Genomic DNA, 57671 nt, shown 5'->3' with positions numbered 1-57671 from the left:
ACGATGTACGGGCCGCGCCGGATAAAGTTCGGGCTGACGATGTCGCCGCCGTCCTTGATGGTCGGCACGGCGAACGGCGTGCGCGGCGGCATCCTGATCCAGATGAACGTGCCATCGTCGAAAACCGTCTCCGGTTTGAGCGAGCTCGTGCCGGACACGGTGTATTCGAAGTTCAGCTTGTCGGGCGGAACGCCAATCGGCCCTGAATCGGATTGACCAGCATGGTCCGCGTCGCGGTCGTCGTCGGGAGCGTTTCCGCGCGTGCGCACCTTCGCCATCAGCGAATTCGGGTAGTTGAAGCGCACGTTCTGGTAGAACAGCCCGCCAAGCGGCGACGAGACGAGCGTCAGCTCGTACTCGCGCTTGTTCGTGCTCAGGTGCAGCGTGTTGACGAGGCCGGGCTTCGTCGGCTTGACGTACACGTGGTTTGCACCGTCCGTATCGATGACCCACTGCACCGAGTCGCCCATCGCCGGCTCGCTGATCAGGCTCTCGCCCCGCTCCAGCTCGATCGTCGTGAGCTTCAGCGGTGCCGTCATCACGCGGTAGATTTGGTCGCGGCTGTACGGGAAGACAGCCATGCGGGCGTCGCCGGGCATCGTTATGGGATCGGCGCCGGAGTTGTACGGATTCACCGGGCTCATCGCGTCGCCGATGATGCTGCCGACATCAAACCCCGGGATCGGCGAGACAGGACTCGCGGCAGTCTTTGCGGCGAACGCATTGGCCGACGCCGCGATCAACGCGAGCGTGCCCCAGGTCAGGAGGGAACGTGGTCGTTTCATGCGCCGGTTTTTTGCAGAGTGAAGAACGGGTAATAGAGACCGTACGGATTCGTGCCGAGTACGTCCTCTGCGGTCGGAGGAATGATCTGGTAGCGCATCGTAAGCGCGAAGCGGACATCGACGGGCTTGTCGGTGGGCGATTGCCGGGTCGAGGTCGTAAATTCGACGACGACGGTCGAATCCTCCAGCAGCGAGACGTTGGTGACCTTCGGCTCGCGGACCAGCTTCGGATTGGTCGTGATCTGGTCGAACGGCTTGTCCTCGCTGATCCACGACGCGAACTGGTTCTTCGCGTTGCCGACCATCTTGGCTTTGACGGCGTTGATGTTCTTGGCGAGGCGTGAAGTTCGAATGTCGTCGGTGAGGACCGGCTCGATCGTGAACCAGTGCTCGACGTCCTGTTTGATCGCCGTACGTTTCGCCTGGTCATCCGGGTTGTACGCGGCCAGTTGCTTGACCAGCGGATTACCGCCGGCATCCGACGAGACACCATAAGCCCGCACAACCGACGGCGGCGGTTGCCGCGTGTACACCGCGCCACCTGCGATGATCGCGAGGACGAAGCAGAAGGTCTTCCAGTGATTGGCTTCGATCCGCAGACGCGTCCCCTGGTCGAAGATGATCTTTTCGGGATCGTCGTTCGAGTAGTGGCCGGGCGCCGGCGACAGGGCGACCTGCTTCTTGCTACGGGGAAAGAGTCGGGGGAGTCGCATCACGGAGTTCCAATTGGGACGGATCAATTGGAACAGCCGAGGCGACAACGGCACTTGGGAAAAGAGCCGTCATTTCGGGGACCTTTTCGAGACGCCGAGAATCGCCGGCCATCGGTGCGACTGCGCGCAACCGGTTGAGGGGCGTACGGCAAAAAGCCCTACGAAAATCGTGAGCTTTTGGGTCTTGCGTTTACGACTACATCGATAGAATTAGTGCGCCATCGTTGCACGCGTTGCACGCAGCACTCTGGTGGTGACGAGACGGCAGTCATTCGCAAATCATTGTTTTCGCACGATTCTCGACCCAGTCCGCGTTCGAGGAATCCTGATGCACCCCTCAACCGGTTGAGGGGCATTTTTCAGAAACAACAACAATTGACGATCAGCGATCGTCGACTCCTATGACCTGTTCCAATTCGTGTAATAGTTCGGCCGCTGAGAAAACAGGCATCCCGCGAGATCGCTTGGCCGCGATCGCGCGACATGAGGATCTTCGCGGGGCTGGCTCTCCACCCGTTGTGCTAGGCACGTTCTATCGGGAGCAGTTGGATCGGCAGCTTTGGCCCAGTCAAGCAACGATGGCCGCGGACTTCAACGTGTCGAAGGCCATTGTCACACGGTCTATCCACGCCTCTTTGCTTCCGCTCGAAGTGATCGCCTGTTTCGGCGGACCATGTCAAGTCTCATACCGGACAGCAGAAATCGCTACGAAGTTGATTCGGGAAGTTGGTAAGGACCTTGTCACGCGAAGAGCTCTAACGGTGCCGGCCAACATTGCTCCATCGAAAGTGATATCGATACTGTCTACGGGCGTAGTCCAAGCCGGGGACGGTGTCGAACTTCGATTGTCGCTAGGTGCAAATGGCAGGCATCTCAGAATCGATGCGCCTTATATCAACCTCGTGGTTCCCCATCTTCCCCTACTGCAAGATCTGCTGAACGCTCTCCTTCCGTCGGTCCTTCCGCGCAGACGCTGACGGTATTTGCCGATCGGGTGACAAATTCCGACCTCGAAGGAGTTGCCAGACGATCGGTGACATTATCCGACCTAGTGCTTTCGGCAGACTGCCAGAACGAAATAAGTCGCCGCAGCGCAATAGTGACTGTTTCCGACCTAAGGCCTGTCGAGAGGTGACATTTTCCGACCCGTGGCTACAGTTCCTAAAGGTGACGGATTCCGACCTACTGGCTTACCGCGAATGGTGACATATTCCGACCTTCTGACTCTAGGCCTCAAAAGTGACGTTTTCCGACCCTGCACGCCGTCCCAAAAGGTGACATCATCCGACCTGCACGCAGAACTGGTGGTGACAAATTCCGACCCGTTTGGTGTTTTGAGAAGTGACATATTTCGACCTGAGGCCGAAGCTCTTCTCTCTTTCGCACGCTGGCATTTCGCGTCAATAGTGACGTTTTCCGACCTAAGGCCGGGTCCTTTCTATGACTTTTTCCGACCCGCCGTGATGGTTTCTCCGACGATGAACCACCCAGGGTCAGCGGACTGGCCCTCATAGTTTGCAGTAACGGTGACGTTTTCCGACCCGGCAGTCCGACCGGTCACTTGCACGGGGCCTATTCGGTCAAAGGTGAGTGAGTACTTAGTACCTCTCGGCTGGTGAGGTCGGAAAGCGTCACCTTTTGCGCTGGCAAACCCGTCTTTGCGGGCAGTCGGATGCGGATTGGAGGTCCTGCAGGCGCATTGAGGTCGGGAAATGTCACTTTTCAGTGGTCCGGCGTGCGCTGGACGTCGGTATGGGGGTGGGTTTTGTTGTATAGAAGCAACTTTCAAACGGTGCTTTTTGTAAGACAGTTTGTAGAACCGTTTGTAAAACCTTTTGTAAACGCTGTGCTCCGTCTCGCAGAGGCTTGTCAGCTAAGGCTCTGCGGGGCATCACAGTCGAGAAACTGTGACGTTTACCGACCTGGCGGTGACGCAATCCGACCCTAAGTAGACACAAAGCGGGCCGGTGGTGACAAATTTCGACCGTTATCCACAACGGTGACTTGCACCCTGAGCATGTCACCTTATAATTGTGACACTCTCCGCTGAAGGTCACCTTTGTGAACAAAAAGGCAAAAAACCAGTCCGAGCCCGCTCAGGTCGAGATCGTTGAACTCGAACCTCTCCGGATCGAGCCGTTGGACGAACCTCCTCTGGACGGTGATGGCCGAGTGCGGGGGACTGTTGCCATGAGCCGAGCGCTGGTCAATGCTCAGCAAGGCCTGACCCTCAACGAGAAGCGAGTCATGATGGCGGCGCTGCGATGCATAGACAGCAAGAAGTCGCCGTACTTGCATGGTAAGGGTAACGGCTATGTGAGTGTTCGTGTTCGAGCCGACGAGTTCGCCGCCCTTGCAGCACTTGCCCCGCGGTCCGGCGAAAAACAGGCAACCGCTGCGTATGAGGGACTGAAGGAAGGCTGTGCGAGTCTTCAAAAGCGTCAATTGACGTATATGGATGGCCCGAGGAAGGTGGTACTGAATTGGGTGTGGAAGGCGGTTTATCACGAACGAGAAGGATGGGCAGAAGTTTCCTTCTCTCCGGATTTAACGCCCCATATCTTCATGTTGCAGCGGCGTTTCGTCTCGTATCAACTTGAGTTTGCCCGAGGGCTACAGTCACTTTACTCGTGGCGGCTCCTCGAACTGTTGATGCGAGAGCGGGATCGGGGCAGGCTCCTGATCACGTTGGAAGATTTCCGGCACGTGCTTGAAATCCCGGCGACGTACCGCTTTGCCGACATCAAGCGTCGGGTGATTGAAACCGCTGTGAACGAGCTGAACGCAAAGGCGGATCTTGTAATTTCCTGGACACCGGTGAAGCTCGGCCGCGCGGTGAATTCGCTCGATTTCAAGTTTATCCAGAACCCGCAAAGCCGCCTAGCGCTGGACGGCGAGTTGCCCTTTGAAGAATCAAGTGTAGCGGCAACTGCCGGAAGCTGAAGCGCGACGGTCTCGCAGTAGTTCCGTCGCGCTACATTGCTTGTAGTACGGCACGGGATGAATGCCACTCTAGCTGTATTGCCTACCCGGCGGACATACCTGGGTGTCGCACATCCCTACTTCAGTTGGTGGCCGTCTTCGGCAAGGAGCTTTTTGAAGGCCGCAACGTATGCCTCGGCTTTTTCGGCCGAACCTAGAGCGAGGTCCAGACGGACCTTCCCGTCGCCCCATTCCTTGATCGCACCGATCTCGGCCCCTTCAACAGTTGACACCTTGTACTGTCGCGAAAGGGACTTCCGTGGGGCCCGGCCATTCTCGAGACTTTCGCGTATAGCCTTCACCTTCTGAAACGGCAATTCCTCGTCACGAATGCGCTCGGCAAATGCCAAGGTGCGCTTCTCGTCCGATGCCTTGAGGAACAGGGTGAGCTCGTAGCTAGTTGATAGGCCGAATTGTTTGGGATGCGAACCGATCACGTCCAGGACTGACTGCGGCAGATCCAGAAGCGCGAGAATTTTGCTGACCTTGGATTTGCCCTCCTCCACCAAGACCGCCAGCTCGTCATTCGATTTTGCATGACCCTGATCGAGAAGTTTCTTGTACCCGAGTGCGACGTCCAAAATTGTTTCCTGCTCGCGCTCGTTGTTTGCGGCTCGAGCAAGGCGGTAGAAATCTATCGGGTCCAGGCCTTCGAGAAGCTTCACATCCAACGTCTCGGAGCGATTCCGGAGCGCACCAAGCTTTCGGAACTGGCCGTCGATCAAGATTGCGCGATCCGGAAAGTCGGGGTGGCGTCCAGCAAGCACAGGGACGAGTTGACCATCTCGGGCCATTGAGGCTGCGCGCGCGGCGATGAGCTCTTCTTTGTAGATAGTGCGACTGTTGAGCGGGTTATCGTCGATATGGCTTATTGGCATTGTTATATACCGCGCCTGCACCTTCCCTACTTGCTCCAGACTTGCCAAATACGCTTCTGCAGCCGATCTTGTCGGGGCAGCGACATTCTCGTTGGGCTGATCCAATAGGCTGCTTCGGCCGCTCAATGCTTCATCAACGCGGTCGAACCTTGAAGGTGTCGCCGTCTCTCGCATTGTCTGGTCGCGCTTTACACCGGCATTAAGCGCCGCAGAGAAGTCTTTCTTGCTCATGCACGCACCTCCAGAACTTCAAGAATTTCGTCGACAAGATCATTCAGCTCTTTGTGGGCGGCCTTGGCCGAGCGGAGTTGAAGGACAGTAGCGCCAGATACCTCTGCTTCTTTGTACGCGGTGCGGAAGCCGAGCTTCGTTTTCAGCATGGGAAGCTCATCGTCACCAGCTGCAGCTTCAAAGATCTGCTTCACGATCGTGACGTTCTGGTTCATGTTTGCGAATGAACGAAGCTTGAGATCCGGGTTGCGGATCTGCGCCTCCATACCTAATTTTTTTGCCTCTTGAACCGCCCAGAGGTTGCCGCCCGACGCTGCAATGGGAATCAGTCCCAGATCGGAAATAAGAAGGGCAACAGAGGGCGCAGCCGATTTAATGGCGGGCGGACAGTCGATGACAATAAAATCATAGTCATTCACGTACTTTGCAATCTCCCGATCCGGCCTGGGACTTAGCGCCAGGTTCGAAATAGCTGCCGGGTACGGTCGATCATCTGGGGCCGCGCCGACTGAGAGTGTCGCGGTGCCCTGCTCGTCCAAGTCGACGAGCATGGTTCGGTAGCCTCGCAGGCCGAAGGCACCCGCGATATTGGTCGAGGTCGTTGTTTTCCCCGACCCTCCTTTCTGGTTGAAGACGGCAATAATTTTCGCGGCCATGCGTTCTCCTTATGCACTCGGTGCTCGGACAGGAGCAGTTTCTACGTAGAAACTGCTCGCCAAGCGGGCTGCCAGGGATATTAGGATGCCACCCGGAAAACATCAAGAAAAACGACACGATTATGAGAAATTCTAGGCTCCGGTGCGATAGATCAACCGAAACTTGTAGAGTGGCGTACTTCCCAGGAGTAGTTTCTACGTAGAAACTTGGGGTATCGCCAGCAGCACCTTTGGCGGCTTAACAGTGCGGCGGACGGGTCGCGAATCGAACGCAAACGGGGCAATTGCCATTCTCTTGTGCGACCTCTTTGAATCGTGCGCAGTTTTTGACCTTACGTCCTAGCGCCGCAGTGGGCAGTTTCTACGTAGAAACTGCGCTCGCGTACGGCGGGCTCGAAAGCAACTTTTTGCGGTCGGTACCCTCGGAGCGGCGCATCGGGGCGTTCTTTTTGGGTGCTCAGAAGACGTTCAGTTTCTATATTGAAACTGAATCGTCCAAGTAATTGCAGACGTCGGGATCAATCTTCAACGCGGGCGTACTGAGTGTGACGCTGGATGTTCGCAGATCTAGTTTCTACGTTGAAGCTGCGGTCGATGCTGTCGGCAATGCCCCTCGAAGACGTCTAATCTGATGCTCGCGGGGGGCGTTCAGTTTCTACATGGAAACTGAACGGGCCAAGCAGTTACAGACATTGGTCAACCGACAAAGCTCGTATGCTGAGCGTGATAGCGAATGCTGGCAGATCCAGTTTCTACGTTGAAACTGCGACCAGCTTGCACGACAGAAGCAATCACGAACCGTTTCACCGGAGGAGAGGATGGAACGCCGACTGATATCTCGTCGTTTTCGGATTGTGGGATCCAAAGCTTCGATTTTTTCCTTATATACTGACTTTACGCTACGCGCCCGCGAATGGCCGCAGCATACACTCCGTCGCAATGTCCAGGATTATCTGCGGGATCATTGGCCTGTAAGGACGGAAGTCGTAGATCATCTGGTAGTTCGATAACTCCCACGGAGTTAACTCCGACTTAATCTAGGAGAAGTCGAAGGTGGGTCGTCATCGCCACCATTGATGATGTTTCGTCGGACACGTTCAGACTGGCGGTCAAAACAGCAATGTTGGCGTCGCAGATACTTCCGATTCTAGGGCGATTCGCCATCAATCGATTTTGATGGCCCGAGCCGCGCTAAGCTGTAGCTAATCTAAGGAAGGTCTCGGCCTCTCGGTATTGGCGGCCAAGCTCCGCAGTCGCGTAGATCGATGTGGTGTCGAGCGAATCGTGACCGGCAAAATTTCGCGCGCTCTCGAGGCTCATGCCATTGGCCAGCGCATGCGACACGAACGTGTGTCGCAGCCAGTGCGGACTGGCTGCGCTGAAAGCGCGTGCGTGTGGCGAGTCCTCACGTAGTGCCGCGGCAGTTGCCATCGCGAAAAACTGCCTAACCGCCTTATAAAGTTGAATCGGATGGATCGGGCCGGTTTGCCGCGCGCGCGCCGCGAGCTCAGGCGCCGGATCGGTTTTGCTGGCTTGCGCCGCGCGCCGGATCTTGCCGATCTCGGCATTCGACAGAAGCGCCGGGATCAACGGAGTGGTGGCAGGGCAGGCGAGGGGGGCGCGCGGCAGGCCGCGGGATTCCAGATAGTCGCCCATCAAGTCCAACACCGCCGGCACCAGCGGCACGAAGCGTTCCTTTGCGCGCTTGCCGACCACGCGCAGCAATCGGATCGTCCCCAATTCCGGCCCGGCGTAGCGCTCCTGCACATCGTCCGTGAAGGCGCCGCATAACTCGGCGCGTCGCAGCCCCGTGCTGTACGCGAAGCTAAGCACGAAGCGCATGCGCGTTGCCGCGGCCGTGTCCGGCATCGCGTCGAGCACGCGCATCGCGAAGCGCCAGGCGTCGGATGTCAAGCCGCGCTCGATCTGCAGGCGCGACTTCGCGGCCACCCGCCGCTCGTTGCCGGCGGCGTCGTGCGTCGACCCGGTGAACACGCGAACCTTCGCGAAGGCGTTGTGATCCAGGTACTGCGCGTCGACCAGCTCACCGAAGAATTTCTTGAGCGCGGACAGCGCGTCCTGCCGGCTCTTGACCGATAACGGCCCGCGGAACGGCCTCCAGCCCAGATCACCGCGATGCGCGGTGCCCGTCATGACCCATTGGCTCGCAGGCTGCGGATCGGTCAGGAAACCGTTGATGTAGTCGCGCGCATCGTCCGTGTCGAGGCTCGACAGCGCCTTGCGCTTCACGAAGATCGACCAGAGCAGCAGCCGCTCGGCTTCGGTGCGATAGCGCTGGCGCGTATGCGGGTTCTCGTAGTCGGCTAGCCAGAATTCGATCGCCTCGCGGTCGTTGTTGGCGCGGCTGTTGTTCCTGACCAGATTGCGGTGGATGCCGTGCGAACCGTCCATCTCGGGCGGCAGCAAGAAGCGCTCGAGCGGCACGATCGCGGTGACGGGACCGGCCGCGGCGAGCCGTGGGGCGGGCAGTGTGGATTCTGACGGGTGGGTTTGCACGCCGGCGGCCAGCTGCAGGCCGGCGACGTCGCCGTAGTGTCCCAGCCACGCGCTGATGCGGCGCGCGCCGACTTCGCCCAGACGTGGCACGCGTCGGTACCAGCGGTAGCCGAGCGCGTTGATCGACTCGACCAGCTTGCCGATCGTGGTGAGGCCGACGTCGGCCAGACGGAGCGCGATGGCGGTATCGAACCAGCCGAGCACGTGGTGCTCGGGACGCGGATCCTCGACCACCAGCCGTGCGAGCGCCTCGAGCGCCGCCATCTGCCGCGCGCGCAGGCGGGCGTTGCGCTGCTGTCGACGCAGGGTCGCGCCGGCGTCGGCGTCCGCGCCGACATGCCGGGCGGCGAACAGGTCGAGCAGCTCTTTCTCGGTATAGAAACCGTCCGGATCGTGCTCGGCGGCGAAGTCCTCCAGCGACGGAATGGCCTGCGCCAGGGCATCGGTCGCCGGCGTCGCGGCGCCGGCGGCCGGCCGGATCGCGAGCAGCCGCGCGGTCGCGAAGTCCTGGCGCTTGCGCGCCGCGGCGACGAAGGCGGTGACCAGCCAGGTGCGGGTCGCAGCGGCCTTGCGCGCGTCGCGGCCGAATTCGAGGTACTGGTCGGCCAGCTCGGCGAGGTCCAGTCCTTCCAGATAGCCGCGGAAGAAGGCGAGGTGCTGCAGGCCGATGCGGCGCTCGGCGGCGGCCTCGCGACGGGCTGCGCGCGAGCGCGACTTGCGGCGCGCGGCCGGCGTCGTCGTGCGGCGCGGCGTGGCCGGCAGTTCGCGGAAGTCGACATCGAGCACGTCTGGATCGTCGGCGGTCGTCATGGGTGGCTTCGAGGGAATACGGAAACTGTGTTGTTTGATACGTGTCCTGCGGCGCAGCCGCGTCCGCTCGCCTTTGACTTCGTCGGAGGCCGTCCGATGAAGTAAAACTTGTACCAGCTCGGCGCTGCTGATCCAGTTGAAAAGCGGTCGGCCGGCGGGCCGGATACAAGATTTGCTTCTTCGGTTTCGGAAGGAAGAGTTGGAAATTCCGTTGCGCGGAAGGAAATGTTGGAAATCTCACGTACTTGACGTGCTCGGCAGCACGCACCCCGTGGAACATCCCAAAATAAGGCGACATCCACATAACGGTTTGTTTTGACTGGATATTCGTCAGTCACCTCGACGATGTTTCACGAATTCGAAGGATGAGCCGTGTTTTTCATCGGACAAAAGCTCCCTGAAAACGGGCTTTCCCATCGCAAGCCGCTCAGGGTGTCAATTTGTATCGGTTGGTACGTGTTTTGTGGTTTTTGGTTTCTGGCAATGCTCCGCCTGACCCTCGCGGTTTCTCCAATTCGTCTGCCGCCATTCTTGTAGTAAAACGTGTGCATGCTTGCATGGAGGGCGCGATGCGTTCACCACGGTTCCGAAGAGCGGCGACCGATGCGCGGCCGTATGGCACGCATCGATTCGACGTGTTCGGCCCCAAGGTTGGACGACGACTGACGTTATTTGGCCGACGCGTGTTTCAGCTTTGGCTGCGGCTGGAATCCAACCCACAAGTGGTGACCTATTGCGAGCGACCCTTGCTCGTGCCCGAAGCGAGAGGGACGCGGGCTGCGGACTTCTGGGTTCGCACGGACCAGGACGAGCAGTTGCATCTGGTCTTGCGATCTTCCGAGGCGACGCTCCTCGAGCGGGAAGGCAGTCTGTACCCAGCACTGGACGCGTGGAGTCAGGCGCACTCAATGACGGTGCGTACCATTTTCCCGAATGAACTCGACGATCCCGAGCCACTGTGCCAGAACAGACTCACGATGTTGAATTACCTGGCCGCTAACACGGTGCCGGCCCGGGACGAAATCTGCCGAGCCATCTCGATCGCGTGCATTCGTGGCCTGACGCTGGCCGAGTTGGAGCAACGGTTTGCATCGATTGATCCGGTGCTGGTGCGCACCGCCGCGTTCGCGCTGCTCTTGAAGGGGGGACTCGATTGCCCGACGATTGCTTCGCGACCGCTCGGTCCTGATAGCTGCTTGGTGACCAAATGAGAGCGATTGTCTTCGGGACGCTGCGCTTCGATCGTCGCTCCATTCCGGCTGAACTCGCTGATGTCAGCCAGTGGCCCTGTGCCGACGACAGCACACTGGATGAGCCGGCCCGACTTCTCTTTGCGCGTCGCGTACGGGCAATGACGCTGTTTGTCGACGGGACCACGGCTCTGCAGGCGATTGGTCGTGAGACCGGATTGCGGATCAACGATCTGTATCGGCTGTTCGAGCGGTGCATCACTCCTCACGAAGACGGTCGCATTTACGGCTGCCGGGCGCTGCTTCCCTGGCTGCATACCCGGCCATACGAACGGCGTGCGCACGTAACGATGTCCGGTACCGACGGCGCGAGCGGTGCTTTCGGTCAGCTGCTGCTCCGATATCCAGAAATCGCGCGCTGGATCGAGCGCAAGGTCGCCGCCCGTAGTCGGCGCGGGACCAAACTGGAAGAGGTCCACCGCCAGATCTGGCGTTTGCATGCAGGTTTTCTTGCACAGTGCCGACAGGCCGGCATACAGGCCCACGAATATCCGTTTAACCGGAAGCATCTCGGCGAGCGGTCTCTGGCAAATTACCTCCACAAGCTCGCAGGTCAGCAATTCGCATCGGCGGCTCGTGCCGCGGGCGCGGAGCAGGTCGGCCACGTTTGGCAAGCTGATGTGGGGGAGGTGCGCAGGACAGCGACGTATCCTTATGAGGTTGTGGAATTCGACGGACACAAGCTTGACGTTCGGTTGACGCTGCGTATCGACGATCCATTTGGCTTCGAGACTCTGCTCGTCATGCACCGGATCTGGGTACTGGTGCTGCTTGATGTGGCTAGCCGCGCGGTCATTGGCTACGCGCTCGCGCCGGGGCGCGAGTACAACCGTGATGACGTCGCGCAGGCACTGCAGGCAGCGTTGATGCCGCACGTTGCCCGTGAACCGAACATCCCCGCACTCCGTGTCAGGCCCGGTGGAGGGTTTCCCTCCGAGATCATTCCACGGGCGGCATGGGCATGTTGGAGTACGCTGCGCTTCGATGCGGCCAGGGCGCATTTCGCCAAGGCGACGCTCGAGCGCCTCACGACAGTCGTCGGCTGTGCGACTGACAACGGGCCGCTTGGCCAGAAGAATGAGCGTGCGTTCATCGAACGTTTCTTCGACCAACTGGCATCGCATTTTGCGCACCGGTTGCCGGCGACCACCGGACGCGATCCCCGCTCGGTCGAACGGGCGCTCAGCGATGTCGGCGGCGACACGTCGCTGATGATGACGCTCGATGAGCTTGAGGACGTGATCGACGTCGTGCTTGCGAATTACAACGGCGAACCGCACGCGGGCCTTGGCGGTCGATCACCGCTCGAGGCGATGCAGTTTCAGCTCGCCAGACGCGAGGGCCTGTTGCGGACGGTTCCCGAAGCGCGTCGCAGCACGCTCTGCCTGCTGCAGGAGGCCCGGATCGTGACCATTCGCGGCAACGTCAGCCGGGGCGTGCGGCCGCACGTGAACTTTGAGTACGTGCGCTATGACAGCCGGCTGTTATCTGGCATGACCGGGTTGATTGGTCAGCAGATACGAGTCTATTTCAACGTGAAGGATGTGCGTCATCTGCACGCTTTCTTCATGAACGGTGCCGAGCTTGGCGTGCTCACCGCGGCCCGTCCTTGGTGCTTCACGCCGCATTCGCTGCGCGTCCGGCAGGAGATCTTCGCCCTGATGCGTCAGCGCAAACTCACGTGGCGGGAGGGCGACGATCCGGTCGGCGCGTGGTTCGTCTGGAAAAAAGACCAGGCCCGGAAGCATGCTCGCGAGGCGAACGATCTTGCGCGGATGCTCACCGACCGGGCGAAGGCGCACGCCTCGCAGCCGCCGCAGCAGAGCACGGCCACGGTGGACAAAGAATCGCCGGCCGCACAGGATATTGTCAGGCCGCCGACACTGGCGCTCCCGAAAGGGGAGTCGACGCCATGGCTAACGAAGATCTTTACCTACTGAAGCCATGCTCGACACACTGAAACGCCCGGTCGACGTGTCTGAGCATCCGCTGCTCAGCCAGTCTTATATCGTGCCGACGCCAGCGATCGCCGCGATGTATGCGCGCATTCGGCAGTGCCTTCGCCGGGGCGTGACTGGTGCCGTGATCTACGGTCATACCCGCTGGGGCAAAACCTATGCAATCCGATACTGCGTGCGGCTCCTGCGGCACGAGCTGCCGCGTATCGTCGTGCTCACGCTGGGCATGCCGCAGAATCCCTCGCGATCGGAATCGCTATTCTTCGGGATGTTGCTCGATGTCGCCCAGCACGCCCGCCCGGACAGCGGCACTGCATTGCAGCGGCGCTTGCGGCTCTATCACAAACTCGCTGAGCTTGTGGCGCGCGTTTCCGGCAATACGCTGGTCATCTTTGTCGACGAAGCGCAGCGTCTGGAGCTGGAGCACTATGAGTGGCTGCGTGACGTGCAGGACGAGCTGGGCCGGCGCGGCATCCGGATGTTCGCGTTTCTCGTGGGTCAGCCTGGCATCCTGAATCGCCGGAGCGCATTCCGGCAGAACGTCGATACCTCGCAGATCGTCGCCCGTTTCATGATTGACGAGATGCGGTTTGCGGGCATGCAGCAGGCGGCGGATCTGAAGATGTCTCTCGCCGCGTACGACAGCTCCATCTTTCCGGAAGGTAGCGACTGGACCTACACACGCTTCTTTCTGCAGCGTGCGTACGATGCCGGTCTTCGGCTCGGCGCACAGCAGAAGGTTCTGTGGGAGGCGTTCGAAGCGGTGCATCGAATCGCGAGGTTCGACTTTCCGATGGAAATTCCGATGGAGTATCTGGCTCGCTCCGTTGAGATTGCGCTGACCCGCAACATGGAGCACGACTCGGTGCGATTTGAGCTGAGCCGCGCCTGCTGGGACGAGGCGGTCGAGGAATCCAGTTTCGTTGCTGCGCTTGAGGCATTGCGAATCATCTTCGTCGATGAGGCGGGGCCGCCGTGACACGGCGCTTCGATATCCTGCTGACAGACGGTGCGCCTCCGGTCCATGATCCGTGGTGTTGGCGAGACGACTGGCATGCTCCGGGAGAATCCGCATTCTCGCTGCTCGCGAAGTTTCAGCGGCTCAACGCGCTTTCCTGCTCAGCGCTCGCCGAGTCCTTTGCCAGCTTGCAGGGCCGGCGCGCACCGCCGCAGGATCTCGATCTTCGCGACGCGCGGCGCTTCGACCTGCTGCGCATGAGGGACATGTTGCGCCTGCGACTCGCCGACATCGCCGCGGCGTTCGTCATGCCTTCGGGCGCGATTCAGAGGATTTCGTCGCCGACGCTGCGGTGGTGCGTGCAATGTGCGCAGCAGGGTGTCCATCTGGCTGTATTTCAGTATCGCCGCGTTGACCAGTGTCCTGTGCATCGAGTACCGCTGGTCGAGCGCTGCGAACGGTGCGATAAACCCATTCCGTACCGGCTGCGGGCCGACTTGTTCAGGGCGCCGTTTAACTGTCCGTCGTGCGGGAATGCATGGTGGGTGCCCGCGCAGGGGCTGGATGACATTCGTGTAGGTCAACCTTATCGACGACGATTGGGAAAGCGTGCGAGGCATGTCCGGCTGACCGTTCAGGAGCCGACAGGATCGGAAGAAATCTGGTGCGCCACGGGCGGGCTGCCCTCAACGTCGGACGAACTGCCTCCGGTTTCGGAATATCAGTTGCCACTGCAAGAGATGTCCTGGGTCAGGTTTGGCACGGGCGGGCAGGCTGAGGCAGACGATCCATGGCCAGAAGTGGCGACGCAGGATAAGTTTTTCGGCGATCGCGACGCTCAGGCGCACGCGTGCTACAAGGCGGTGCGGCGACAGATCATGCGAATGTACGGTCGGAACCACCGGGCCTGCATTAAGAATGCCGCACGTCACCTGGCATGGTCGCTTTGCGGAAGCACTACGACATCGTGTTGTCCGGTTGCCTTGGCCTACCTGCGATGGCGCTGCAAGTGGGAGGGCGTAGGGATACCCCGCTCCCTGTTGCAACAACCCGTGCATGGGCCGCTCGGCCTGACAGTCTGGCTGTCGCTTCACGCGCCGATCGCACCACGAGCCTGGAGCAGGGAGGCGGCTCACTGGCTGACGTTGCACGCTTTGGCGCACGCCTGTATGGACAGCTTTTATACGTATCTGGAGGAGGCACAGGGCGCGAGGCGCGTGATTTGGCTCCCGTTTCCGGTGCACGATTTTCTCCGACGAGGAATTGTGATGCGTGGTGGGGCCTTACCAGAGGATCCACCGCAGCAGCTCTGCATCATGCCGGTCGACCCGAGATACGGCTATAGGTCACTGGCGTGGCAGCCTGGCACCGCCAAACATCGCCGTGAGCATCTTGAATACCTGGACCGCAATATCAGCTCAATAGGCCATGCGTTTGGTGTGCCGCCGCCGTGACCACGGCGATAGCGAAGCGATGTTGCCAACCTAATGAAGCGCATGCAGCAAGGCGCGAATATGGTTGCGAGGATTTTTCCTAGGTAAGTGTCAACTGGGCTTTGTTGCACAAATGGTCGCGGCCCGATGCTAGGCTTGCCGCATGACGCTCAAGAAGAAGACGCCGGTGCGCTACCGCACGACGAACTGGTCGCAGTACAACGCTGCGCTGAAGGCGCGGGGCTCGCTGGCGATCTGGCTTGACCCGGGCATGCAATGGCTGGCCGCGCCCAGCGGCAAACGGGGGCGTCAGCAGCATTATTCGGATGCCGCGATTCAATTCTGTCTGAGCGTCAAATATCTGTTCAACCTGCCTTTGCGCCAAGCGTTGGGTCTGGTGGAAAGCCTGCTCAAGCTGGCGGGGCTGAACTGGCCGGTGCCGGACTTCAGCACGGTATGCCGTCGCCAGCGCAACCTGCAAGCGCAACTGAGCTATCAGCCGCGGCACGGCGGACTGGATCTGCTGGTCGACAGTACGGGCGTGAAGTTCCTGGGCGAAGGCGAATGGAAGACCAGGAAACACGGCGCCGACTACCGCCGCCAGTGGCGTAAGGTGCGTCTGGCCGTCGATGCGAATACCCTGGAGATTCGTGGTATCGAGGTCACCAGCAATGCGGTGGGCGATGCCCCGATGCTGCCCGAGTTGCTCAAACAAATTCCGACCGACGAACCGATAACGAGTGTCAGCGGTGACGACGCCTACGACACCAAACTCTGCCACGCCGCCATCGCGGCGCCCAGGCGATTATCCCGCCTCGTCGCAACGCCCAATTCTGGAAACCGGGTCATGCCGGGGCAGCGGCCCGAAACGAGGCGCTGCGAGCCTGCCAATATCTCGGGCGCAGGCTGTGGAAGCGCTGGAGCGGATATCACCGCCGAAGCTTGGTGGAAACGAAAATGCACTGCTTCAAACGCCTGGGTGATCGCGTGGCTGCCCGCACATTTGAACGCCAAGTGGTCGAGTTGCAGATCCGTGCGGCGTTGCTCAACCGCTTCAGCCAGCTCGGCCGGCCGAATACGGTCGCTGCGGCCGCTATGGCATAAATCCGTCTGGGGTTTGGGGTATTTCGCCCCGAGCTGATTTACGCAACAGAGCCCGTCGGTGCCGCACGCTGATCGACGGTGGAAGTAATGAGACAATGCGCTGGTACACCCAAGAAAGGTACTCACCTAATATTTTGCGCGGCAGATAGTCAAATTCGGTGATCGATTCACCTCCCTCGGCGGGGTCGCGCACGAAGCGTTCGCCTACGCGCCGATAGCCGCTGGCGTGCGCCCATTGCACCAGCGATACGCCGCCATCGCCGCCGACGAGACTCAGCGGGGCGAACATGGTCACTTGTGACGCCACAGTGTTGATCAACAGATGATCCGGCTGGCTAGCCGGGTCCGAGCCCTGTCCGCAGTCGCCCGGATCGACGATGTGGATTTCGAGCCGTACCGACATGGGTAGGCGATGTGTGTGTTCCAGTGCAAGTCTTCGCTGCGCGTGCGTGGTGTCGGCAACGAGCGAGTCCAGACGTTGAAACTAGAAGGATCGGTGCAGGCGGCCCTGTTCGACAGGGACGAGTCCGAGATGCCCGTCGATAGCGACACGCCCGATCTGAAGCAGCTGCAGGGACCAGATATCCGCTGATACCGACTGCGACAGGCTGATCCGTATCGAGGCCACCGCCGCCCGGTTGAAGCCGGTGGCCGCGTTGATCGTGCCACCGAGTTGCGTATCGAGCGCGGACGTCGGGTCCAATGCGCCAGATGTTGTCGTAGTGCCGGTCAGTGCGACGCAAACCGCGCAAACACGGTTGAATAGGTCTGCTTCGCAAATCCGGTTTCGGTCGAGTGGTCGAGGTAGTTCAATCCGATACAGATGATCTTGTTGGGCCGTCCGAACGGCGGCAGTATGCGTACCGCATCGAGATCGACCGGCGTTCCACTCGCGAGACTCGCGGCCACTTCGGCAAGATCGGCGCCCTGCGCCAGCAGCGAATCCATATCGCCGGGATAAGCCGTGTCCTCGGCGGTCAGCCCGAACCATTGCTCCCTGCGCTCCACAGCGATGCCGCGGTGCCCATCCTTTTTGTAGACTGCAATCGCATCGCACACTCCTTGCTCGACGTCCATGAAGGCGTCTATTACAGCTTCAATGTCTTATTCTGTTGGACCACCGCGGGAAGCGGCGGTGGTCTCTCCTTCATTACGTTGCCGTCGCCCATGTACAGCTAGCTCGCGTACATCCAAACAGCCATCATTTGCGCACTGCCATAACCCCCGCATCCACATTCCAGATGGCACCGGTTACCCACGAGGTCTTGTCCGAAAGAAGGAAGACGATCGTGTTTGCAACGTCTTCGGGCGTACCAACGCGTCCGAGCGGATGAAACGACTCCAGCGCTTTCATCGCACCGGCAATGTCTTCCTTCGCCATGAAGCCTTCATAAATCGACGTCTGTACGATCGCCGGCGAGACAGCATTCACTCGGATACCCGCATCGGCAAGTTCAATCGCGAGATTGCGCGTGAGCGCGTGCAGACCTGCTTTTGCCATGGAATACGCCGATGCCGCGGAGTCGCCCAGCGCTACCTGGGCTCCGATCGACCCGACGTTCACGATAGCGCCTTGGAGCTTCGCAGCGAGCATGTTCCTGACCACGTCCCGCGTAATGAAGAAAGTGGCACGATTGAGCGACAGGTACATGTCGTAATCAGATTCTTCGTGGTCGATGAAGGCCTTCGGAGCAAAGATGCCCGCAGAATTCACCAGAAGCGAAATATCTTTGTGATTCGCGTTGATCTCCGAGCGAATGGCGTTCATGCCTTCCTCTGTCATGAGGTTCGCCGCAATCACGGAGACCGGACCGAGCCCGCTCAGTTCGGCACGGACCGCTTCAGCTTTGTCTTTCCTGTTTCCCGTCAAGACGACGCTACCGCCGCTTTTCAGCACTTGTTTGGCCGTTGCGAGCCCGATACCGCTGGTGCCACCGACGACAAGAAGTTTCTTACCGGAAAAATCGTTCATTTTGGCGTCCTTAATTTAAATGTCTGGATCAGTCCCGCGTGCGCGGCCGCGCCAACGCGGACATTACTCGTCTTGCCGCGTCCATGAATCAGCTCGCCTCGCGGAGAACGCAGAACGCGGCCGGTATCGCAAGTACCTCCGCTGGTTAGCCTTCGCGGACTTCGAGAGTCGAGACCATGCGGATCGCCTTCGAGAAATTCGCGAGGTTGACCGAAGTTTTCGTCACGACCCGGTGCAACTCCTCGACACGCTCGCGCGAAGCGTCCGTGTGCAGGCGAACGACATAGCTCACTTCGTCGTATCCCGGGTTCACGCTCTCGTCGAGCCCGAGGAAACCGCGCAAGTCCAGCTCACCATCGGTCTCGATTTCCAGACTGTGGACAGTGATGCCCATCGCGGCGGCGTTGACCACGTATCCGACCGTCAAACAAGCGTTGAGCGCGGCCATGAGCAGCTCTTGCGGATTAGGCGCGCTATTCGTGCCCAAAAGCTGGGTGGGTTCGTCCGCTGCGATTTCGAAATGCCGCTGGTGAGTCACCCCGCCCAGCTCATAGCGGCTGACAGTCGCCACGGAACGCGTCTGGTGTTCCCATTTCGTCTTGACGTTGAAGCGCGCGTTTCGCTTCGTGGGGTCCGTGGCGACTTCTTGCGCGAATTGCTGCAAAGCCGGCACATCGATTCCGTTCGGGTGGGTAGTCATCTGCTGGTCCTCCTAGGAGCGCTCTCGCGCAGGGAAAAGTTCAAACACGCGGCAAGCCTACCATCTAGTTGGTAGCGTCACAAGGGCATTTCTCGTCCTTGTAGTCGTGACGCTCCTTCGAGATTGATCGGACGAATTTGCCGCGCTGCCCGCTCAATGAAAAAATGCACGAGGTCGGTTAGTGCAATTGGGGACACGTTCCTCTACCATCTGCTTGCGGGGCGTCCCTGCAAGGTTGGCCCGCTGCGAAGACGAGATGCGCCGTTATGCTTGACAAAAAACCAACTAGTAGGTAGACTGCGCTTGCAGTGATTCGCTGGGTTCGTTCAATTGAAGATGGCAGTGTGCCGGAGGATGCATGGCAGTAGGTACGCGCGACGCGTTGGTTCAAGCTGCAGAAGGCCTGATGCGCTCGAGGGGTTATGCCGCCTTCAGTTATGCGGATCTGGCCGAAACCGTTGGCATCCGGAAGGCAAGCATTCACCATCACTTCCCGACGAAGGAAGATCTGGGCGTTGCGATTGTGGAAGCCTATGTCGCGAGAGTGGTGGAAGCGTTCGAGCGAATCGACCGCGAGAATGAGGACTTCTGGGGCCGCTTGAACGGTTTTTTCGATACCTTTCGCGCCAGCAGTGATGGAAGCCTGCTCCCGCTCTGCGGTGCGCTTGCCGCCGAGATGGCTGCTTTGCCGCCCGAACTGCAGAAGCTCACGCACCGGTTTTTCGAGCTGCAACTGCGCTGGCTGACCAGGGTCATCGACAAGGGCATCAGCGACGGCGAGATCCCCGCCGGTGTGGGGAGCTGCCAGAAGGCGTATCAGGTATTGAGCGTTCTAGAGGGAGCCAGCTTTGTCGAGTGGGCCATGAAGAACGGCGAAACGCTCGACCGCGGCATCATTCGACTCATCGTCTCCGCAGCATAAAAAGGGGATCGCTTCCCCAAACGATTCATCGTTGCACCCAGCGCCAGAGCCGTTTTCCGCGTGAACATGGCTCTTTTATTTGAGTATTTACCCTACCAACTAGTTGGTTGTTATTTGGAGAAAACCATGGAAAACTGGACTGAAACAATCGGCGCCGTCACCCGTCGCGTGCATGAACTCGCACGGTACACCCCGGACACGCTCAAAGGCGTTGGTTTGCTCGGTGCCGCCGGCGCCAAGACAAATCATCTCGACGCAAAGACGCGAGAGCTGATTGCGTTGGCAGTCGCTGTCACAACACGCTGCGACGGCTGCATCGCTTTTCACGCGGCAGAAGCCAACAAGCTCGGTGTGACGAAGGAAGAAGTTGCAGAAGCACTTGGTGTCGCCATCAATCTCAATGCCGGCGCCGCTGTGGTCTATAGCACTCATGTGCTCGACGCGCTGGACCATCTCGGTCGCGAGTAAATGTCCTACCCGGCGCTACCGCTGCGAGCGGAGCGCCACTAGGCAGCAATTTCTAGCTGAGGATGAAACATGAAGCGGGTCAATGTAGAAGTGTGGTCGGACTTTGTCTGCCCCTGGTGCTGGATCGCAAAACGACGCCTGGAAAAAGCGATAGAAGGCGTGACGCAGCACGTCGACGTGGTCGTGACACACAAGTCCTACCGTCTTGCGCGAGGCATGGTTCCGACTGGCTTTACAGACGCGCTTTATGCCAAGTTCGGAAACCCGACAGCAGCGCAAAGAATGATGGATGCGGTGTGCTCGGCCGGAGCCCAGGAAGGTCTGAACTACCGATTCGAGACCATGCGCTTTGGCGATACGAGCGACGCGCACCTACTCGTCAAAAGTGTCCAAACGCCCGAAGACAAACAACGGATGATCGAAGCGATCTACCGGGCCGCGACGACCGACGGGATTGACATCTTCGATAGAGCCGCGCTCATCGACCTTGCGAAGAGCATCGGCATTTCTGCTGCGTCGCTCTCCTTCGACGATCGCGAGATGGTGTCCGAAATCGCGCGAGATGAAGCAGAGGCAAATCGAATCGCAAATGGCGTTCCGTTGTTTGTCTTCAACAACCGAACGTACCTCTCGGGCGCACGTGAAGTCGCCGTGTTCGAAAAAGCGTTGTTCGACTCCGCCGAGAACGTACCGGACGAAGGCGAAGACACCGGAGGCATGAGCTGCAGCATTGACGGGTGCGCTCACTAGGCAGGCAGCCCCCCATTCACAAGGTATCGATTCTTTCCGGACTGACCGAAATGCGCGTGAAGCAGATTCCCGGCTGTTAGATAGCCATCCGTTTCATTTCGCATTTAACCCGACACTCACCAGCGCCCTGGCGCACCTACATTTTGAGCAACATGATGAGTAAATTGTTTACGCCCTACGATCTCTCCGGGACGCAGCTCGCCAACCGCGTCGTCATGGCACCGATGACGCGTACGCGTACGCCCGATAACATTCCCAACGATCTCACCGCGCTCTACTACGCGCAGCGTGCTTCCGCCGGCTTGATCATCACCGAAGGTCTTCCGGTGTCCGAAGAGGGCCGCGGCTATCTGTATACGCCGGGTCTGTACACCGACGAGCAGACGGAAGGATGGCGGAAGGTCACCGACGCCGTGCACAAAAAGGGCGGAAAAATCTTTGCCCAGCTCTGGCACGTTGGTCGGCTGTCCCACGTTTCCATCCAGCCTGGCAATGCGGCTCCGGTGTCGTCGGGCGAAGTGCCGGCGACCACGACCATGGTCTACGCGTGGGTAGAACCCGGCAAGGAGGGCCCGGTCCTTCCGAGTGTGCCGCGTGCGCTGACCACGGACGAAGTGCAACGTGTCACTCAGGACTTCGTTGCATCCGCGCGTCGGGCGATGGACGCAGGCTTCGACGGCGTGGAAGTGATGGCGGCCAATGCCTTCCTGTTCGACCAGTTCCTGAGCAGCGCGCTGAACACCCGCACCGACCAATATGGCGGTTCCATCGCTAATCGTCAGCGCTTTTTGCTGGAGACGATCGACGCCCTGGCAGACGCCATTGGCGGTGAAAAGGTGGGCGTGCGGGTCTCGCCGTTCGGGCGCATCTACGATATGGAGGCCTTCGAAGGGGAAGCGGATGCGTGGGCGAGCATGGCCTCGGCCTTGAACGAACGGAAGCTGGCGTTCGTGCACCTGAACTATCAGACGACCATTTCGGCAGCAGGTACTCCGGATGGCTTTGGTGCGGCCTTTCGCAAGGCCTACCAAGGCACGCTGATCGGCGCCGGCGGCTTCACGCAGGAGCTCGCCGAAGCCGAACTGGCGAAGGGAGAACTTGACCTGATCGCGTTCGGCACGGCCTTCATTTCCAATCCCGATTTGGTGGAGCGGATGAAGAACGGTTGGCCGCTCACGGAGCCCGATCGGTCGACCTTCTATGGCGTCATTGGTGCCAAGGGCTACACCGATTATCCGACTTTCGAGCAGGAACCCGCGTAATCGGACTGAAATGCCGACGCATCATTCCGGTCCCCGACATGAACGCGAGATGAGGTACGGCGGGCTCGGACTGCTTGCATGGGAAGTCTCCGAATCAACTTTTTCAAGTCGTTCGAAGTGCTTCACATCGGCATTTAATAGCATCAGAAGATCTGGCGAAACTTGGCCGGCCGACCGTGATCCGGGCCGGTCGACGCGTCGCCTCAGGTTGCATGCCACATTCAGACTCCCCATCGACGTCAATGCAGGCCTTCGAAACTGTTGCGCGTCATGGGACCGAAAAGTCAAGCGGATATGCCGTCGTCCGTCGGTGCGATAGACCAACAGCTGCATCGCGCGAGGCTCGTTGAATGCTTGATTTCGTACATGGAGAATCCAGTATGGGCTATAACTTTGATCGCTCGATCTCCCGCCGCAACACAAATGCAATGGCGGAGGAAGGTTTCGCGAATTATCTGTTCGGAGCGGATGCACCTGCACTTGCACTCGAGATGCCGAGAGAAGAGCTGATATCGATGTGGGTCGCCGACATGCAATTCGCCGCCCCCGATGCCGCCATCGATGCCATTACCGAGCGCCTCAAACATCCCATCTTCGGCTACACGGCGGACCTGGACGAGCAGCTCTATCAGGCTTTCCACTCCTGGTGTGCGCAACGATACGGTTGGCAATTCGCCCGCGAGGAAATGCAGGTCTCACTCGGCGTCATACCAGCCCTCTTCGCGCTTGTAGAGTACGTGTGCCGCCCCGGCGACAAAGTGCTTAGTTTGACGCCGGCCTATGGATACTTCAAACACGCGGCGCTGCAGCGCGGCCGCGAGTTCGTGACGTCGCGCATGCTCGCATCCGAAGATGGCCAGTACACGATCGACTTCGACGACTTCGAAGCGAAAGTTAGTGATCCGGCAGTGAAGCTCTTTTTCCTGTGCCACCCTCATAATCCGACCGGCCGAATCTGGACAAACGACGAACTGCGTCGCATGGGCGAACTCTGTATCGCAAACGGTGTGAAGATTGTTTCCGACGAGATCCATTGCGACCTGCTGAGAACGGGCAATGCACACACGCCTTTGGCGAAACTGTTCCCGGGCAGTCCCAACATCATCACGTGCATGGCCGTTAGCAAGACGTTCAATCTCGCTGGAATGATGATCGCAACCGTCATCATCCCGGACCCGGAATTGCGCTCGGAGTGGAAACGCCGCCACTACCCGTTCGTGAACCCGCTCAGTCTCGCCGCCGCCATCGGCGCGTATCGCGATGGCGCTCCGTGGTTGGATGCGCTGCGGCTGTATCTGGACGAGAACTTCGCCTTGACTCAACGCTTTCTGAGCGATCACTTGCCAAAAGCAAAATTTCGCGTTCCGGAAGCGACCTATCTGGCGTGGATCGACATTGGGGCCTATTTCGACGGTTCGGTCAACCTCACGCGATTCTTCCTTGAGAAGGCGGGCGTCATCCTGGAGGGCGGAGAAATGTTCGTTGAGAACGGCGACCGCAGAGTGCGACTCAATCTTGCGTGTCCTCGGGCGCAGCTTCGGCTGTCCCTCGAACGAATCCGCGATGCAATTGTGAAGCAATACCATTGAATCAAGCAGACGTAAGGCAAGACAGCAGCATCAATTCAAACGAACCCAAGGAACACTTATGCCGCTCATTAATGTAAAAGTCATCGAAGGCGTTTTCTCCGCAGCCGACAAGGAAAAGATCATTTCTACCCTTACCGACGCCATGGTGTCGATCGAGGGCGAAAACATGCGGCCCGTTACCTGGGTTATCGTTGAAGAAGTAAAGAGCGGTGACTGGGGCATTGCCGGCAACGCACTAACAACCGAGAGGGTTAAGGCACTGGCCGCAGGCCAGTAACTGGCCGGCCCTGAACGGGCTCCAGCGGCAGTGAAGCGACCATCGCTTACGCCGTTGGAGCCCTTTTTCATTGCTTCCACGGCATGCTACCTATAACGCGCAGCCAGCGCGATTGATCGAGTGGGCCAGGTCACCGGATAGGCATTTCCTGCGCGGCGCCGAGTTAGACGATTCTGTGCCGGCATTGCCGAAGGCACCCGAACGCCCATTCGACGTACCGCATTGATGCAGTGGCACCCAGTCTACCGGGTTCGTCTAAGAAGCGGTTTCATAAAGGATGTTGAATTCGCTGAAGAGTGTTCCAGCAGATCAAACAACACGCTATGGCATAAATCCGTCTGGGGTTTGGGGTAGTTTCGCCCCGAGCTGATTTACGTAACAAAGCCGTTGGGATTTGGGCAGGCCCTTACCTGGACATAGCTGGTCATCGCTGGCTCACGGGCGTTAGTCATGCTTTATAAAGAGCGTCGATGATACCGCGCGAAACTACCCGCCACGGGAGCAACATCCGGCTGGCTCGCAGTTCCTCTACGTACTGTTCTTCCTCGGGGTAGGCGGCTGGGCTACCAGTCGATGCGGTGTTTCTGCTCTGTTTCCTGATGCCGATCGTCGTCGTCTGCATGCAGATACAGGCTCGTCGTGGTGAGCGATGCGTGTCCAAGGTTGTCGCGGATCATGCGCAGGTCAACGTCGCCGTCGGCCATGTGGGAACCCGCACTGTGGCGCAGCCAGTGCGCGGACGCCCGCTCGAGCTGAGCCGCGCGCGCGGCATAGTCCTCGCCGCGCAGGCGCAGCTTTTCCGCAGCGCCCGCGAAGATGCCCTTAACGATCGTGTGAAGCGCCGCGCGCGTGAGCGGCTTCATGGACTTGCCAAGCGGCAGCACCAGCGGAGTGTGTTCGCGTGGGGCCGGCAGGACCGGCAGACCGCGCTCGCGCCGGTAGCGTCCGAGTTCGACCATCATCTCGGCGGAGGCGGGCACCAGGCGCTCCTTTTCACCCTTGCCGGTAATTTCGAGCCACCAGCGCTCGTGCCCGTCGGCATCGCGCCGGCAGAAAAAGTCGCCCATCGTGTTCGTACCGACCTCCGTGATCCGCAGGCCGCCCAGGTAGAGCAGGGTGAACAGCCACCGCGCGCGCCAGTAGCGTTCGCGTTCGCGGTCTGTCACGCGCGGCAGGCTGTCGATGTAGACCTTGACCTCCTGCCAGAGATCGCGCTCGAGAAAGCGCGTCACGCGCGGCGCGGCACGCCGTGCCCGCTGGCGTGAGAGCGAGAGTGGGTTGCCGGCGAGGTAGCCGGCCTCGACGAGCCAGGCGAACAGGGCGTTGACGATCACGATGGCCTGACGCTGGCTGGTGGGGGCGAGCGGACCGTGGAACGGCCGCCACCGCGGATCGTGACGCGGGAACTTGCGGCCGCTGGCGACCCAGCGCCCGCGCGGTTGCGGATCGGCGAGAAAGCGCTGATACGCGAGCAGGTCCTCGTGCGTGAGCGACGACAGCGGCTTGCCGATCTCGACGAGTGACCACAGCAGCAGGCGCTCGGCTTCCTTGCGGTAGTTCTCGAAGGTGGTTTTCGTCTCGACGACGCGCGCGAGCCACGCGCGGATCGCGCTCAGATCGTCGTTGGCTGTGATCTGTCGCCGGCCCGGAGCGCGGTTGATGCCGTCCCGGCCATCCAGTGCGGCGGGAATTTCGAGTGCATCGAGTGGCCGTGGTGCGATCAGGGCAATCTGCATGGCGCGAGTATGACGTTGGGTGAGACGCGGCGATTTTCGCATGTCCATGCCGACATTTCAACATTATACGGATAATGTCAAAAGTATGGGAAGGTAGCAAAGAAAGACAACGTTATACGTTGTATTATTTACCAATATCTTTCCCGAAAAAGCTCACCATGGATCCGTCCACCGTCCACGAGGCGCAGTTGCAGGTCGAAATCGATCAGTTGCGCGCGCAGTTTCCGAATACACAAGAGCTGTATCGCGAGGTCTGCGTGCTGCTGTTCTTCCGCCACGGCATCACACCGACCGCGAACCGGCTCTACCAGCTGGTCCGGAAGGGCAGCATGAGCGCGCCGGCCGAGGCACTGGCGAAGTTCTGGGCAACCCTGCGCGAAAAAAGCCGCGTGCGGATTGAGCACGCCGACCTGCCCGAGGATCTGCAGGGCGCCGCCGGCGAGCTTGTGGCCGCACTGTGGCAGCGTGCCGCGTCGGCGGCCGAAGCGTCGCTCGCCGCACTGCGCGACGAGGTGGAGGAAGCGCGACTTGCCGCGGAGGCTTCGGTCGCGACGCTACGGGGCGATCTCGAGCGCACGGAAGCCGCCCTCGAGCAACGCTCGAGCGCTCTGCTCGCGTCGCAGGTTCAGGTGAGCGAGCTCGAACAGGCACTGGCCGCTGCCGGCGCGACACGCAGCGCGCTGGAAGGCGAAATTGCGCGTCTGCAGCAGGACGGCCGTGAGCGCGAGTCTGCACTCGCACAGACTCGCGCTGACTTCGCGGCTGAACTCGACAAGGTGCGTGCGAGCGCCGAACTGGCAGAAACGCGTCTGCAGGCGGCGGAGAAACGTGCGCTGCTTGAGATCGAGCGCGAGCGCAGCGTGGCTTCACGGCTTCAGCGTGACCTTGAAAGCGCGCAGCAACGCATAATGCGCGACGGCGAGCGCGCACAGGGGGAAATCCAGGCCCTGCAGGCGAAACTGGGTGACCTGCGCCATCATGCGGGCGTACTGGAGGGGCGACTGGTGGCCCTGCAGGCGAGCCATGATGCGCAGACCCAGACAATCGGCGCGCTGCGACAGAAGTCGGCCAGTGCGACGGGCCGCACACCGGAGCGCCGCAAGCCACGCCGTGCCGCCGCCGGCGCGGTGAAGTCCCTGCGCGGTGCCCGCAAAGGAGCCGCCGGGACATGAGAACCGTCAAACGACCGCGGCGCCGGTCGGTCCGTCCGGAGATCGGCGCGTTGATGCGTTACGGCGTGCGTGTTGTGCGCGTGGTGGCGGAGGCGCGTGGTCAGCGCGTGATCATCGAGTCGGTCAACGAGGACGGGAGACTTTTCCGGAGCGCGGTGAAATGGGGCAATCTTTCAACACTCACCACGCAGTTGTTCTGATTGCACGATGGCCGGCTGGTACAAGTTTTACTTCCGCAACAGAACAACTTTTACTTCGTCGGACGTCGGCGGACCGATAGAGCCAGCACGAAGGGCGTCCAGCAGGCAGCCCCAATAGTCTGCGCCGCCGCAGATCGCCATCGGCTGGAGCGATGGCGTCGATCACGTGCCATCCAACGTCGTCGGACCAGGTCAGGCACGCGCCCCGGCTGGCCGCCCACATCGTGTCTCGACGCACCTGTCGGCGGGCCGCATCGGTCGCCTGACGCGTCGCTTTGTCGACATGGTTGGCTGCTGCCCAGTTCGCCTGACTTGAGGAGACGAAGGCAAGCCCGGCGGGCGTCACGCGCGCAAGCCAAGCGCTGTCGCGCCAGGACGTGATGGATGCGGTGGCCGACCAGTCGGCCACACCGGATCGCGCAGTAGCCATCGCGCGCGCTTGCGCGTCGCGCCAAGCGGCACCGAGGCTCACGCGCGCGGCATGGCAAGCGAGCCAGTGTCGGGCGTCGGCCTCGACATCCGCCGCGCCTCGGATTAGGCAATCGGCTGCCACCGGCTCGACGAAATTCGCTCTAACCCCCTCCGGCGGCGGCCGATCGGGCCAGCGCCGCTGTTCGATGCCGGACTCGGTCGCACGGCCCCAGAGCAACTCGACAAAGGCTTGACGCGCGCGACGGCTACGGGCCACCTGCTCCGCAATCATCAGCGAGTCGCAGGCGTCGATGAAACCAGCGACCCAACGCATGCTGCCAGGTGAGAGATGTCGTCGGACAAGGCGGGCCAGCGCTCGGTAAACCGTGATGGCGGGCGTCGTCGGCCAATACGATGTCCGCTCGTTGTGTCGCGCGACGGTTTCCCACGAAAGGGGGCGACGCAACGGTACGACGGAAACCCGAGTGCCGTACGCTACTGCCGCGGCTCGGATCGAGGGAATCGTCCGGAAACACGCGGGAAACGGCACGCCCAGCGTGTCGGCAGCGGCGGCAAGCCATGCGATGCTGTCGGCCGTCGGTTGACGCAAGGCCTCCTCCAGTCGAGCGGGGCGGATCAGACTCGACATCGCGTCCAGCCAAGCGGCAACTGGATCGAGACAACGGGTCGCGGCCGGCGTCAGCACGGGGTGGCGGCAAGTGTCGTGGGTAAAAAAGTGCAGTCGACCGCATCGGCAACTGCCTGCCGTCCCGTAGTCGGTCAGCGAGCGCAACCTCGCAGGAAATGGCGCGCCGCAGTGGCAGCGATCGACGAGGGGCATGCCGCGAATCGGGCACGTATCGAGCAGCGAGATGGAAAACAGCGCGGCATGGTAGCCAGCCGCTAGGCAAGCCAGGCACAGGCGCGGCCGCGGCACGACGAGCGCGCAATCCAGCCAAGGTGGGAGCGCACCGAGGGACGACCACTGAAAGGCCGTCGGCGACTCGCCAAGTGCGAGCGCGAATGCTGGCGTATTCCTAACCGGCCATCGAAGCCAATATGAATACTACGCGATCCGATTTTTCATGTTCTGTTGCTGACTCGTCGGTTGTGCACCTCAGGTGCTACGAACCCATCGGCTGAATCGGCACGCCGATAGTGAGCTATGCGAGTCGACAGAACAGTGTAGCCACGAAGTGCGCCGTCCGGACTTGGCGCAATCCGATGCGGGCCCCTCCATTTAAGCTGAAGTTGCACGCAACCCTGCGGTGGCCGAGTTTCCTGGCGCGTCGTGACTTGCGATAACTCCGCTTATCAGGGACGAGACCGGGAATCTTGACACCTACGCTGATACCAAAATTTGGTATATGATGGGACGGTCATGAGGAGGGCGCGATGTCACGCAATACATCAATCTCGCTGGGGGATCACTTGAGCCAGTTTGTGGACACCCAGGTCGCCTCCGGGCGGTACGGCTCGGCCAGCGACGTGGTGCGGGCGGGGTTGCGCCTGCTTGAGACGCAGGAAACGGAACTTCGTGTCCTGCAGGAAGCCTTGAAGGCCGGCGAGGCCTCGGGCATGCCGGAGGCCTTTGATGGACCGACGTTCTTTGCCCGAATGCGGGCCAAGCATGCCGGTTAAGTCGCGTAGGGTACGGCTGACGCCGCTGGCCGAGACCGATCTCGAGGGCATCTGGCGCTACACTGTTGAACGCTGGTCGCTCGAACAGGCCGAGCGCTACGTGGGCGAGCTGGTCGCTGCGTTCGAGCGGCTGGCCGGCAGTCAGGGCTTGGGGCGGCCGAGCCGTGCGGGCGCCGGCTATCGACGCTACCCAGTCGGGTCACACGTGGTGTTCTATCGCGAAACGCCAGACACCTTGGACGTGATTCGGGTGCTGCATCAACGGATGGATGTCGATCGGCACCTGTAGCGGCCGCAGCCACGCCAGAAGTGACGAACAGTTCAGACCCCTGTAGAATCGTGTCGCCGGAGTTCGCGAGATCGCTATCGTGGCGTGAAGCGTCCGGCAGCCGGCAAGCAGGTGCACCTTCCCGGCAAACCTGTGGAGAACGGTCAATGTTTATCGACCGCGAAGAAGCGAAGCGCGAAGAAGCGTGGAGCCGAGCCTGGCGCGATGCCGCTAGGGCACTGGGTGTTGACGTCGACACCGGCGATAGGAACGTTCTCGACCTCATTTGGGAAGAGGCGGAAAAGGACATGAACGCGCAGCGGATACCGCTGCCGAAGTTTGCGTCCGTAAGCGAGACTGCGTAGTCCGAGCAGCGAGAACCCGGCTTTGCCGGGTTTTTTTGTACGCGCCGTCAATGCCACTAATTCCGCTTATCGGCATTGCGTTTAATTATTTAAATTGCCGAAAGGCCGAATTACGTCTCGGAAGAGCAGAGATAACCCGAGTATTTGAGTGAGCGCGAGCGCAGCACAGCGAAGGTGAACGTCTTATTCGCGCACTTCTTTTTGAAGATGTGCTCCGATGAGGCCGCCGCCAAAATGGTGGCTCACAGCGATACAGGTCGCCATGAGGCTGCTGTCTTCGATTCGTTGCATTGACCCGAGCCCGCCTGCCAGGAGCGGGAGCTTTCGCAATAATGGGAGAGTATGGACGGCGAGCAAACTTGGAATCCGCTGGATCTCGCGCAGGAGCAATCCGAACTGGCGGTCAGCCTGTTTCCCTGGCGCCGCAGTCACGCAGCGGTGATCGCAGTCGCCGGCGCGGGTGTTCGGTGATGCGCCGGCGGCGGGCAGCAGCTGCGCAACTTGGACACCGCCAGTGGGCGCCGTTTGCGCATTGGGTCGCGCCCTACCCGCCGGGATGAAACACGCATTAATCGCAGAGCAAAACGCGGTCTTCGATGCGCTGTGCCATTGCTATCGCGCGCCGACGATCGAACTCGTCGCCAATCTAGAGGCGACCAGCCGGATGCGCTCTCCTGTGAGTATGTAGTCGCAGGAGCCGGTCATAGACGAGAGGTCGCTGCTGGTCGTCTCTCATCAGAATCTTTCGGGCGAAGGCGCTTTGGAGGCCGGGTGCGAACTCGGCTGGCCGTGGTTCGACGGACTACGCGGCCGCGCTGTAGGAGCACGTCCGGGGATGCGACGGCGCGGGAGCGAACGCTCACCACGCCCACAGCTCGACAAACGGGGCAGGAACATTGCGCCGGCCGCGTGGTATGGCACCATGTTTGCGAAAAGCGAGGAAGGTGGAGGATATGCGGTATATTGGCTGCGGCCCATAGGCAACCGTTGAATCAAAGTTACGCAGATGGCATCTGACAAGAATTCTATTTTAAGCGTATTGCCATCAACTCAGGTAGATGGCCCACAAGCCGGCATGCCATTTTTGGGTGTGGAGCGATACGCTGAGTTTAGCGATCTCATTCTGAAACAAACGGAGGCATTTCTCCGTGATACCGCATCTCGCAATGACGCGCTGCTCGACGGAGCGGCCGGAAGAGCGGTGGAATCGTTAGTCGATCGTGAGACGCGAACTCGGCACGGGATATTCTTTTCCGGACATGCGCTGGCCGGCAAGGTCGCGAGTTGTTTGCGCGACCAAATCGATGCCGGATACGCAGTGTATGACCCAACATGCGGCGCTGGGGACCTGCTAATTCAGGCGGCAAAGCTGATGCCGATCGGAGCGAGCGTGCATGACACCTTGCAGGACTGGGGCACGCGTCTGTACGGTACAGATTTGCATGAGGTCTTTGTCGAGACGGCAAAGCGCAGGCTGGTCTTGCTTGCTTTGTATCGGCACGAGTCTGGATTGGAGTCCGATAGTCTTTTCCTCGATTGGGGGGAATATTTTCCGGGCATCCGGACAGGGGACTTCCTGTCTGCGGCTCGCTCGTCTCGGCGGCCATGTTGTTACCTAATGAACCCGCCGTTTGTCTCGGAAGTCGCCCCGAGCTGGGTGACCTGGTCATCTGGCCGAATACAGATGGCGGGCGCATTCCTGGAACTCGCCATCAAGAATGCTCGCCCAGGCGAGCAGATTTCAGCCATCCTGCCAGATGTACTGAGATCCGGGACGCGCTACGGCCGATGGCGTGCTGCAATTGCGGCCCAGGCCGAGATTCATCAGGTTGAGTTGCATGGGCGCTTTGATCCGGCAACTGACGTTGATGTATTTGTGCTGCACCTTACCAAGTGCGAGGGCGCCAAACGCGAGCGAGCGGAGTGGCCTGCAACTAGGTGTGCGGTAACTTCCGAGGGCGTATCGCTTTCGGATTTGGCAACCGTCACAGTTGGAGCGGTGGTTCCACATCGACATAAGAATCGGGGGCCTTGGCGGTCCTATCTGGACGTCAACAATGCCCCCGCCTTTGGCGAAACAGATGTGCGTCTGAAGCGGCGTTTCCCGGGGACGGTCGTTATGCCACCGTTTGTCGTCGTTAGGCGAACTTCAAACCCTTCGGACCGCGACCGACTAATTACCACGGTGATCTCGGGCAAGGAACCGGTTGCGGTTGAAAATCACCTGATCGTTATCAAGCCGCATGTTATCTCACTTGCAGAGTGCAGACGCATCGCACGAGCGTTGGTGGATCCTGTTACCCGGCGATGGATCGATGTCACTATCCGTTGCCGCCATCTGACGACGACGGCACTCAAGAAAATGCCGATACCCACGGGGAAAGTATGACTTCAGCTCATTTCCGGTTTTCTCCAAGAATATTGGTCAGACTGGGGGAGGAGCTTAACCAGTCTGCGGACCAGAGTATTCTCGAATTGGTCAAGAATGCATATGACGCGGACGCTAAGCGGTGCAGCATCCTAATCGAAGGTACGTCCGACGTGGGAGGGAAGGTAATAGTCGCGGACGACGGCGACGGAATGAGCGCCGAAGATATTCGAGACGGATGGCTTGTGCTAGGGAAGTCTTCGAAGTCGAGCCAGACCGTCACCGGGTCCGGTCGATTTCCAGCGGGTAGCAAGGGCTTGGGGCGCTTGTCAGCCTTGCGCCTCGGGCACAAGGTTGAGCTTGTGTCCATTGTGCGAGGTAACTCCCGTCGACTTAATCGACTCAATATCGACTGGCACGCATTCGAGAATGCGAGAACGGTCGACGAGGTGGATCTGACCATTGACATCGAAAAGAATGACCGAGGGGGCCATGGCACAAAAATCGAGCTTCAAGAGCTCCGGATGCCTTTGCGTGAGCATGAACTACGCAGGCTCGCACGGTCACTTCTGCTGCTGACAGATCCCTTTGACGAGCGCAGCGGCGATTTTGTTGTGACACTGAGTGCCCCCGAGTTTGCAGAGATCGAGAATCTTCTCAAGAATAAGTATTTCGATGATGCAGAGTATCATCTTGTGGCGGGCGTTGATGAGCACGGTTATGCGACTGCAAAATTGCAGGACTGGAAGGGCAATACCCTGGCACAAGCGGAGCACGCGGATCTGCAACGTGGAGACGGGGAGCAGCGGTACCTGTGCCCTCCTGCGGCGTTTGACTTCTGGATATTCCTACTTGGTCGAGAGGCATTCAATGCGCGCGCCGCTGCACTGGGAGAAATTCGTGCATGGCTGAATGCCTTTGGTGGCGTCCATATCTACGAAAATGGCATCCGTGTTGCGCCGTACGGGAATGCGGGTGACGATTGGCTTGGCTTGAATCTCGCTCGTGCGCGTAGCCCAGAAGAGCGGCCTAGCACGAATACGTCGATTGGTCGGATGAAGGTGAGTAACTCCGGCCCTTTTCAGTTGAGGCAGAAAACTGATCGATCTGGGTATATCGAGGATTCGCATTTTCAATCACTGGAGCGGTTCGCAGCCGACTGCCTGGAATGGCTTGCGAAGTGGCGTCTTGCGCAAGCGGAAAAAAGGCGTAGGAGAGAGAAAGACGAAGTGCCGAAGGCCCTGCTCCAGGAGCGCGTCCGAGTGGAAGACGCCATCGCGATGGCGCCCGAGAGCGTGCGCTCTTCTCTGCAGCAGGCCTTTTCTGGCTACGAGCGCTCGCGGGATCGGGAGGCGGAGATCTTGAGGAAGGATATCCAATTGTATCGAACGCTGAGTACGGCGGGGATTGTTGCCGCAACGTTCGCACACGAATCACATGGAAATCCGATCAAAGTCCTTGATCTCGGCATGTCTACCTTGCACCGACGAATTCGAAAACTGGTTAGCGTTGAGAAGCAGGAAGAGTTGCTCACGCTACTGACCCGAATGGAGAAGTCGATTAGGGCGTTGGCAACGCTAGGTACGGCCACGTTGAATCTAGTCAAGGCAAGCAAGCGGCGATCAGCGAAAATTGACATCCATCAGACGCTGCATGGTGTCATTGGCTTGTTTGCGCCATTTACGACGGGCCGCGATACGGAAGTGATCGAGAGTTTTTGTAGTGATTCGCCATACTTACGTGCCAGTGAAGCGGCCCTGGAATCGATAATTGCTAATCTTATGAATAATTCACTTAATGCATTCAGACGACATTCTGGGCCGGAGCGAATAATCGAGGTTCGAACGGAGATAGACGGTGACGTTTGTCATATTCACGTACTGGACAATGGTCCAGGTATCCGCGACATTAAAGTCAGAGAAATCTGGCTGCCGGGCATCACGACCGAGCCGGATGGCACCGGACTCGGTTTGACGATCGTCAGGGATACAGTTAAGGATCTGGGTGGCCAAGTTTCTGCCATTGCGAACGGGGAGCGTGGGGGCGCCCATATTACAATCAGTCTACCAATACTGGGGGCCAAATAATGAGCTTGCAAATCCTGGAGAGCACCGTTGACCGGGTGATGTTGATTGATGATGATGAGGCGGTTAGGCAGATGTATCGCTATCCAGTGGAGGACCTCGACCTGATCCCGGAGGAGGTCAGCGGTCCGATTCGACAGGTCGACGAGTTCCTCGGTACTCTGCGTGCGGGCCATGATGCGGTTGTCTGTGATTATCACCTCACCATGAAAAACTATTCGCCCGTAGACGGCGATGTAATTGTCGCCAAGCTTTACCGGAGGTGTATGCCCGCCATACTGTGCTCACGGTATTCTGCGGTGGCCGAGAAGGTTAGGGCACTCCGACGTTTCATCCCGGTTATTCTGGAGCCACAGCAACTGTCGGATGAGTCAGTGCGCGAGGGGTTTGCCACATGCCTCAAAGAATTCAGCGGAAACTTTTCCGGGGAGCGCCGACCGTGGCGCACGCTGGTCCGTGTCGAAAGGTGTGTTCGGTTCAATAATGAAACGCTGAGCTTGGGTGTCGTTGTTCCCGGCTGGAATCCCCACGTGGCAATTACATGCGATGTGGCTCGGCAGGATAGTGTGGTCTTCGATGTTATCGAGAGGACGCTCGACCACGGCGATATTTTCAGGGGCTATGCACAGGTAAACCTCGGTTGCGACCGAGAGCAAGATCTGTACATCACTGAATGGTCAGTTGAGTAAAAAGAAAAGTGGACCGTCGATCGGAAAATGAAACATAGCCTGACAATAGTGGATGTTTCGCACGGTAACTGTGCGATCCTAGAGGACGGGGATAAGGTAGTGGTGTTTGATGCGGCCTCAGGTGCCAGCCTGCTGCAATATCTCGAAAAGGAGAATATTTCGACGGTCGACGCCGTTTTTATTTCTCACTCGGATGAGGATCATATTTCGGGACTGGTCGCTCTGCTTGCCTCGGGTAGCATTGACGTTACCGAGGTGCATCTAAACCCAGATGCAGCGAAGAACAGTCGGATCTGGGGGGATCTTGTCAAACTGCTGGATCAAGCGCATTGCTCGGGAAAGACGAAGGTTTTCACGAGCATCGTATCCGGGCGCGTGGAAACAGAGACCCTCGAGAGAAGTACTGTCGAAATACTATCGCCGTCACGTAGTCTCGCATTGAAAGGGGCGGGGTCGCGAGACGAGGACGAACGGAAAATCACCTCAAACTCTATGAGCGCTGTGTTCAGGATATTGTGGGAAGGGCATCCTACCGTTTTACTCTGTGGCGACATGGATCAAGTAACGCTCAAAGATATTGTGAGACACAGCTGCGATTTGTCCTGCGACTTCCTTGTATTTCCACATCACGGGGGGAATCCGGGAACATCCGGAGACGTGGCGTTGCTCCGTTTTATTGAATTACTCTGTAACTCGGCAAAGGCAAAAACAATCCTCTTTTCAAACGGACGGGGAAAGCATGATAACCCTAGGCCAGACGTAATTGCGGGGGTCAGGCGACTCACGGCCGGGGTCGAGATCATGTGCACCCAGTTGTCACAACGGTGCTCAGCTGACGCTCCGAGAGCGATTGGGCACCTTAGTGAGCGGTTCTCTGCAGGCGCTGAGAAGAATGCATGTTGTTCTGGCTCGGTCACAATCGATCTTTCTGCTTCACAGATAGATCGCCCTGCGAGAACCGCACACTTGAATTTTGTGCGCAATCTTCCCTCGCCACTCTGCATACCTGCAGTACCGAGATTGCCTGGGTCCTAACGAAGATCTTGCCAGCTGGCATTTTCGTTCGCCCGTTGTCCGTCGTCTCCGCACTCGGACGTCGTAGCGCGAACTGAAGATAGCGACGAGTCGGCTTCCGATTCGGCCTACTCGTCCTTTTCGTGCAAATTCTGGCAGTTTCGCCGCAAAGCCTTCCGTAGCAACGCCTTGCGGTCGATTCTGACTATCGTCGGTAAGCGACCAGCCAGCCCGTCTTGACGAGCGAGTTGAGGCGGCGTAAGCGTGTATCGAGCACCGTCTTGACGGGGACCGAATACCTGCGACAGTTACTTGTTCAGGACATGGCAATACCATGAATGCGCCATTAACTCGTCCGGGCGTAGATAGCGTGCAAAGGTGTGTCTGTCTCGCGAGGCAAGCTCTGCGTCATGTGTTTCGTCGGGATGGCTCCATTCAGATTCACAGTCTTCGCAGAGCGCAAAGACCCCCGAACTTTTCGATTTTGCGGCTACCGTCGAGCAAAACAATAACGTCACTCCAGAATCCTTGTGGATCAAGGCATCAGGCCCGCAAATTGACGACTTTATTGACGGTCCCATCAAAATAATGTCTTCAACTCGCCTACTTCCGCATTAAATTTGTCAACTCGCGTAGTGGACCAAGCGTTCCAGCGGGAACGTCCTGATTTTTAGACCGATTCCCAGCGCACCGCATGTCCGGTGGAAGCGATGAGTTCAGACGGACGCTCTCTGCCTCAGGCGCAGTCACGTATGGTAGAAAAGTGATGTTGCGGGACATTCGGGCCGACGGCGTCCGGCTCCTCCCGGCCGAGGCTGTGTAAAAACGTGTGCCGGGGCCGGCCAATGGAGAAAGCGACCCGCCAGAATGCTCTGTATCGGCCTCGCGGCACTTCGGGAAGGGTAAAGCGGCACCCGAAAAACGGGTAATTTCGCGTTTTGACACGGCCTCGGCCACAACCCGCCGTTCACATGGATCGGCGGTCGGACGTTCGGGCGTCGGCTCTGCCCCAGTAACCGGCCGTCTGACTGTTGAAGACGGGCACTCCTTCTTAGGCCGTTGCGGACATTCGGGTGTCGTTAACCATGCCGCGGTTGGCAACGGCTTTCCTGCAAGCTGACTTCTACTACCGCGGACATTGGATTCCACAGCATTCGGGTGTGTACTCTGTACTGTCTGTTGATCTTCGACTGGGCTCTGGTTGCATTGGTCAAGAGCTCGCCCGACACTCAAGCCGCATTGATAAAGGTTGCGTTATTATGGGCATCGTATTCCTGATCGTTAATCGAGCGCCATGAAAATTAGCCGAGGACCGCATGCCAATAGATAAAAATATGTATGATGAAAACGCCATTTACAGAAGTTGGGTCGATAATCAACTTAAAATCATCGAGCCAACCGATCTGAACAATAATCGAGGGTTTAGAAAACCCCAGCGAGCGGCGCTTTTCGCGGCACTATGCCACCTGACATCGGCACCGGACCGACCTGCAACTATAGTCATGCCCACCGGGACCGGAAAGACTGATGCGATTTTTTCCCTAATTATTGCGGGTGCTTTCCCAAGGACTCTAATCATAGTTCCGTCCGATGCGTTGCGATCGCAAACATCGGAAAAAATATTAGAACTTAAAAACATTCGCGACTTTCGGGCAATTGACGAGCAAACGCTATCCCCAAAAGTTTTCACCATTAAAGCAGCCCTTACAAAAGATGATCTTCTCGACATCGCCTTGAGTAACGTCGTTATATCCACACCAAATGCATTAACTTTGACCCACGGAGACCAGCTGGCACAGTTAGTAAGCCTCGTAAGCCACTTGATCGTCGACGAAGCACATCACGTCGCGGCAAAAACTTGGCGAAATATAAAAACAGCGTTTAAAGGAAAGCCGTGCATTCAGTTCACAGCCACGCCGTTTCGGGAGGATAAGCAGACTTTAGATGGTCGAATAATTTATAACTACTCCCTGAAAGATGCTCAAGAAGATGGCTATTTTCAAGCCATAGAATTTCATCCGGTCAGAGAATATCAATTTTCCCTCTCCGATCTGGCAATCGCAAATAAGGCGGTGGCGCTACTTCGCGCAGATCTTGAGTCTGGCAAAGATCATCTTCTGATGGCTCGCGCCAACTCGATATCGAAGGCAAAAAAGATCTATGATTTGTACAGAGAGCACAATGATCTTTCTCCGGTGCTGGTATATAGCGGCGTGAAAGAAAAAGATAAAATCATCGAAAGAATAAAAAACAGACAACATCGAATCATCGTCTGCGTGAACATGCTTGGCGAAGGCTTCGACCTTCCCGAACTAAAAATTGCTGCCCTTCATGACCAGCACTGTAGCCCAGCCGTCACGCTTCAATTCATCGGAAGACTTACCCGCGTCAATGATCTATTGGGAGCGGCCAAGTTTGTCGCAAACATCGCGAATCAAAAAGTCGACAATCAAATGGCCGCACTTTATTCTGAAAGTGCGGACTGGGGAATTATTATCCGCGAGGTAAGTGAAAAAAAGATCGGCCGTGAATTGGAGCGAGAGAAGTTTGAGGCGCAGTTTGAGGACATGGAGGACGGTGAGAAAATAATTGCATTGAATCCAACCCCCAACGTGAGTGCCGTGGCTTACAGGGTTGCCCAGATAGACTGGAAGCCTTTTGGCGCTGCGGAAATGCGATCAAAAGGCGAAGAAGTGCGGCTTTATTCGGTTAATGAAGACCAAACCCTAGTGATGGCAGTGACCCGCGCCGAGTCCTCCGTTTCTTGGGCGAACACCGCCGCGATCTCAGCGACAGACTGGCATCTGTATCTTGCCTATTACCGGAAAAAAGATGCGACACTGTTTATAAGCACTTCCGGCGACGAGGGGCAGTCTGCAGTCTTTAAGAACCTAATTTCCACGAACTCCGAAAAAATCGCTGGAGAGAAAACGTTTCGCATTCTGCACAACATTAACCTATTAAAATTTCAAAACGTTGGCCTTACGTGCGGCACTCGCGACATCCGCTTTACCATGCATGTTGGTCGAGACATTAATTCCGTGATGGACGACCTCGAAAACGGAACCGCTATCAAATCCAATATCTTCGGAATTGGTTTTGAGGAAGGATCCAAAACGACTGCAGGATGCTCATACAAGGGTAAATTATGGGAAATGAACTCGGAGACCATTGATTATTGGGTTAAGTGGTGCGACTCAGTATCAAAGAAAATCAACAACGCGGACATAGATACGAGAGACATACTAAATAACGTGATTCGCTCCGAGAAAATCGAAAGAATCTGGCCAGATGGGTTGTTTTATGCCGACTGGCCGGAATCAATTTATATTGAAGTGGAACACAGGGTTACGCTGATAGCCAATGGTGTTGCTTATAAATTGCTGGATCTTAGGCTCGGCTATCCTGTTCGCGTTACGGATCGCATCTTGCGAATTCCAGTTCTGACTAGAGACGAGCTTGGGGCAGAGAGAGCGGTTGGTCGTGTCGATATCACACTCGAAGTCGATGGATATAAAATCGACTGCGGGGATATCAAGATAATCTACGGAAAGGAACGTTATTTTTCCGAATATCTTGATGATAATCCAATTAAGATCCTAAAACAAGACGGCTCAATTATTTTGGGCAACTATCGTTACTACAGCCCGCAGACCCTCAATGTTAAGTTGCCAAAGGCACTTCTCTCAAGCTGGGACTGGGGAGAAACAAAAATAAACAAAGAATCCATGGGAAAAGATCGCGATTTGGATACTGTTCAAGGATTCACGTTTTCAAAAATAGAGGGCGCTTATGAGCTGATCTTTAACGACGACGGCGCCGGCGAAATCGCCGACCTAGTCGCGATAAACGAGAATAACGACCACATTCAAATTGATTTTTACCATTGCAAGTACTGCAGCAAGGACGCTAAGCCGGGCGCGCGGGTTGACGACACGTACATCGTAACGGGTCAGGCGAGCAGATCGGTGAAGTGGTTGCACACTGGTGAGGCTATTTTCAGGCAGCTTCTTGATAGATATGGTACGTCACTTGAGAACGGCTTCGATCGAATTCTGAAGGGGCTTCCGGCAAGACTCGATCTGTTGCGAAATAAATGTCGCGACCTGGAGGTCAGGATAGGCTTTTTCATTATCCAGCCCGCCATTTCGGAAGCCCGGATTACGGACGAGATGCTGACTGTGCTTGGGAGCAGTTACATGTATCTCAAAAATATATCCGGCACGGAGTTAAAAGTAATTGTGAGCAGATAGATATTATAAGAGCGTGCGAGAGCGAGCAATCGTGACCAACTTGACGAGGACCGCAATGGCCGAGAACCGGCAGACCGACACGATTGCTCGAACCGCCGTTGCACTCGAAAGCCGCCATAAACGGTACGCGGGATCGAAAGACCGCTTCGGGTCGAGGCTGTGTGGAAACGCGAAACGCAGAGTTGCCGGGGCATAGATTCCGTGCTGCATCGTCGCAGCAATTCGATAGGCCACGAATGCTGGTGTAATTTCAATCCTCGTTGCGGACCGCGTACAGCTTATACGGCGAATTTTGGGTGCTTCACGCACCCACCAGCCTCATGGCCTTCATGGTTTTCGCGAACCCAAGTATCGCTATTACGCGCTTGAGGTTGTACGCCAGCACATGCAGACTCATTTCGGTGCTCACATTGGCAAGCCGACGAGTCAGGAAGTGCGTGTAGCCCATCCAGTGTTTGAACGTCCCGAACACGTGCTCGACAGTCCGCCTTCGCACCGTCATCGCATCCGGCATTCTGTCCAGCCTTCGCTGCGCAGCTTCCAGTACTGACTCGTGTTCCCAGCGCGTAATCCGCCGGTAGTCGCTTGGCGTACATTGCGGCTTCAGTGCGCAACCAATGCATGCACTACTCCAATAGCGGCGCAGATACATGCCATGTTCCAGACCGGTAAATCGGTAGATCGCACGTTGCCCGGCCGGGCACTGGTATTCGTCATCTCGGGCGATGTAGATAAAGTCTGCACGATCAAAGCGACCGTGAGCCTTTGCGCTTGACGTCGTGGTCCTAGGCAGAATGGCTGCGATACCAGCATCCTCGCAGGCCTTTATCTGTGGACCACTGTAATACCCTCGATCAGCGATAGCCTTCAATCTGGTTTTGCCCATGGCGTCACGAGCAGCTTGTGCCATCGGGCTGAGCTGTGCCCGATCACTGCCGGCATTTGTGACCTCGTGAGCAACGATGAGATGGTGTTTGGAATCTACGGCTACCTGCACGTTGTAGCCCACAATCCCCGAGCCACGACCGCTTGTCGCCATGGAGCGAGCATCGGGATCAGTCAGCGAGATCTGCCCATCAGGCAGCGTCTTCAACTCTTCTTTGACCTGCTCGAGGTGGCGCATTTGCCCTTGTAATTGAGCAATTTTCTCTCGCAGCCGAGTTGTCTTCGCTTCCACCTCGGGAGGTTGGGTCCGATCAGCCGTTTCCAGTGCACTGAGATAGCGTTGGATACTTTCCTCAATTTGCTGCTGCCGCTTGTCGATCTTGCCAGTCGTAAAGTTGCGGTCACGCGTATTGGATGCCTTGAACTTGCTTCCATCGATGGCGACCAACGTAGAGCGAAATAAATCTGTCACTCCAGAATCCCGCCGATCTAGGCATCCGGACCCTGAATTGGCGACTTTATTGACGGTCTTACCAAAATAAAGTCGTCAATTCGCATATGTCCGGATTAAATTTGTCAACTCGCATCATAGACTTCGAAGCCCGACCGTAAGGGGGTATCAACAAGGTAAGCGCAATTTCCTATCATAAGCATTGAAGTTATGAAATTGCCGGCACTTATTCCAAAAGCGCCATAAGGGATTGGTTCCCACCTACCGCTTGAGATCCGGCGAACGAAATGCCTGATCGAACTGCCGAGCTCGCTGCACCTCGTCGCTATGCAGATAGGTCGACGTCGTCGAAATCGACGAGTGACGGAGGTTGTCCCGCACCATGATCAGCTCGGCGCCACGCGCGAGCGCGTGCGACGCGTGCGTGTGACGCATCCAATGCGGGCTCGCGCGCCGCAGCTTCTCAGCGGTCGCCGGCCGTTCGTTCTGGATCGTGTCGGCCACCAGCACGAAGAATCGGCGCAGCACGCGCCAGAGCCGCGTGCTTTCAATGTGGGCGCGATCCTCCTCGAGGCTTGCGACGAGCGGCGTCGCCGGGTTCCAACGCGTCGGCGTGACCGGCAGTCCGCGCTGCACGAGAGACTGATCGAGCGCGGTGCGGGCGAGCGGCGGCAACGCCACCTTGCCGAGCTTGCCGCCCTTGCCGAGCACGTGCAGCCAGTGATCGCCGTGCTCGTCGCGGCGGATATCGCCGAGCGTCGCACCGACCAGTTCGCTCGCGCGCAGACCGGTCGCGTACCCGAAGTCCAGCAGAAATCGCAGGCGCTGGGCGGCTGCTTCGCTCCAGCCGTACGACCACTCGAGGCCGTCGGCCAGCGTGCGGATCAACAACCACTCGCCTTCGGAGAAGCCACGGGACACGTCCAGCCCCGCACGCTGGACTTGGCTCTTGATCTTGACGCCGGCAAACGGATTCGCGAGCACGTAGCGCTGCTCGACCAGCCAGCGAAACAGCGCCGACAGGACGTTCAGTGCGTATGCCGCCGAGCGTGCGGACAGCGGACCGGTGAAGGGCCGCCATTCGACGCTTTGCCGCGGCCGCGATGGCCCGACCCAGCGTTCGCGCGGTGTCGGCCGCCGCAGAAAACTCCGGTAGGCGATTGCATCGTCAGTGGTGAGCGACGACAGTGCGCAGCTGCGCTCGACGATCGCCCACAGGATCAGGCGCTCGGCCTCTTTCCGGTAAGCGCGCTGGGTGGCGGCCGATTCGTGCAGCGACAGCCAGGATTTAACCGCCTCATAGTCGTTCGAAGCCTTCAGCAGGCAGGCGCTTTGCGGCGCACGGAACTGGCCGCGCGAACCGTCGACCTCGTGTGGCACGCGCAGCTGTTCCCACGTCACGATGCTGCTCGACGGCGCTGCGACGATCAATGCTCGCGCCCGTTCGGTCAGCGCCGGATGCGCGGCGAAGAACGCCTCGATGCGACGCGCGCCGGCGACGCCGAGTCCGGCGATCGCCGACCACCAGCGACGTCGCCGCGGAATCCGCACGGTCAGGTCGGTCAGCGTCCAGATGCCGTGGGCATGTAGAGCCCCGGCAATGCGTGCGGGCAGCCACAGGTTGACGTGATCGGCGATCATCGGCACGGGCTCCGGCAGATTGCGCAGCATCTCGATTGTGCCGGCTACCCGATCCGCCGATGCTTTCGTTGGGCGATCGACGAAGACGCCTGCCAGATCTCCGCGATGGCGCGCCTGCGCGAACGCGACGAGCCGCCGACGAATCCGGCCGAGCACGCCGCGCGAGGACGTTCCGGCTGCTCTTCGGTCGCCCAGATAGCGGGCGACAGCTGCCCTAGCGTCCAGGCCGGCGTACCAGCTGCGCAATGCCGCGAGTTCGGCTTCGTCGGGAAAGCCACGTTCGGTTTTGTCGATGGGGAGGGTGTCGCACGTTTTCATGACTACCAGTTTAGAACAAATTCGATGACGGACTGATAATGTGCGTTATCTCTGTACCGATCACGAAAGACGTCCCGCCAGGATTTTTCACGATGATTTTCCGGCTTAGATCGCCTGCAGGGCGCGACTCAAAAAGTCCGCGTGCACAGAGGTTCCGGAGGCCAGAAAGCGAATCTGCTGCCGCACGGATTCGGGATCGACGCCAGCGTGTTCCGCTGCCTGCAGCGTGGCGCGGCTTGCATCGAGCACATCGACACCTGTGATCTCGTAGCCGTAGCCCATCGAGATCCAGTGCAACGCCGCGAGACCGGCGGCCATGGCGAATCCCGGCTGCTTCTGCGCAAAGTCCCTGGCCGCGCGCGTCAACGTCCGGGGGTCGGTCGGGCTGGCATTGGCCAGCTTGATGGCCTGGTTGAACAGGCCTGCGTCCTTGGCTGCCGCGAACCACTTCCCTGGCTCGCCCGGCGACGCAGCAACCAGGTCGCTCAGGATGGTCTCTTGCGCGATGTGCGGATACTTCTTTGCGATGGCACGGAAAGTTGCCAGGTAGGTGGTGCCCTGGTTCGCTTCGCATGCATAGCGCCGGTATGCCTCGTCGGCAAGACCCGATGACAGCAGGATCGCCTCGCAAGCTTTCGCAATCTGCCCGTCCGGGCTGTTGAGGCCGCGCGTGTTTTCCGCGTAGGCCACGGCTTCAGCCTTTCTGCCCATCGCAAGCAGTGCCTTGACGCCCCAGCGTCGGTAGTGCCACATCTTGAACGGAGCGCGGTCCACCAGTGCGATCAGCTGCGCATGTCGCCCAGCTGCATATAGCGAAGCCAGACAGATCGGTGTCCCCGCAAAATATCCCCCGGGCCCCTCGGACCAGACGTGCTCGACGAGATCAATAAACCTGTCGGCCCACTCGCTGGCGATTTCGGGCGTCACGCAGAGTGTGTCCCATTCGTCCGACAGACCTTCGATATAGGGGACGCCCTGATCCTGAATGGCTTCCCATAGCCGCTCGAGCCAGGCCTGGCGCGTGACTGTGTCGACCTGTGCGCCAGCAATGACCGGGACCAGTGTTTCGATCGCACGATTCACGGCCGTGCCGATCGCACCTGACGACCCGTCGACGTGTTCCAGCGCGGGCGAAACTTTCTCCAGAAATTTCACAGCGCCCTCTGCCGCAAGCACTGTATCGCCGCGCGCCACCTGCCGGATCTCCGCGAGCGCTTCCTTGATACGCTGGATCGGTACGTCCGAGCGCCAGCCGAAAGCGTGGCGCCGGAAACGCTGGGCGAACTGCCACTTGTACGAGGCAGGCTTCACAGTGGTTCGTCCGTTTCGGATCGCAGATCCTGCAGGGGGCGCAAGGCGAGAATCATTTTTTCGAGCACCATGATCCAGTCCTCGAGTTCCTCGATGGTGCAATCAGCCTGTTCGACCAGCGTAAGGTCATCCGTCGAGCACGACAGGCTCGCGCCATTGATAACGGTATGCGCCATGGCGTGCAGGCGCAGAAGATCGTCACGCAAACCATCGGGCTCGCAGCGGGCGCGGATGGTGTCGAAAAGATCCACGGCCTGCTGGATGACGGTCGTGTCGTATCGCTGCTGCAATGATTCCAGCGCGTCGGCATCGACGATGCCATAGGGGGTCTCAAGGTCGGGCATGGGATCGGGATCTCCGCAGGGAACGGACCGGGCCGGCGAACAGGTGATCGTGTATCCAGCCCTCGACGTGTCCAAAATCCAGTTCGTACCTGCCAAAACGTTTCAGGTTGCTGGTGAGGTAGGGACTGAGGAATCCAATGTCGTCGGGATTGACCTCAATGCCTTCATTCACCATCGATCGCAACGCCTGCATCATGTCCACCGTGTTCTGCAGGATCGCGGCCGAAGCCATCAGGTCGTTGTAACGCAGGCGTTTCTGCTGCTCGTCCGGGTCATTGACTGGCAAAACATCTCCGCCGAACGAAAACCACTTGGCAAAGCCATTATAGGACTCGACCTTGTTGGTTGTGGCGGTGATCTCCTGTCGCAGTTCGTTGCTGCCGAGCCACTCAAGCAGGAATACCGTGCGAACCACCTTGCCAAGCTCCTCGGCCGCCAGGGACAGGCGATTTTTCGGACTGGCCGCACCGAAACGGCGCAGTAGAAGGGGCGATGAAATGGCTCCGGACTGGATCGACAGCGCGAGCTGCATCAAGTCCTTCCAGTGGCGCCCGATGAGTTCCCAGTCAACCGTTTCCGCGAAAAGATCATCGATATGTTTGTATCGGGTCGCAGCATCCACGCGATACAGCTTGAGGTCCTGCCAGTTGCGAATCCGCGGCATCAGCTTGATGCCCAGCAGGTAGGTGAAGGCGAACACCGCAGCCGACTGCCCCTGGGTGTCGGCGTGCACCGTATCGGCCTCAACGCTCAATCCAGCCTTAAGCAGCCCTTCGATCACGTAGATGGCTTCCCATATGCCCGGCGGGATGAAATGCCGGAATACCGCGATATAGTTGTCGGCGACGTGGCGGTAGGCGACCGCGCCCATTTTCCGGTAGCGGAAGTGATAGCCTGCCAGCAGGTTGTTGTCGTAGAAGTCGTACTGGGTGCCGTCGGCTGCCACCGTCTTGCCGTCTCCCCAGTGCTTCGGCAGGTCAAGCCGGAGATAGAGTTCGATCAGCTCGCGTTGTGCACTCTCAAGGCGTTCGAGACTCAAGTGCCGGCGGTTGACGAACGACATCATGTGCGGCGTGATCCTGTCACCCATGTGGCGCGCGGCCTGAGTGGGACCAAGATTGCATCCCATTGCGAAGATGGTAAGCAGGTACCGCTGTTCGGCGTCGCGGATTTTGGGATCGTTGCCGCTTAACGGACCAAAGTGTCGTGTGAAATGTGTCCAGTGCTCGATATTGGCGAGTACGTCCAGCAGATTGCGCACAGGCATGCGCTTGACGATCGCCTTTTGCAGGGCCACCGCGCTTTCAGGGATGACCGTCGCCGTGGTGCGACGGACAACAAACTCACCTGCCTTGTTGACTGTCACATGGTCGGACTTCTCGGGAAAACGCTCATCCAACTGGCGTGCTGCATCGGAGAGCCATTCGCGCAGCTGCGCCACAAAGCCGGCACTGCTGTCGGCAATGCCAAGCCTCTCGCTGTATCCCGGCAGGCGCTTCTCACAGTCATGCCAGGGCAACAGGTAATCGCGATAGTCTGCAAAGGCATCCGAGCCGGCTACGCACAGGTCTCCGCTGCGCAGTTCCCTCGTCATGGCGGACAGTACGCACAGTTCCAGATAACGCCGGTTTGTCGTCGCACCCTTCTCGGGCGGGCGGAAAACCAGCTTGCGCCAACGCCCGGAAGCAAAGCTGAGATCGACCTCGACGTTGATCCATTCGCGATGAAGCGATTCGTTCCTGAAAACGACCTGCATTGCCTGCAGCAAGGACTCGGACTGGGTGGTCGAGCTCCATGCCAGTGCATGCGCCAGACGTAGTAGTACTGATCGATGTGCCTTGAAATGCCTCCACAGCAGCGGCAGATAATTTCTGCCGCTGTAGGCCCGGACCTCGGCACAGCTTTCGCGCAATGGTTCGAGGTCGCCCGACGGCGCCAGATAATGGCGAACACGCGCACCAAGTTCGGTGTCATCGGTATAGTCGTCGAGAATATTGACGACGCCGTCAAGCGTATCGACCAGGCTTTCCATCTGTTCGCGCTGACGTGCCTGGATCTGGTCTAGCTCTTCCCTGGCCCGCTTGTGGATTGCGCTCATACGACGGATGAACATCTCGGCCAGGTCGTCGCGGGCTCGCACGCGCATTTGATGCAGCAACGCGACAATGAGCGTATATCGCCGCTCCGGCAGGGTTTCCTTCAGATTCGCCGCGTCCAGACTCATCGCCTGCGTCGAGAGGGAGCGCAGCTTTGTCGCGGGAACACCCTCCAGCGCATGGTTGAAGTCGCCAAAACCATCGAGCCAGGCAAGATGGTCGACGAGCAGGGAGATATGCTTTCGCGATGGGCGTAAGGCGTATCGCTTGATGGTGTTGTACGCGCTCTGGCGCTGGTTGAATTCGCGCTTGATCAGCCGGTCCAGTTGGGCCTTGTCCTCATCAGAGAGGCGACGCGAGACACGTCGGAACAGCGCTGTTTGAACTCGCGTGTGGATCTGCTCCACAATGGCATCGAGCGTCGAGAACGCGGGCAGTTCGACCTGCTGCTGGATCAGGCTGTCGATGGTTGCATTGATGATGTCCACCGGCTGATCCATCGTCTCGGCGGCCTCATGTGCCGCGCGTACCGCGATTTCGTTGGCATCGGAGCCGTAGTAGGACTGGATGCCGAGAAATTCGCGGATTGCCGCATAGTGACGAAACAAGGCGGGCGACCTTGCCCTGTTGTAGCCGAATGCGGCCTCGGCGCCTATATTCGCGCTCGCCCGGATGTGCTCGATGACAACGGGGGGAATGGCGTCAACGAAGGGAAAGTAGTGCATCTGCTGAAAGACCTTCAGCAGAACCAGCAGGCCCAGTCTCGAGGACTGGCCACGCGCGTTGCGGCGCACCCACTCAAGCTCTTCGACGTCCGGCGTATAGAACGCCTGCAGTTCCTCCGGTGAAAAACCCTTGGGCAACCTCGGATACGCGGTACGTTCGATGGTCGCCATGCCGGATTCCGGATCTCGAATGGGCTGGCCAGTGTAGCGCAAAAAATCCGGCAAAGCCGTCACACTTGTGCACAGTCTGTGCAACCAGCTGGCCGCTATAATTTTCGGATTCAGAACGCAGCGAAGGGGACAGAAACATGGGCAAAGCCAGCCAGCAGAAAAAATCGTCTCGCGCCCGCAAGCTGGGCACGCGCGACCTGGAGGCATTGCGACGGGGAGCGGTTCAGTCAGGGATCCCCGACGCTATCGTTTTCGATCGTAATGACCTGCCGCCGGAGCAGAAAATCTCCTGGCCCCTCGCCCAACTGCTTCAGGATGAGGTATCCGATCATCCAACACTGGAGGAATATCAGAGCGCACTGACGGCGATAGTTGCGGCTTGGAATACCAGCCTCCTGCCCGAGAGCGAGCGTGCTGAAGCGCTACGTGATCGGATCGGATTCGACAAAAGTGTTCCACCCGAAATACGGCGTGAGGTCACACAGGGCATCGAGCGCCTGATTGAGGAAAAAGTGGCCCGTTTTCCCCATGACCGCCGCCGTATCGTCTCGTGGGAGGCGAGGCTCGAAGGTGACGTACTCCGGGTCGTAGCGGCGGCGTCTGACGGTCCCCGGCACGATACCCTGGAGGATGTCATGCGGGGTTTGCTGCGAACGATGTCCGCGTAAGAGACCGCACATTCAGCCCAGTCAGCTAAGGACGCGACCGTCCCGCGCTGGCTGACCACGTTGACCTGTCTGCATGCCGACGCGCAAGCGGACGCGATAGCTCAGGGACGCATTCACGGCCCGAGTTCCTTATTCCATCAAAGCATAGAGATCCGTCGCTTCATAACTTTCAGGCTTATGATAGCAATTTGACCGGATCTTGGTCAGATCCCGTAATACGCCACCGGAAGCAGGTCTGCCTGACGGGCTTCCAACCAACGCTGTGCCGCCTTGGCCTGACACTTCGGGCAGTGGCGATTGCGGCAGGAATTGTAGCAGCACGTGTCCCCCCAGCGCCGCGCTGCGGCACTGTTCGATGGCCGACATGACCTTGAGCTGTCCCAGACTCAGATGCTCGCGCTGAGACCAACGCCAGGCCGGACCAAAGGCGCGGAAGATATCCGCGACCTCCAGGGTCGGACGCCCCATGGAAGGAACTCGGTGGTTCTATTCCGGGTGCAGCATCTCCAGGGGGCTGACCACTTCGCGCAGGAGGTCGGTGGCGACCTGGGTATAGAGCGCCGTCGTGTCCAATTGCTTGTGCCCGAGTAGCACCTGGATCACACGAATATCCACCTTCTGCTCCAGCAGGTGCGTTGCAAAGCAATGTCGAAGCGTGTGCATCGAGACGCGCTTGTCGATCTTCGCCTCCGCGGCGGCGGCATGGATAGCCCGGTTGAGCTGGCGGGTGCTGAGCGATTCGATCGGGTTGAGGCCCGGAAACAGCCAGCCGCCATCGAGCATCTTGCCCTGTGCGCGTGCCACACGCCACCACACTCGCAGGCGTTCGAGCAGTACTGGTGAAAGCATGGCGTAGCGATCCTTGCGGCCTTTGCCCTGTTCAACGCGCAGCGTCATGCGTTGGCTGTCAATGTCGCAAACCTTGAGCGCGACAACTTCGCTGGCGCGCAGCCCAGTTCCGTAGGCGAGCGACAGTGCCGTTTGATGCTTCAGGTTGCCAGACGCCGCGATCAGGCGACCCACTTCCTCGCGGCTTAATACGACGGGGAGTCTCTGCGGGACACGAACGGGTTGCATCTTGGCCATCAGCTCGGCACGATCGAGCGTGACGTCGAAGAAGAACTTCAATCCGGCAATCGCGGCATTGAGCGAGATCGGCGAAGTGCCGGTATCGACGAGATGCAACTGATACCACCTCAGATCTTCTACGGTGGCCGTATCAGGCGAGCGGCCGAGAAACCCCGCGAATCGTTTCACGGCGCGCAGGTAACCGTTTTGTGTCTTGGCAGTGAATTTGCGCATCCGCATGTCGTCGATCATGCGCTGGCGCAGCGGACTGATGGTTTGAGTGGATGGGTTCATGGCTCGGCTCCTGTCGAAAAACGAGGCGGATTGCCTCATTCCTCAACATAGAAAACCGGGGCTTTGTCTCAACTACCCACCGGCGCCGGATCGGAGCCCCCTACCGCGCGAGCGGTTTAGTCCATTGATAGAAGCCGCCATTCAACGGTAGTGACTCATCGGCAGAAATCGGCCAAACCGGACTGTGGGAATTTAATGGAAGTGCGGCTTGCTGGATGTCCGCTTTCAACATATTCGAATACCGATTCTGGATTGGAAGGCTTGCGCTAAATCGGTTTACTATCCAGTTTGAAGACCGGATGGTTTAGCAGAAGTGAAACCCCGCATACACAAATTCCTGACACCCTATCAAGGCGACTTGAGCAAAAAGTCGGCGAATTGCGCCGCAGGACCATCGTGCAGCCCGCCGCCATCGCGACGTACAACATAAAGCGCTTTTTGTATCGGTTCGCCTGAAATTGGTATTGCGTGCAACTGTCCGTTGCGCACTTCATGGGTTACGGCCGCGGCCATGACCAGAGAAATGCCGAGGCCGGCTTGTACTGCATGTTTTACCGCTTCCGTGCTCCCCAGTTGCATCGATACACCAATCGTGCTCGCGTCAGTGCCAAAATACTGTTGCAACAGACGCTCCGTTCCGCTACCGGCCTCCCCCCCCAACAATTGCTGGCCCTTTAACAAATCACGGGGAATATTGCTCATGCCGGCCCAAGGATGGTTCGGCGGAACGATTAAGACCAGCTCTTCACGTCGCCAAACCGTTGGAACAAATCCGGGGCGGTCATCCCACCACTCCATAATTGCAACATCGATTTCAAGATTTTGCAGCTTATCGGCGATGGCGGTATTGGCCCCAATGATCACGTCCAACTCATGCGGCGAAACATCCTTGTACGATTTCAAATACGGCTGCAGCAGATATATCCCCGTATTGGAACTGGCCCCAATCACGACTGAGGTTTTTTTAAATAAGGTGCTGGCCAGTTCGTAGGTTCTTATCATGTTTTCCGCGTATGGCAGGAAGACATGGCCTTCCGGCGTCAGCGTGCTGCCTGCATTGTTGCGTGCGATCAAATTGACATTCAGCGATTGTTCCAGCCGCTTTACATGCTGCGTCACGGCTGGTTGCGACAAACCAGTATTTTTGGCGGCTTCACGAAAACCGCCGCATCTCGCAACCGCCAGAAAGGTTGCAACGGATCCCAGTTTAATCATACGGCTATACCGATGTAAATAAGGGGTTATTGATTGCGCCGACAGGTCTTTCTCCAGCCAGAGCCTGGAGGATGTTGGTTGCCGCTTGCCGCTCAATCTCTATCCGCACTTCCTTGACCGCCGACCCAAGGTGAGGTGTGAAAAAAGTCTGCAAGGTATTGTCCAGCAGGGATTGAGGAATGCTTTCCGGCCTTTCCGGCCGAGCCCATTCCTCCATCTCGAACACATCGGCTGCATAGCCGGCAAGCCTTCCCGTTCGTAGCGCCTCGACCACTGCCGATTCATCGACCACAGAACCACGGCAGGCATTGATCAGATAACTGCCAGACTGCATTTTGCCTATGGTATCGGCATTGAACAGGTGCAGGTTTTGCGGAGTCATCGGCAGCATCGGAACCACGAAATCGCTGGTTGCCAACAATTCGTCGAAGCTCAAGCGGCGTGCGCCCCATGCCTGCTCCAGATCGTCGGTCAGCGCGACGTTGTCGCAGTAAACCAGTTTCATATCGAAGGCCGAAAGCCGCCTAGCAATTGCCCTGCCCACTGCCCCCATACCTACAATGCCAAGTGTACGGCCTGTCAGTCCGATGCCATACAATTCCGGGCGCCAGCCTTGAAATCTTCCGCTGCGGATTCTGCGGTCACCTTCCATCAGATGCCGAGTCAAACCCAAAAGCAGACCGATTGTCAATTCGGCCGTCGGAATCGTAAGCAGGTCCGGCACGATGCTGAACCATATTCCACGTTGTGTGCAGGCATCAACGTCGAAATTATCGTAACCCTTGAGCGCAGCGCTGACTATCTTCAGTTTAGGGCATCTCCCAAGAAAATCCGCGTCTATAGTATCTGGCATGAAAACCATCAGCGCGTCGGCATCCTTGGCGCGTAGCAGCAAGTCTTCACGGGGAAGTGTCTCGCGCGTTGTGTTGGGAATGACATCTGCGGCGGATTGCAATAGATCGATGATCTCAGGGTGGACCCAGTGGGTAAGTACAATTTTTGGTTTCATAAAATCTTATTGCTCCTCATGTTATGGCCTGTGAGAGCTTGTAGCGGCACCGTAGCGCTTCGCTTGCATTGTCGATCAAGGCAACAAGTCCCCAAGTGATCAGGATATAGGCCATCATTTGTTGATAAAAGAATAACTGCTGCGCATTGTAAAGTGCCTGTCCGATACCACCCGCACCGATCAGCCCCATTACCGTGGCCATGCGCAAATTCCACTCAAAGCGAAACAGAGAATGTGCGGCCAGCGGCCCGAGCGCCAAGGGAAAGGTGGCGTAGGCGGAAACGGCCAGCCTGGAGGCACCTGTTGACGCCAAGGCAAGTTGTGGTGCTGGAGCGGCGTTCTCTAGAGATTCGGCGAATAGTCTTGCCAGGCAACCCGCCGAGTGGATGCCCAGCGCCCAGGCACCTGCCGTCGGGCCGACACCAGCGACTGCGATCAGGACTAGACCCCATACCACCTCCGGCACCGTGCGCAGGAACTCCATCATCCGTCGCACCGGCCAAGCAAGCCAAATCGGTGCGATATTTCGCGCGCTGCAAGTCCCCGCGATGATCGCCGCAATTATCGCGCCGCTGGTACCTGCAGCCGCCATCCATATGGTTTCCCAGATTTGCTGGGGCAACTGTGTCCATCCCCGGGCAGTCATTTCAGGCGGGAACATTTGCCCGAATACCTCTATCGCGTGTCCAAGCGCGATCATATGAGGACTATAGGCCGTCAGGGCGACCAAACCGGCGGGAATCAACGCCAACAGCCAGCGCGGGTGCTTCCTGAGCCAGAATGCAACCTGATCCAACACGGCGATCATTGTAACGAGAACAAGAATTAAGGTGGTCACGCGAGGTAAATCCAGTGCTGCCAGCGAACCAACCAACTCACTGCCAAGTCCGCCTCCGCCAACTGCGCCAACGACGATGGACGCACGCAAAGCGCTTTCAAACTCGTACGCGCCATAAGTCATTAGGTCAGCACGCTTTAGCGGCAAAAGGCCATACATGGCAATTTGCAGCCGCGAAGCGCCGGTGGCGCCGAGCGCGTCGAGTGGCCCCTTTGGTGCTGTACGCAAAATGTCTGCGAACATCTTGGAGACGATGGCAGTGTAATACAACGCAATCGCCAGCAAGCCGGCCCCCGGCCCGATGCCGAAGAGGATGACGCAGAGAATTGCCAGCGTTAAATCAGGAATGGCCCGCCAGGCTGCAAGTGCCGAAAGCAGCGTGCGCGCACCGCTCAAGCGCAGTCCCGCCGCGACTCCGAGTGGAATGCTAACGCAAAAGGCAATGAATATTGCCCCAACCGCCATCCCAATTGTTTCCATTACCGGCTCAACCAACGCAAGTAGATAGGAGGGCGTCAAAACCGGAGGAAAAAATGAAAGGAAAAGAGTCAACCCGTTCATCAGCTGGCATGCCCCAATGATGCAACTCCCTCCCGCGAGCCACCAGCCGGGTGCTTTGCACTTAACTCTATCAACGTGCCCTGCCGGACTTCGATGATGCGGTCGAAATAGCGCGCTGCAAGGTCGGGCTGATGCAGCGAGCAGATCAATGCCATGCCCCGTGAATACGCGAGGCTCGTTAATAGTCCCAAGATGTCGTTGGCAGTACCTGGATCGAGTGAGGCGACTGGTTCGTCCGCCAGCAATAACTGGGGTGCTTGAACCAAAGCGCGAGCGATGGCCACGCGCTGCTGCTCACCGCCGGACAACGCTGTAGTGGGCTCATGCAGTTTGTGCGCAAGCCCAACTGAAGCCAGCGCTGCTTGGCACTCGGCCAGTTCGTCTTGCCGCGGCCAAACCAAGTAACGCAATGCACGGCCATTAGACCAGCGGCCAAGCGCGCCAGCCATGACGTTTTGGTGCACACGTAGCGGCTCAACCAAATCATGCTTCTGCGCGACAAACCCAATTTTGCAGCGCAACTGCCTTAGCGCTGTTGCCGACAGGGAAGCCATGCTCACACCATCAAAAACAATCTGACCAGTGTGCGCTCTAATTTGGCCATTGACCGTCCGCAGCAGCGTGGTTTTCCCAGTGCCACTCGGTCCGACCAGGGCCACTCGTTCACCCCGTGCCACCTGCAGGTCGATCTGCGTCATAATAGCCGCATCGACACTTGGTGGCGCGATCGCTACTGATTTCAAACTGAGAAGGGGGGTGTTGATATGCAGAGCGGACGCCGCCAATGTCGCACCGAAATTTCCCGGATTCATCTCGATAGCTGCCGTCATCACATTAGCCCCAATTCTTTTGCTACGCGCTCGACCTCGGAATATTCATCATTATTGGCAACCACGAAATGCTTTGCGCGCAGAATTCCCAATATCTTGTCATCATGACCCGGCTCAAGGCGTAGCATCGCGTTGGAAAATTTTTGCTCCAAGTCGCGCGGCAAATCCTTTCGCGCCGCCCAGACGTAGTCCGCGAATGCTGGTGTCGTAAAGAACACCTTCATTTCGTTGCCGGGAATCTTGCCGTCGGCAATCATTGACTTGTAAACGGTTTCGTCGAGAGAGCCTGCGTCACAAACGCCTGTTGCCACTGCCTGCGCCGTTGCAGCATGACTTCCTGTATAGCGATAAGACTTAAGATCGTGGTCGGGCAGGATGCCGGCATTTTTCATGGCCAAATAAGAAAAAAGATGACCGCTGGTCGAATTGATGTCGCCAAAACAGAAGGTTTTGCCCTTAAGGTCTTTGAGACTGTCAATCCCCGTACTTTTGCGGGTGATTAACAGCGAGTGGAATTGACGGTCAACATCGCGCTGCACTAGCGGAATGGCGCCGTAACGGGCATGCGCCTTAACGTACGTCAAACCGCCGAAATAAGCCACGTCCAGGGAACCGTTTCCGAGACCCTCTAGCGTTGCGTTGTAGCTTGTGGGAATGATCAGCTTCACGGGCATGCCAAGTTGCTGCTCAAGATACTTCTGCAGAGGCACCTTTTCTTCGACTGAAACTTGGGTGGCGCCGGCATCCGGTATCATGCCGATTCGCAGCGGTTCAGCAGCAAGGGCGGGCGTCAGCGACAGCAGCAGGACAACATTAGCGGCAAGCAATGTTGTGATTTTCCGCGCAATACAAGAATTAAGTTTCATAAATTGCTCCTTATTGATAAATCAGTTATTGTGATTTGGTTTCGGAATCAATCCCGGCCAATGATTGCTAAATCGAATTAGCGAATGAATTCTAGGTACCGTTTGTTACGGCAGCATGGCACTCATGGATTCCTTTGCTCTTAGCAGGCTGCTGAAAAACTGGCCGACGGAGACGGTCGAGCAACGGGTAGCAAGGACAATTTGAGCACCCGATCTGACTGAGAACGATGCGAGGCACCGACACCTTCACCGAGAGCCTGTTCACCATGCGCAAGCTGGAGGACTTCGTGCCGGCACGGCACCCGCTGCGCGAGATTCGCAAGACGGCCAATGCGGCGCTGGACAAGCTGGGGCCAACGCTGACGGGGATGTATGCAGCCGAGGTCAAGGGCGGACGGCCGAGCATCGCGCCGGAGAAGCTGCTGCGCGCCATGCTGCTGCAGGTGCTGTTCAGCGTGCGATCTGAGCGGCAGCTGATGGAGCAGGTGCACTACAACCTGCTGTTCCGCTGGTTCATCGGGCTGTCGATGGACGACGCCGTGTGGGTGCCAACGGTATTCACCAAGAACCGCGAGCGCCTGATCAAGCATGACGCGGTCATCAAGTTCTTCAACGAGGTGGTGGACATTGCGCACAAGCGCGACCTGTTGTCGGGCGAGCATTTCAGCGTGGACGGCACGCTGATCCAGGCCTGGGCCGGGCACAAGAGCTTCGTACCCAAGGACGACAAGCCCGACGCAGACGGTGGTGGTGCCCCGGCCGGCGACTTCAAAGGCCAGCGACGCAGCAACGACACCCACGAATCGAAGAGCGACGGCGATGCACGGCTGTACCGCAAGGGCAACACCGCCAGCGAGCTGCGCTACATGGGCCACACCCTGAGCGACAACCGCCATGGGTTGATCGCCAGTGCCATGGTGACCCAGGCCGACGGCTTTGCCGAACGCGAAGCGGCCAAGGCCATGATCAGCGATGCGCGCCAAGCGCTGGGTGACGACGAGCGCGAGATCACGCTGGGCGCTGACAAGGGCTACGACGCCAAGGAGTTCATCGACGCCTGCATGTCGATGAAGGTCACCCCGCATGTGGCGCAGAACACGTCGGGCCGCAAGTCGGCGGTGCCCGACGAGATCGCGCAGACGCAGGGCTATGCGACCTCGCAACGCAAGCGCAAGCTCATCGAGCAGGGCTTCGGCTGGGCCAAGACAGTGGGCGGCATCCGCCAGGTGATGGTGCGCGGCCTTGAGCGTGTGGACCAGATGTTCGTGCTGACCATGGCCGCCTACAACTTGGTGCGCATGCGCAGCCTGGGACAAGTCCGTCTGCAGGCTGCCCAGTGACCAGAAACCGACCTGAAAGCGCATGAAAGTCGCTCCAAACCGATGAACTTCATGCTCAACATCCCGCATCGCGAAAAGCTCAGTGCCCCGACCTCGAATCGTGTGCAGAAGATCCGCGATCGGGGTGGTTTTTCAGCAGCCTGTTAGTGGCAAAGAGCAATTCGACCTGCGATGAAATTGGATTTATTTCATGAAGTTGCAAATCTCACTTCCTCAGACCATTGAAAGATTGGCGGATCATTCGTTCCATCCCAGAAAGCCGACCATGTTCTCGACCCGAAGATGTACTAGAGGATGTCCAAGCGATACGCTTCTGGTGAAGCAGGGAACTCAGTTTAGACAGGATATTTCGCAAGACTAGCTGGACAACGGCTGCTTGGGTCGTTAGTGAAGTTGAAGTTGAAGTTGACCCCATTTCACGGACACCTTATTGTTCTTGCAGAAGGAGTCCGAAGTGAGCAAACCACATACCCCCAAGCCACCTTATCCAGCGCAATTTCGTGAGCAAATGATTGAACTGGTTCGTGCCGGACGCAAGCCCGGCGAACTGGCCCGTGAGTTTGGCTGCCATGCCACCAGCATCCTGAACTGGGTGCGTCAGGCCGATGCGTCCAGCGGTGTTGT

47 protein-coding genes and 3 pseudogenes (2 of these 50 only partly in view) are annotated in these 57671 nt (G+C 58.4%); 27 read left to right on the top strand and 23 right to left on the bottom strand.

Features of this window, described 5'->3' with window-relative positions:
• Together DCN14_RS37610 and DCN14_RS37605 are read right to left on the bottom strand one after the other, a co-directional pair.
• On the bottom strand, positions 1 to 785 hold the 5' portion of the coding sequence (locus tag DCN14_RS37610) for a TrbG/VirB9 family P-type conjugative transfer protein (RefSeq protein ID WP_096506416.1). It extends 91 nt beyond the left edge of the window; 785 of the gene's 876 nt are visible here — the first part of the coding sequence; the start codon lies at positions 783 to 785; the stop codon falls past the left edge of the window.
• Positions 782 to 1498 (bottom strand): type IV secretion system protein, encoded by a 717-nt coding sequence (locus DCN14_RS37605; RefSeq protein ID WP_096506415.1) that lies wholly within the window; start codon positions 1496 to 1498, stop codon positions 782 to 784. Before DCN14_RS37605 ends, DCN14_RS37610 begins: the two co-directional genes overlap by 4 nt.
• A 2061-nt stretch (positions 1499 to 3559) precedes the next feature.
• On the opposite strand from DCN14_RS37605, the gene DCN14_RS37595 reads away from it, so the two are divergent.
• Positions 3560 to 4441: a replication initiation protein gene (locus DCN14_RS37595; RefSeq protein ID WP_096506413.1), complete on the top strand. Its 882-nt coding sequence runs from the start codon at positions 3560 to 3562 to the stop codon at positions 4439 to 4441.
• 116 nt (positions 4442 to 4557) lie between these two features.
• On the opposite strand, the gene DCN14_RS37590 is transcribed toward DCN14_RS37595, so the two are convergent.
• The 3 genes from DCN14_RS37590 to DCN14_RS37580 all read right to left on the bottom strand — a co-directional run bounded on the left by DCN14_RS37590 (position 4558) and on the right by DCN14_RS37580 (position 9572).
• Entirely contained in the window at positions 4558 to 5589 is a 1032-nt protein-coding gene (locus tag DCN14_RS37590) for a ParB/RepB/Spo0J family partition protein (protein WP_096506412.1), read from the bottom strand.
• On the bottom strand, positions 5586 to 6245 hold the full coding sequence (locus DCN14_RS37585; protein WP_027791981.1) for an AAA family ATPase: 660 nt from the start codon (positions 6243 to 6245) through the stop codon (positions 5586 to 5588). The genes DCN14_RS37590 and DCN14_RS37585 overlap by 4 nt, the downstream gene beginning before the upstream one ends.
• A 1191-nt stretch (positions 6246 to 7436) precedes the next feature.
• On the bottom strand, positions 7437 to 9572 hold the full coding sequence (locus DCN14_RS37580) for a phage integrase family protein (protein WP_096506411.1): 2136 nt from the start codon (positions 9570 to 9572) through the stop codon (positions 7437 to 7439).
• A 569-nt stretch (positions 9573 to 10141) separates the two neighbouring features.
• On the opposite strand from DCN14_RS37580, the gene DCN14_RS37575 reads away from it, so the two are divergent.
• The 5 genes and pseudogenes from DCN14_RS37575 (at position 10142) to DCN14_RS37555 (ending at position 16275) form a co-directional block, all read left to right on the top strand.
• Complete coding sequence (locus tag DCN14_RS37575) at positions 10142 to 10783, top strand: hypothetical protein (protein ID WP_059896638.1); 642 nt, start codon at positions 10142 to 10144, stop codon at positions 10781 to 10783.
• Positions 10780 to 12762, top strand: a complete 1983-nt coding sequence (locus tag DCN14_RS37570) for a hypothetical protein (RefSeq protein ID WP_059896529.1) — start codon at positions 10780 to 10782, stop codon at positions 12760 to 12762. Before DCN14_RS37575 ends, DCN14_RS37570 begins: the two co-directional genes overlap by 4 nt.
• A gap of 4 nt (positions 12763 to 12766) precedes the next feature.
• On the top strand, positions 12767 to 13759 hold the full coding sequence (locus DCN14_RS37565; RefSeq protein ID WP_059896528.1) for an ATP-binding protein: 993 nt from the start codon (positions 12767 to 12769) through the stop codon (positions 13757 to 13759).
• Entirely contained in the window at positions 13756 to 15192 is a 1437-nt protein-coding gene (locus DCN14_RS37560) for a TniQ family protein (protein WP_081064199.1), read from the top strand. Before DCN14_RS37565 ends, DCN14_RS37560 begins: the two co-directional genes overlap by 4 nt.
• Positions 15193 to 15334: 142 nt before the next feature.
• Positions 15335 to 16275, top strand: a pseudogene (locus tag DCN14_RS37555) (IS5 family transposase).
• On the opposite strand, the gene DCN14_RS37550 reads toward DCN14_RS37555, so the two are convergent.
• Positions 16265 to 16678 carry an FAD/NAD(P)-binding protein gene (locus DCN14_RS37550; protein WP_081064198.1) on the bottom strand — a complete coding sequence of 138 codons (414 nt, stop codon included), beginning with the start codon at positions 16676 to 16678 and terminating at the stop codon, positions 16265 to 16267. The pseudogene DCN14_RS37555 and the gene DCN14_RS37550 sit on opposite strands and share 11 nt — an antisense overlap.
• Before the next feature lie 15 nt (positions 16679 to 16693).
• Here DCN14_RS37550 and DCN14_RS37545 point away from each other — a divergent pair, with 15 nt between their 5' ends.
• Complete coding sequence (locus tag DCN14_RS37545; RefSeq protein WP_226103009.1) at positions 16694 to 16867, top strand: hypothetical protein; 174 nt, start codon at positions 16694 to 16696, stop codon at positions 16865 to 16867.
• Between the two features lie 137 nt (positions 16868 to 17004).
• Here the strand turns inward: DCN14_RS37545 and DCN14_RS37540 are convergent, their stop codons facing one another.
• The 3 genes from DCN14_RS37540 to DCN14_RS37530 form a co-directional block, all read right to left on the bottom strand.
• Entirely contained in the window at positions 17005 to 17352 is a 348-nt protein-coding gene (locus DCN14_RS37540) for a hypothetical protein (protein WP_226103008.1), read from the bottom strand.
• Between the two features lie 124 nt (positions 17353 to 17476).
• A complete protein-coding gene (locus DCN14_RS37535; protein ID WP_047902692.1) occupies positions 17477 to 18247 on the bottom strand; it encodes an SDR family oxidoreductase in 771 nt (256 codons plus the stop codon).
• Positions 18248 to 18392: 145 nt separating this feature from the next.
• Positions 18393 to 18947 carry an OsmC family protein gene (locus DCN14_RS37530; protein WP_059896524.1) on the bottom strand — a complete coding sequence of 185 codons (555 nt, stop codon included), beginning with the start codon at positions 18945 to 18947 and terminating at the stop codon, positions 18393 to 18395.
• Between the two features lie 358 nt (positions 18948 to 19305).
• Between DCN14_RS37530 and DCN14_RS37525 the strand changes: the two genes are divergently transcribed.
• From DCN14_RS37525 to DCN14_RS37500, 6 genes are all read left to right on the top strand, one after another.
• Positions 19306 to 19869 (top strand): TetR/AcrR family transcriptional regulator, encoded by a 564-nt coding sequence (locus tag DCN14_RS37525; protein WP_011695171.1) that lies wholly within the window; start codon positions 19306 to 19308, stop codon positions 19867 to 19869.
• 126 nt (positions 19870 to 19995) lie between these two features.
• Entirely contained in the window at positions 19996 to 20337 is a 342-nt protein-coding gene (locus DCN14_RS37520) for a carboxymuconolactone decarboxylase family protein (RefSeq protein WP_011548518.1), read from the top strand.
• 69 nt (positions 20338 to 20406) lie between these two features.
• Positions 20407 to 21087 carry a DsbA family oxidoreductase gene (locus tag DCN14_RS37515; protein ID WP_059896520.1) on the top strand — a complete coding sequence of 227 codons (681 nt, stop codon included), beginning with the start codon at positions 20407 to 20409 and terminating at the stop codon, positions 21085 to 21087.
• Positions 21088 to 21242: 155 nt separating this feature from the next.
• Positions 21243 to 22349: an alkene reductase gene (locus DCN14_RS37510; protein WP_172441919.1), complete on the top strand. Its 1107-nt coding sequence runs from the start codon at positions 21243 to 21245 to the stop codon at positions 22347 to 22349.
• A 380-nt stretch (positions 22350 to 22729) separates the two neighbouring features.
• Positions 22730 to 23938 (top strand): PatB family C-S lyase, encoded by a 1209-nt coding sequence (locus DCN14_RS37505; RefSeq protein WP_059896517.1) that lies wholly within the window; start codon positions 22730 to 22732, stop codon positions 23936 to 23938.
• A 58-nt stretch (positions 23939 to 23996) separates the two neighbouring features.
• On the top strand, positions 23997 to 24215 hold the full coding sequence (locus DCN14_RS37500) for a 4-oxalocrotonate tautomerase family protein (protein WP_059896515.1): 219 nt from the start codon (positions 23997 to 23999) through the stop codon (positions 24213 to 24215).
• Positions 24216 to 24778: 563 nt separating this feature from the next.
• On the opposite strand, the gene DCN14_RS37495 is transcribed toward DCN14_RS37500, so the two are convergent.
• Positions 24779 to 25951 carry a tyrosine-type recombinase/integrase gene (locus DCN14_RS37495; RefSeq protein WP_059896513.1) on the bottom strand — a complete coding sequence of 391 codons (1173 nt, stop codon included), beginning with the start codon at positions 25949 to 25951 and terminating at the stop codon, positions 24779 to 24781.
• A gap of 158 nt (positions 25952 to 26109) precedes the next feature.
• On the opposite strand from DCN14_RS37495, the gene DCN14_RS37490 reads away from it, so the two are divergent.
• Together DCN14_RS37490 and DCN14_RS38340 are read left to right on the top strand one after the other, a co-directional pair.
• Positions 26110 to 27123 carry a DNA-binding protein gene (locus tag DCN14_RS37490; RefSeq protein ID WP_059889259.1) on the top strand — a complete coding sequence of 338 codons (1014 nt, stop codon included), beginning with the start codon at positions 26110 to 26112 and terminating at the stop codon, positions 27121 to 27123.
• A complete protein-coding gene (locus DCN14_RS38340; RefSeq protein WP_059889261.1) occupies positions 27120 to 27323 on the top strand; it encodes a hypothetical protein in 204 nt (67 codons plus the stop codon). Before DCN14_RS37490 ends, DCN14_RS38340 begins: the two co-directional genes overlap by 4 nt.
• Here the strand turns inward: DCN14_RS38340 and DCN14_RS38530 are convergent.
• Entirely contained in the window at positions 27304 to 28383 is a 1080-nt protein-coding gene (locus DCN14_RS38530) for a hypothetical protein (RefSeq protein WP_205212627.1), read from the bottom strand. The genes DCN14_RS38340 and DCN14_RS38530 overlap by 20 nt on opposite strands.
• Positions 28384 to 29129: 746 nt before the next feature.
• Between DCN14_RS38530 and DCN14_RS37480 the strand changes: the two genes are divergently transcribed.
• The 9 genes from DCN14_RS37480 to DCN14_RS37450 all read left to right on the top strand — a co-directional run bounded on the left by DCN14_RS37480 (position 29130) and on the right by DCN14_RS37450 (position 40416).
• Entirely contained in the window at positions 29130 to 29375 is a 246-nt protein-coding gene (locus DCN14_RS37480) for a type II toxin-antitoxin system ParD family antitoxin (RefSeq protein ID WP_059889264.1), read from the top strand.
• A complete protein-coding gene (locus DCN14_RS37475) occupies positions 29365 to 29664 on the top strand; it encodes a type II toxin-antitoxin system RelE/ParE family toxin (protein WP_059889265.1) in 300 nt (99 codons plus the stop codon). Before DCN14_RS37480 ends, DCN14_RS37475 begins: the two co-directional genes overlap by 11 nt.
• 146 nt (positions 29665 to 29810) lie before the next feature.
• Positions 29811 to 30008, top strand: a complete 198-nt coding sequence (locus DCN14_RS37470) for a hypothetical protein (RefSeq protein WP_059889267.1) — start codon at positions 29811 to 29813, stop codon at positions 30006 to 30008.
• A gap of 342 nt (positions 30009 to 30350) precedes the next feature.
• On the top strand, positions 30351 to 30479 hold the full coding sequence (locus DCN14_RS39090) for a hypothetical protein (protein WP_258179664.1): 129 nt from the start codon (positions 30351 to 30353) through the stop codon (positions 30477 to 30479).
• Between the two features lie 535 nt (positions 30480 to 31014).
• Positions 31015 to 32397 (top strand): type I restriction-modification system subunit M, encoded by a 1383-nt coding sequence (locus DCN14_RS38335; protein WP_143331247.1) that lies wholly within the window; start codon positions 31015 to 31017, stop codon positions 32395 to 32397.
• Complete coding sequence (locus DCN14_RS37465; RefSeq protein ID WP_096506410.1) at positions 32316 to 34463, top strand: ATP-binding protein; 2148 nt, start codon at positions 32316 to 32318, stop codon at positions 34461 to 34463. The genes DCN14_RS38335 and DCN14_RS37465 overlap by 82 nt, the downstream gene beginning before the upstream one ends.
• On the top strand, positions 34463 to 35149 hold the full coding sequence (locus tag DCN14_RS37460) for a response regulator (protein WP_096506409.1): 687 nt from the start codon (positions 34463 to 34465) through the stop codon (positions 35147 to 35149). The genes DCN14_RS37465 and DCN14_RS37460 overlap by 1 nt, the downstream gene beginning before the upstream one ends.
• 27 nt (positions 35150 to 35176) lie before the next feature.
• Complete coding sequence (locus DCN14_RS37455; protein ID WP_096506408.1) at positions 35177 to 36184, top strand: MBL fold metallo-hydrolase; 1008 nt, start codon at positions 35177 to 35179, stop codon at positions 36182 to 36184.
• A gap of 1295 nt (positions 36185 to 37479) precedes the next feature.
• Positions 37480 to 40416 carry a DEAD/DEAH box helicase family protein gene (locus DCN14_RS37450; RefSeq protein ID WP_096506407.1) on the top strand — a complete coding sequence of 979 codons (2937 nt, stop codon included), beginning with the start codon at positions 37480 to 37482 and terminating at the stop codon, positions 40414 to 40416.
• A gap of 301 nt (positions 40417 to 40717) precedes the next feature.
• On the opposite strand, the pseudogene DCN14_RS37445 reads toward DCN14_RS37450, so the two are convergent.
• From DCN14_RS37445 to DCN14_RS37425, 5 genes and pseudogenes are all read right to left on the bottom strand, one after another.
• Positions 40718 to 41749: pseudogene (locus DCN14_RS37445) on the bottom strand (IS1182 family transposase); the annotation flags it as partial.
• A gap of 264 nt (positions 41750 to 42013) precedes the next feature.
• A complete protein-coding gene (locus tag DCN14_RS37440; protein WP_021161050.1) occupies positions 42014 to 43711 on the bottom strand; it encodes a phage integrase family protein in 1698 nt (565 codons plus the stop codon).
• Positions 43712 to 43816: 105 nt separating this feature from the next.
• Positions 43817 to 45022 carry a hypothetical protein gene (locus DCN14_RS37435; RefSeq protein WP_011875610.1) on the bottom strand — a complete coding sequence of 402 codons (1206 nt, stop codon included), beginning with the start codon at positions 45020 to 45022 and terminating at the stop codon, positions 43817 to 43819.
• Complete coding sequence (gene tnpC, locus DCN14_RS37430; protein WP_011875611.1) at positions 45019 to 45366, bottom strand: Tn3 family transposase post-transcriptional regulator TnpC; 348 nt, start codon at positions 45364 to 45366, stop codon at positions 45019 to 45021. The genes DCN14_RS37435 and tnpC overlap by 4 nt, the downstream gene beginning before the upstream one ends.
• Positions 45353 to 48358 (bottom strand): Tn3 family transposase, encoded by a 3006-nt coding sequence (locus tag DCN14_RS37425; protein WP_011875612.1) that lies wholly within the window; start codon positions 48356 to 48358, stop codon positions 45353 to 45355. The genes tnpC and DCN14_RS37425 overlap by 14 nt, the downstream gene beginning before the upstream one ends.
• A gap of 137 nt (positions 48359 to 48495) precedes the next feature.
• Between DCN14_RS37425 and DCN14_RS37420 the strand changes: the two genes are divergently transcribed.
• Complete coding sequence (locus tag DCN14_RS37420; protein WP_042976018.1) at positions 48496 to 49026, top strand: hypothetical protein; 531 nt, start codon at positions 48496 to 48498, stop codon at positions 49024 to 49026.
• 212 nt (positions 49027 to 49238) lie between these two features.
• Here the strand turns inward: DCN14_RS37420 and DCN14_RS37415 are convergent.
• The 7 genes and pseudogenes from DCN14_RS37415 to phnD all read right to left on the bottom strand — a co-directional run.
• Positions 49239 to 49494, bottom strand: a pseudogene (locus tag DCN14_RS37415) (transposase zinc-binding domain-containing protein); the annotation flags it as partial.
• 18 nt (positions 49495 to 49512) lie between these two features.
• The gene (locus DCN14_RS37410; protein ID WP_011875615.1) at positions 49513 to 50388 is read right to left on the bottom strand and encodes a site-specific integrase; all 876 of its coding nucleotides are present in this window, start codon (positions 50386 to 50388) and stop codon (positions 49513 to 49515) included.
• A gap of 348 nt (positions 50389 to 50736) precedes the next feature.
• Positions 50737 to 51603, bottom strand: a complete 867-nt coding sequence (locus tag DCN14_RS37405) for a LysR family transcriptional regulator (protein WP_011875616.1) — start codon at positions 51601 to 51603, stop codon at positions 50737 to 50739.
• 4 nt (positions 51604 to 51607) lie between these two features.
• Positions 51608 to 52612: a phosphonate dehydrogenase gene (locus DCN14_RS37400; RefSeq protein ID WP_042976020.1), complete on the bottom strand. Its 1005-nt coding sequence runs from the start codon at positions 52610 to 52612 to the stop codon at positions 51608 to 51610.
• Between the two features lie 16 nt (positions 52613 to 52628).
• Complete coding sequence (locus tag DCN14_RS37395; protein WP_011875618.1) at positions 52629 to 54011, bottom strand: ABC transporter permease subunit; 1383 nt, start codon at positions 54009 to 54011, stop codon at positions 52629 to 52631.
• A complete protein-coding gene (locus DCN14_RS37390; RefSeq protein ID WP_050782032.1) occupies positions 54011 to 54841 on the bottom strand; it encodes an ATP-binding cassette domain-containing protein in 831 nt (276 codons plus the stop codon). Before DCN14_RS37390 ends, DCN14_RS37395 begins: the two co-directional genes overlap by 1 nt.
• Entirely contained in the window at positions 54841 to 55707 is an 867-nt protein-coding gene (gene phnD, locus DCN14_RS37385) for a phosphate/phosphite/phosphonate ABC transporter substrate-binding protein (RefSeq protein WP_011875620.1), read from the bottom strand. The genes DCN14_RS37390 and phnD overlap by 1 nt, the downstream gene beginning before the upstream one ends.
• A 227-nt stretch (positions 55708 to 55934) precedes the next feature.
• Between phnD and DCN14_RS37380 the strand changes: the two genes are divergently transcribed.
• Both DCN14_RS37380 and DCN14_RS37375 read left to right on the top strand, forming a co-directional pair.
• A complete protein-coding gene (locus tag DCN14_RS37380) occupies positions 55935 to 57047 on the top strand; it encodes an IS1182-like element ISBuce1 family transposase (RefSeq protein ID WP_011875621.1) in 1113 nt (370 codons plus the stop codon).
• Between the two features lie 454 nt (positions 57048 to 57501).
• Positions 57502 to 57671, top strand: the 5' portion of a protein-coding gene (locus tag DCN14_RS37375; RefSeq protein ID WP_137962686.1) for a transposase. Its footprint extends 82 nt past the window's final position; only the first 170 of its 252 coding nucleotides appear in the window; it begins with the start codon at positions 57502 to 57504; its stop codon lies beyond the right edge, outside the window.

The sequence above is a fragment of the Burkholderia sp. IDO3 genome, from assembly GCF_003366075.1.
In the GTDB taxonomy this organism is placed as follows: Bacteria; Pseudomonadota; Gammaproteobacteria; order Burkholderiales; family Burkholderiaceae; genus Burkholderia; species Burkholderia anthina.
This window is presented reverse-complemented; position numbering and strand designations above follow the sequence as displayed.

Excerpts from the sequence above, each read along its gene's own strand:
- DCN14_RS37605 (WP_096506415.1), bottom strand. The coding sequence starts at position 1,498 with ATGCGACTCCCCCGACTCTTTCCCCGTAGCAAGAAGCAGGTCGCCCTG.
- DCN14_RS37590 (WP_096506412.1), bottom strand. The coding sequence starts at position 5,589 with ATGAGCAAGAAAGACTTCTCTGCGGCGCTTAATGCCGGTGTAAAGCGC.
- DCN14_RS37585 (WP_027791981.1), bottom strand. The coding sequence starts at position 6,245 with ATGGCCGCGAAAATTATTGCCGTCTTCAACCAGAAAGGAGGGTCGGGG.
- DCN14_RS37580 (WP_096506411.1), bottom strand. The coding sequence starts at position 9,572 with ATGACGACCGCCGACGATCCAGACGTGCTCGATGTCGACTTCCGCGAA.
- DCN14_RS37575 (WP_059896638.1), top strand. The coding sequence starts at position 10,142 with ATGCGTTCACCACGGTTCCGAAGAGCGGCGACCGATGCGCGGCCGTAT.
- DCN14_RS37570 (WP_059896529.1), top strand. The coding sequence starts at position 10,780 with ATGAGAGCGATTGTCTTCGGGACGCTGCGCTTCGATCGTCGCTCCATT.
- DCN14_RS37565 (WP_059896528.1), top strand. The coding sequence starts at position 12,767 with ATGCTCGACACACTGAAACGCCCGGTCGACGTGTCTGAGCATCCGCTG.
- DCN14_RS37550 (WP_081064198.1), bottom strand. The coding sequence starts at position 16,678 with ATGTCGGTACGGCTCGAAATCCACATCGTCGATCCGGGCGACTGCGGA.
- DCN14_RS37540 (WP_226103008.1), bottom strand. The coding sequence starts at position 17,352 with ATGGACGTCGAGCAAGGAGTGTGCGATGCGATTGCAGTCTACAAAAAG.
- DCN14_RS37535 (WP_047902692.1), bottom strand. The coding sequence starts at position 18,247 with ATGAACGATTTTTCCGGTAAGAAACTTCTTGTCGTCGGTGGCACCAGC.
- DCN14_RS37530 (WP_059896524.1), bottom strand. The coding sequence starts at position 18,947 with ATGACTACCCACCCGAACGGAATCGATGTGCCGGCTTTGCAGCAATTC.
- DCN14_RS37525 (WP_011695171.1), top strand. The coding sequence starts at position 19,306 with ATGGCAGTAGGTACGCGCGACGCGTTGGTTCAAGCTGCAGAAGGCCTG.
- DCN14_RS37520 (WP_011548518.1), top strand. The coding sequence starts at position 19,996 with ATGGAAAACTGGACTGAAACAATCGGCGCCGTCACCCGTCGCGTGCAT.
- DCN14_RS37515 (WP_059896520.1), top strand. The coding sequence starts at position 20,407 with ATGAAGCGGGTCAATGTAGAAGTGTGGTCGGACTTTGTCTGCCCCTGG.
- DCN14_RS37510 (WP_172441919.1), top strand. The coding sequence starts at position 21,243 with ATGAGTAAATTGTTTACGCCCTACGATCTCTCCGGGACGCAGCTCGCC.
- DCN14_RS37505 (WP_059896517.1), top strand. The coding sequence starts at position 22,730 with ATGGGCTATAACTTTGATCGCTCGATCTCCCGCCGCAACACAAATGCA.
- DCN14_RS37500 (WP_059896515.1), top strand. The coding sequence starts at position 23,997 with ATGCCGCTCATTAATGTAAAAGTCATCGAAGGCGTTTTCTCCGCAGCC.
- DCN14_RS37495 (WP_059896513.1), bottom strand. The coding sequence starts at position 25,951 with ATGCAGATTGCCCTGATCGCACCACGGCCACTCGATGCACTCGAAATT.
- DCN14_RS37490 (WP_059889259.1), top strand. The coding sequence starts at position 26,110 with ATGGATCCGTCCACCGTCCACGAGGCGCAGTTGCAGGTCGAAATCGAT.
- DCN14_RS38340 (WP_059889261.1), top strand. The coding sequence starts at position 27,120 with ATGAGAACCGTCAAACGACCGCGGCGCCGGTCGGTCCGTCCGGAGATC.
- DCN14_RS38530 (WP_205212627.1), bottom strand. The coding sequence starts at position 28,383 with ATGTCGAGTCTGATCCGCCCCGCTCGACTGGAGGAGGCCTTGCGTCAA.
- DCN14_RS37480 (WP_059889264.1), top strand. The coding sequence starts at position 29,130 with ATGTCACGCAATACATCAATCTCGCTGGGGGATCACTTGAGCCAGTTT.
- DCN14_RS37475 (WP_059889265.1), top strand. The coding sequence starts at position 29,365 with ATGCCGGTTAAGTCGCGTAGGGTACGGCTGACGCCGCTGGCCGAGACC.
- DCN14_RS37470 (WP_059889267.1), top strand. The coding sequence starts at position 29,811 with ATGTTTATCGACCGCGAAGAAGCGAAGCGCGAAGAAGCGTGGAGCCGA.
- DCN14_RS39090 (WP_258179664.1), top strand. The coding sequence starts at position 30,351 with ATGGACGGCGAGCAAACTTGGAATCCGCTGGATCTCGCGCAGGAGCAA.
- DCN14_RS38335 (WP_143331247.1), top strand. The coding sequence starts at position 31,015 with ATGGCATCTGACAAGAATTCTATTTTAAGCGTATTGCCATCAACTCAG.
- DCN14_RS37465 (WP_096506410.1), top strand. The coding sequence starts at position 32,316 with ATGGATCGATGTCACTATCCGTTGCCGCCATCTGACGACGACGGCACT.
- DCN14_RS37460 (WP_096506409.1), top strand. The coding sequence starts at position 34,463 with ATGAGCTTGCAAATCCTGGAGAGCACCGTTGACCGGGTGATGTTGATT.
- DCN14_RS37455 (WP_096506408.1), top strand. The coding sequence starts at position 35,177 with ATGAAACATAGCCTGACAATAGTGGATGTTTCGCACGGTAACTGTGCG.
- DCN14_RS37450 (WP_096506407.1), top strand. The coding sequence starts at position 37,480 with ATGCCAATAGATAAAAATATGTATGATGAAAACGCCATTTACAGAAGT.
- DCN14_RS37440 (WP_021161050.1), bottom strand. The coding sequence starts at position 43,711 with ATGAAAACGTGCGACACCCTCCCCATCGACAAAACCGAACGTGGCTTT.
- tnpC (WP_011875611.1), bottom strand. The coding sequence starts at position 45,366 with ATGCCCGACCTTGAGACCCCCTATGGCATCGTCGATGCCGACGCGCTG.
- DCN14_RS37425 (WP_011875612.1), bottom strand. The coding sequence starts at position 48,358 with ATGGCGACCATCGAACGTACCGCGTATCCGAGGTTGCCCAAGGGTTTT.
- DCN14_RS37420 (WP_042976018.1), top strand. The coding sequence starts at position 48,496 with ATGGGCAAAGCCAGCCAGCAGAAAAAATCGTCTCGCGCCCGCAAGCTG.
- DCN14_RS37410 (WP_011875615.1), bottom strand. The coding sequence starts at position 50,388 with ATGAACCCATCCACTCAAACCATCAGTCCGCTGCGCCAGCGCATGATC.
- DCN14_RS37405 (WP_011875616.1), bottom strand. The coding sequence starts at position 51,603 with ATGATTAAACTGGGATCCGTTGCAACCTTTCTGGCGGTTGCGAGATGC.
- DCN14_RS37400 (WP_042976020.1), bottom strand. The coding sequence starts at position 52,612 with ATGAAACCAAAAATTGTACTTACCCACTGGGTCCACCCTGAGATCATC.
- DCN14_RS37395 (WP_011875618.1), bottom strand. The coding sequence starts at position 54,011 with ATGAACGGGTTGACTCTTTTCCTTTCATTTTTTCCTCCGGTTTTGACG.
- DCN14_RS37390 (WP_050782032.1), bottom strand. The coding sequence starts at position 54,841 with ATGACGGCAGCTATCGAGATGAATCCGGGAAATTTCGGTGCGACATTG.
- phnD (WP_011875620.1), bottom strand. The coding sequence starts at position 55,707 with ATGAAACTTAATTCTTGTATTGCGCGGAAAATCACAACATTGCTTGCC.
- DCN14_RS37380 (WP_011875621.1), top strand. The coding sequence starts at position 55,935 with ATGCGAGGCACCGACACCTTCACCGAGAGCCTGTTCACCATGCGCAAG.